This is a genomic window from Paenibacillus sp. FSL R10-2199 (assembly GCF_038000235.1).
Taxonomy (GTDB): Bacteria; Bacillota; Bacilli; order Paenibacillales; family Paenibacillaceae; genus Paenibacillus_AQ; species Paenibacillus_AQ phytohabitans.
Genome location: NZ_JBBOBO010000001.1, coordinates 6,397,104 through 6,451,319, shown reverse-complemented (window position 1 = coordinate 6,451,319; position 54,216 = coordinate 6,397,104). Strand labels below are relative to the sequence as shown.

At 52.5% G+C, this 54,216-nt stretch carries 47 protein-coding genes and 1 tRNA gene (1 of these 48 cut by a window edge); 36 read left to right on the top strand and 12 right to left on the bottom strand.

Annotation, left to right across the window (positions count from 1 at the left end):
• Positions 1-199 precede the first annotated feature (199 nt).
• From NYE33_RS28250 to NYE33_RS28235, 4 genes are all read left to right on the top strand, one after another.
• Complete coding sequence (locus NYE33_RS28250) at positions 200-1,786, top strand: RsmB/NOP family class I SAM-dependent RNA methyltransferase (protein WP_076244244.1); 1,587 nt, start codon at positions 200-202, stop codon at positions 1,784-1,786.
• A gap of 3 nt (positions 1,787-1,789) precedes the next feature.
• The gene (locus NYE33_RS28245) at positions 1,790-2,554 is read left to right on the top strand and encodes a pseudouridine synthase (RefSeq protein WP_042135757.1); all 765 of its coding nucleotides are present in this window, start codon (positions 1,790-1,792) and stop codon (positions 2,552-2,554) included.
• A 648-nt stretch (positions 2,555-3,202) separates the two neighbouring features.
• Positions 3,203-4,006, top strand: coding sequence for a Cof-type HAD-IIB family hydrolase (locus tag NYE33_RS28240; RefSeq protein ID WP_042135759.1), 804 nt, complete (start codon positions 3,203-3,205; stop codon positions 4,004-4,006).
• A 33-nt stretch (positions 4,007-4,039) separates the two neighbouring features.
• Positions 4,040-4,198, top strand: a complete 159-nt coding sequence (locus NYE33_RS28235; RefSeq protein WP_156118593.1) for a hypothetical protein — start codon at positions 4,040-4,042, stop codon at positions 4,196-4,198.
• 321 nt (positions 4,199-4,519) lie between these two features.
• Here the strand turns inward: NYE33_RS28235 and NYE33_RS28230 are convergent, their stop codons facing one another.
• Together NYE33_RS28230 and NYE33_RS28225 are read right to left on the bottom strand one after the other, a co-directional pair.
• Positions 4,520-4,609, bottom strand: a complete 90-nt coding sequence (locus NYE33_RS28230; RefSeq protein ID WP_197073075.1) for a sporulation protein YjcZ — start codon at positions 4,607-4,609, stop codon at positions 4,520-4,522.
• Positions 4,610-4,724: 115 nt separating this feature from the next.
• The gene (locus NYE33_RS28225) at positions 4,725-6,131 is read right to left on the bottom strand and encodes an RsmF rRNA methyltransferase first C-terminal domain-containing protein (protein ID WP_341068552.1); all 1,407 of its coding nucleotides are present in this window, start codon (positions 6,129-6,131) and stop codon (positions 4,725-4,727) included.
• 190 nt (positions 6,132-6,321) lie between these two features.
• Between NYE33_RS28225 and NYE33_RS28220 the strand changes: the two genes are divergently transcribed.
• Genes NYE33_RS28220 through NYE33_RS28210 form a run of 3 tightly spaced genes read left to right on the top strand, consistent with a single transcriptional unit; the run spans position 6,322 to position 12,237 of the window.
• Positions 6,322-7,458: a glycosyltransferase family 4 protein gene (locus NYE33_RS28220; RefSeq protein WP_042135763.1), complete on the top strand. Its 1,137-nt coding sequence runs from the start codon at positions 6,322-6,324 to the stop codon at positions 7,456-7,458.
• Between the two features lie 4 nt (positions 7,459-7,462).
• Complete coding sequence (locus NYE33_RS28215; protein ID WP_341068549.1) at positions 7,463-8,935, top strand: metallophosphoesterase family protein; 1,473 nt, start codon at positions 7,463-7,465, stop codon at positions 8,933-8,935.
• On the top strand, positions 8,932-12,237 hold the full coding sequence (locus NYE33_RS28210; protein ID WP_341068547.1) for an AAA family ATPase: 3,306 nt from the start codon (positions 8,932-8,934) through the stop codon (positions 12,235-12,237). The genes NYE33_RS28215 and NYE33_RS28210 overlap by 4 nt, the downstream gene beginning before the upstream one ends.
• Here the strand turns inward: NYE33_RS28210 and NYE33_RS28205 are convergent.
• Positions 12,224-13,351, bottom strand: coding sequence for a YkvI family membrane protein (locus NYE33_RS28205; RefSeq protein WP_336102993.1), 1,128 nt, complete (start codon positions 13,349-13,351; stop codon positions 12,224-12,226). The two genes, NYE33_RS28210 and NYE33_RS28205, sit on opposite strands and share 14 nt — an antisense overlap.
• A gap of 177 nt (positions 13,352-13,528) precedes the next feature.
• Between NYE33_RS28205 and NYE33_RS28200 the strand changes: the two genes are divergently transcribed.
• The 5 genes from NYE33_RS28200 to NYE33_RS28180 all read left to right on the top strand — a co-directional run bounded on the left by NYE33_RS28200 (position 13,529) and on the right by NYE33_RS28180 (position 16,463).
• Positions 13,529-14,098 (top strand): xanthine phosphoribosyltransferase, encoded by a 570-nt coding sequence (locus tag NYE33_RS28200; protein ID WP_042135769.1) that lies wholly within the window; start codon positions 13,529-13,531, stop codon positions 14,096-14,098.
• 107 nt (positions 14,099-14,205) lie between these two features.
• Complete coding sequence (locus NYE33_RS28195; RefSeq protein WP_039309077.1) at positions 14,206-14,523, top strand: hypothetical protein; 318 nt, start codon at positions 14,206-14,208, stop codon at positions 14,521-14,523.
• A gap of 131 nt (positions 14,524-14,654) precedes the next feature.
• Positions 14,655-14,873, top strand: a complete 219-nt coding sequence (locus tag NYE33_RS28190) for a hypothetical protein (RefSeq protein WP_042135771.1) — start codon at positions 14,655-14,657, stop codon at positions 14,871-14,873.
• 124 nt (positions 14,874-14,997) lie between these two features.
• Complete coding sequence (locus NYE33_RS28185) at positions 14,998-15,789, top strand: SDR family oxidoreductase (protein WP_341068545.1); 792 nt, start codon at positions 14,998-15,000, stop codon at positions 15,787-15,789.
• Positions 15,786-16,463, top strand: a complete 678-nt coding sequence (locus NYE33_RS28180) for an AlkZ-related protein (protein WP_340946824.1) — start codon at positions 15,786-15,788, stop codon at positions 16,461-16,463. Before NYE33_RS28185 ends, NYE33_RS28180 begins: the two co-directional genes overlap by 4 nt.
• Before the next feature lie 514 nt (positions 16,464-16,977).
• Here the strand turns inward: NYE33_RS28180 and NYE33_RS28175 are convergent.
• Entirely contained in the window at positions 16,978-17,436 is a 459-nt protein-coding gene (locus NYE33_RS28175; RefSeq protein WP_042135775.1) for a hypothetical protein, read from the bottom strand.
• Positions 17,437-17,625: 189 nt separating this feature from the next.
• Between NYE33_RS28175 and NYE33_RS28170 the strand changes: the two genes are divergently transcribed.
• A tRNA-Leu gene (locus NYE33_RS28170) sits at positions 17,626-17,709 on the top strand.
• 227 nt (positions 17,710-17,936) lie between these two features.
• Here the strand turns inward: NYE33_RS28170 and NYE33_RS28165 are convergent.
• Positions 17,937-18,488, bottom strand: coding sequence for a TetR/AcrR family transcriptional regulator (locus tag NYE33_RS28165; RefSeq protein WP_042135777.1), 552 nt, complete (start codon positions 18,486-18,488; stop codon positions 17,937-17,939).
• A 168-nt stretch (positions 18,489-18,656) separates the two neighbouring features.
• Here NYE33_RS28165 and NYE33_RS28160 point away from each other — a divergent pair, with 168 nt between their 5' ends.
• From NYE33_RS28160 to NYE33_RS28120, 9 genes are all read left to right on the top strand, one after another.
• On the top strand, positions 18,657-19,619 hold the full coding sequence (locus NYE33_RS28160) for an alpha/beta fold hydrolase (protein ID WP_042135779.1): 963 nt from the start codon (positions 18,657-18,659) through the stop codon (positions 19,617-19,619).
• A gap of 29 nt (positions 19,620-19,648) precedes the next feature.
• Positions 19,649-21,280, top strand: a complete 1,632-nt coding sequence (locus tag NYE33_RS28155; protein WP_341068543.1) for an amidohydrolase family protein — start codon at positions 19,649-19,651, stop codon at positions 21,278-21,280.
• 163 nt (positions 21,281-21,443) lie between these two features.
• Complete coding sequence (locus NYE33_RS28150; protein ID WP_042135783.1) at positions 21,444-21,647, top strand: helix-turn-helix transcriptional regulator; 204 nt, start codon at positions 21,444-21,446, stop codon at positions 21,645-21,647.
• Complete coding sequence (locus NYE33_RS28145) at positions 21,644-22,066, top strand: hypothetical protein (protein ID WP_341068541.1); 423 nt, start codon at positions 21,644-21,646, stop codon at positions 22,064-22,066. Before NYE33_RS28150 ends, NYE33_RS28145 begins: the two co-directional genes overlap by 4 nt.
• A gap of 54 nt (positions 22,067-22,120) precedes the next feature.
• Positions 22,121-22,777: a hypothetical protein gene (locus NYE33_RS28140; RefSeq protein ID WP_341068539.1), complete on the top strand. Its 657-nt coding sequence runs from the start codon at positions 22,121-22,123 to the stop codon at positions 22,775-22,777.
• Positions 22,778-23,012: 235 nt separating this feature from the next.
• Positions 23,013-24,359, top strand: a complete 1,347-nt coding sequence (locus tag NYE33_RS28135; protein WP_081956470.1) for a citrate transporter — start codon at positions 23,013-23,015, stop codon at positions 24,357-24,359.
• 102 nt (positions 24,360-24,461) lie between these two features.
• Positions 24,462-26,594, top strand: coding sequence for a hydantoinase/oxoprolinase family protein (locus tag NYE33_RS28130; protein ID WP_042135793.1), 2,133 nt, complete (start codon positions 24,462-24,464; stop codon positions 26,592-26,594).
• Positions 26,595-26,654: 60 nt separating this feature from the next.
• Positions 26,655-27,359, top strand: a complete 705-nt coding sequence (locus tag NYE33_RS28125) for a hypothetical protein (RefSeq protein WP_341068537.1) — start codon at positions 26,655-26,657, stop codon at positions 27,357-27,359.
• The gene (locus NYE33_RS28120; RefSeq protein WP_039309052.1) at positions 27,346-28,014 is read left to right on the top strand and encodes a GntR family transcriptional regulator; all 669 of its coding nucleotides are present in this window, start codon (positions 27,346-27,348) and stop codon (positions 28,012-28,014) included. Before NYE33_RS28125 ends, NYE33_RS28120 begins: the two co-directional genes overlap by 14 nt.
• A gap of 95 nt (positions 28,015-28,109) precedes the next feature.
• Here NYE33_RS28120 and NYE33_RS28115 read toward each other — a convergent pair whose 3' ends face one another.
• The 3 genes from NYE33_RS28115 to NYE33_RS28105 all read right to left on the bottom strand — a co-directional run bounded on the left by NYE33_RS28115 (position 28,110) and on the right by NYE33_RS28105 (position 30,399).
• On the bottom strand, positions 28,110-29,258 hold the full coding sequence (locus NYE33_RS28115; protein WP_341068535.1) for a DUF2812 domain-containing protein: 1,149 nt from the start codon (positions 29,256-29,258) through the stop codon (positions 28,110-28,112).
• Positions 29,255-29,620, bottom strand: coding sequence for a PadR family transcriptional regulator (locus tag NYE33_RS28110; protein ID WP_341068533.1), 366 nt, complete (start codon positions 29,618-29,620; stop codon positions 29,255-29,257). The genes NYE33_RS28115 and NYE33_RS28110 overlap by 4 nt, the downstream gene beginning before the upstream one ends.
• Before the next feature lie 92 nt (positions 29,621-29,712).
• Positions 29,713-30,399: a DUF7002 family protein gene (locus NYE33_RS28105; protein ID WP_341068531.1), complete on the bottom strand. Its 687-nt coding sequence runs from the start codon at positions 30,397-30,399 to the stop codon at positions 29,713-29,715.
• Positions 30,400-30,470: 71 nt separating this feature from the next.
• Between NYE33_RS28105 and NYE33_RS28100 the strand changes: the two genes are divergently transcribed.
• From NYE33_RS28100 to NYE33_RS28070, 7 genes are all read left to right on the top strand, one after another.
• A complete protein-coding gene (locus tag NYE33_RS28100; RefSeq protein ID WP_341068529.1) occupies positions 30,471-31,385 on the top strand; it encodes a GNAT family N-acetyltransferase in 915 nt (304 codons plus the stop codon).
• Positions 31,386-31,883: 498 nt separating this feature from the next.
• Complete coding sequence (locus NYE33_RS28095) at positions 31,884-33,524, top strand: response regulator transcription factor (protein ID WP_341068526.1); 1,641 nt, start codon at positions 31,884-31,886, stop codon at positions 33,522-33,524.
• 67 nt (positions 33,525-33,591) lie between these two features.
• The gene (locus NYE33_RS28090; RefSeq protein WP_341068525.1) at positions 33,592-35,406 is read left to right on the top strand and encodes a cache domain-containing sensor histidine kinase; all 1,815 of its coding nucleotides are present in this window, start codon (positions 33,592-33,594) and stop codon (positions 35,404-35,406) included.
• A gap of 167 nt (positions 35,407-35,573) precedes the next feature.
• Complete coding sequence (locus tag NYE33_RS28085; protein ID WP_042141012.1) at positions 35,574-36,485, top strand: ABC transporter permease; 912 nt, start codon at positions 35,574-35,576, stop codon at positions 36,483-36,485.
• 24 nt (positions 36,486-36,509) lie between these two features.
• On the top strand, positions 36,510-37,385 hold the full coding sequence (locus NYE33_RS28080) for a carbohydrate ABC transporter permease (protein ID WP_042135807.1): 876 nt from the start codon (positions 36,510-36,512) through the stop codon (positions 37,383-37,385).
• 64 nt (positions 37,386-37,449) lie between these two features.
• On the top strand, positions 37,450-39,009 hold the full coding sequence (locus NYE33_RS28075; RefSeq protein WP_341068524.1) for an extracellular solute-binding protein: 1,560 nt from the start codon (positions 37,450-37,452) through the stop codon (positions 39,007-39,009).
• A gap of 31 nt (positions 39,010-39,040) precedes the next feature.
• Entirely contained in the window at positions 39,041-40,450 is a 1,410-nt protein-coding gene (locus tag NYE33_RS28070; protein ID WP_341068523.1) for an FAD-dependent oxidoreductase, read from the top strand.
• A 481-nt stretch (positions 40,451-40,931) separates the two neighbouring features.
• Here NYE33_RS28070 and NYE33_RS28065 read toward each other — a convergent pair whose 3' ends face one another.
• The 3 genes from NYE33_RS28065 to NYE33_RS28055 form a co-directional block, all read right to left on the bottom strand.
• Positions 40,932-41,786, bottom strand: a complete 855-nt coding sequence (locus tag NYE33_RS28065) for a YihY/virulence factor BrkB family protein (protein ID WP_341068521.1) — start codon at positions 41,784-41,786, stop codon at positions 40,932-40,934.
• 163 nt (positions 41,787-41,949) lie between these two features.
• Positions 41,950-43,104, bottom strand: coding sequence for an anaerobic sulfatase maturase (locus tag NYE33_RS28060; RefSeq protein ID WP_341068520.1), 1,155 nt, complete (start codon positions 43,102-43,104; stop codon positions 41,950-41,952).
• Positions 43,105-43,128: 24 nt separating this feature from the next.
• The gene (locus tag NYE33_RS28055) at positions 43,129-44,319 is read right to left on the bottom strand and encodes an ROK family protein (RefSeq protein ID WP_341068518.1); all 1,191 of its coding nucleotides are present in this window, start codon (positions 44,317-44,319) and stop codon (positions 43,129-43,131) included.
• Positions 44,320-44,539: 220 nt separating this feature from the next.
• On the opposite strand from NYE33_RS28055, the gene NYE33_RS28050 reads away from it, so the two are divergent.
• Positions 44,540-45,175, top strand: coding sequence for a chromate transporter (locus NYE33_RS28050; protein WP_042135815.1), 636 nt, complete (start codon positions 44,540-44,542; stop codon positions 45,173-45,175).
• A 14-nt stretch (positions 45,176-45,189) separates the two neighbouring features.
• Complete coding sequence (locus NYE33_RS28045; protein ID WP_042135816.1) at positions 45,190-45,723, top strand: chromate transporter; 534 nt, start codon at positions 45,190-45,192, stop codon at positions 45,721-45,723.
• 84 nt (positions 45,724-45,807) lie between these two features.
• Here the strand turns inward: NYE33_RS28045 and NYE33_RS28040 are convergent, their stop codons facing one another.
• Positions 45,808-47,346 carry a sulfatase family protein gene (locus tag NYE33_RS28040; RefSeq protein WP_042135818.1) on the bottom strand — a complete coding sequence of 513 codons (1,539 nt, stop codon included), beginning with the start codon at positions 47,344-47,346 and terminating at the stop codon, positions 45,808-45,810.
• A 103-nt stretch (positions 47,347-47,449) separates the two neighbouring features.
• On the opposite strand from NYE33_RS28040, the gene NYE33_RS28035 reads away from it, so the two are divergent.
• From NYE33_RS28035 to NYE33_RS28015, 5 genes are all read left to right on the top strand, one after another.
• Positions 47,450-48,328: an AraC family transcriptional regulator gene (locus NYE33_RS28035; RefSeq protein ID WP_305954206.1), complete on the top strand. Its 879-nt coding sequence runs from the start codon at positions 47,450-47,452 to the stop codon at positions 48,326-48,328.
• A gap of 76 nt (positions 48,329-48,404) precedes the next feature.
• Complete coding sequence (locus NYE33_RS28030) at positions 48,405-50,207, top strand: sensor histidine kinase (protein WP_341068516.1); 1,803 nt, start codon at positions 48,405-48,407, stop codon at positions 50,205-50,207.
• Complete coding sequence (locus tag NYE33_RS28025) at positions 50,208-51,806, top strand: response regulator (protein ID WP_256703872.1); 1,599 nt, start codon at positions 50,208-50,210, stop codon at positions 51,804-51,806.
• A 135-nt stretch (positions 51,807-51,941) separates the two neighbouring features.
• On the top strand, positions 51,942-53,513 hold the full coding sequence (locus NYE33_RS28020) for an extracellular solute-binding protein (RefSeq protein ID WP_042135822.1): 1,572 nt from the start codon (positions 51,942-51,944) through the stop codon (positions 53,511-53,513).
• 30 nt (positions 53,514-53,543) lie between these two features.
• On the top strand, positions 53,544-54,216 hold the 5' portion of the coding sequence (locus NYE33_RS28015) for an ABC transporter permease (RefSeq protein ID WP_445669795.1). Its footprint extends 287 nt past the window's final position; only the first 673 of its 960 coding nucleotides appear in the window; its start codon is at positions 53,544-53,546; its stop codon lies off the right edge, out of view.

Sequence of the window (54,216 nt, the reverse complement as noted above, 5' to 3'; positions counted from 1 at the left end):
CCTGACGATCCGTATTGTTGACCCTGTGCTGGAAGAAGCGGCGGGAATGACTGCGCAGTCTCTTAAGCCGCAGCTTCCCCAGCGGCGGGGGCCGCAGCGGCCGGATAGACCCAGGCATAGAGCGGATTGAATATAGCAAGGCAACATTAGGAGCACCCGCAGGGGTGTTCCTTGATTATTTGAGCAGGAGGACGGCATCATGGCGGCACAACTGCCCGGGCTTTTCATGGAGCGCATGAAAGAATTGCTGGGAACTGAATACGATCAATTTGTGGATACATATAAGCAGTCCCCCTACGGAGGAATCCGCGTAAATACGCTGAAAATTACTGTGGACGAGCTGCGCGGACGATCCCCTTTCGGGCTGGAGCCTATTCCCTGGTGCCCTACCGGTTTCTATACCGGAGAGGGAGCCAGACCCGGCAAACACCCGTATTATCATGCCGGGTTATACTATATCCAGGAGCCCAGTGCCATGGCACCGGTCGAATTGCTTGGCGTTCAGCCGGGTGACCGGGTACTGGATCTGTGTGCCGCGCCCGGCGGCAAATCCACGCAGATTGCCGCCAAGCTGCAAGGCGAAGGTCTGCTGGTTACCAACGACCTGCATCCGGAACGGACGAAGGCACTTGCCAAGAATCTGGAGCTGTACGGCGTGCGTAACGGAATTGTACTGAATGAGAGCCCGGAGCGGATTGCAGCCGCATTCCCCGGGTTCTTCGACCGGATACTGATTGACGCGCCTTGCTCCGGTGAGGGCATGTTCCGCAAGGACGAGGATATGGTCAAGCAGTGGGAACCGGAAACTCCGGCCAAATATGCGGGTATGCAGCGGGAGATCCTTGCGGCGGCAGCGGCAGCGCTGAAGCCGGGCGGAACGGTCGTATACTCGACATGTACGTTCGCCTTGGAAGAGAACGAAGAGATGATTGACGGTTTCTTATCCGGTCATCCGCAGTTCTCGCTCGTACCGGTGGGCGGCAGCGGTTCTTTTGCTGCCGGATTAGGTCCATTGCCGGGAGCTGCGCGGCTGTGGCCGCATAAGGTCAAGGGCGAAGGACACTTCATGGCCGTGCTGCGGCATGACGGAAGTCCTGATATAGCTGGAGTGGCAGATATAGAGGCGAGAGCAGACTTCATAGAAGCAAAGACAGACCTCATAGAAGCAAGGGCAGACTTCAAAGAGGCGACCGTATCCGTTTCTCCGCGTAACCGGGATACAAGGTCCGCTTCCCCTGCCAAAGCTTCGGCAGGCAAAGCTGAGAACGGGCGTGGAGGTAAGGGCGGACGGGGGCCTGGCAAAACTGGAGCTGCTGCCGGACGGCAGGTCCAGGGAACCGGAGAAGAAGCATCGCTTGCGGTGTATGCTGGTTTTATTCAGGAGCTGCTTGGGAAGCTGCCCGCCGGATATCCGGTATGGTTCGGAGATCACTTGTATATCTCGCCGCTGCCGCGTGAAGCGCTGGACGGACTGAAGACGATCCGTCCGGGCTGGTATGTCGGACATATGAAGAGCGGCCGGTTCATTCCCGGGCATCCGCTGGCAACAGCCTTGCATCCTGCGGAGAGCAGCCGAAGTGTGTCGCTGTCCAGTGCAAGCGGTGAAGCTGTCTCCTACCTGAAGGGAGAGACCTTGTCGATTCCGGAGGAACGTCTGTCCATTAAGGCCGGTCATGCCTCCAAGGGTTACATGCTCGTCTGCATTGACGGCTTCAGCGCAGGCTGGGGCAAATGGCAGGACGGTATGCTCAAGAACGAATATCCCGCTGGCTGGAGGTGGACATAGATTATGAGTGGAGCAGGAAATACGAATAAGAAGCAGCGGATTGATAAAGTATTGTCCCATATGGGCATTGGCTCACGCAGCGATATCCGCAAGCAGGCGAAGCAGGGGCTGATTACGGTGAATGGCGCTGTAGTCAAAGACAGCGGCTTTCATGTAGACCCCGGGCAGGATGTGATCGAGGTTGGCGGTGAGCCGGTTCTCTACCGTGAATATATCTATCTGATGATGAACAAACCGCCGGGCGTCCTGTCCGCGACTGAGGACAAACGCGATCGTACTGTTCTGGATCTGCTTAAAGCTGAGTATGCGCTGTTCGAGCCGTTCCCGGTGGGGCGGCTGGATAAGGATACCGTGGGTTTGTTGCTGCTCACCAATGACGGCAAGCTGGCTCATGAGCTGCTGTCCCCGCGCAAGCATGTACCCAAAACCTACGAAGCTACGGTCGAAGGTGAGGTCGATGCGGCGGATGTGGCCGCTTTTGCAGCCGGTGTGGAGCTGGAGGATGGGTATGTGACACTTCCGGCAAGCCTGAGGATTCTGAGCAGAGAAAGAGGCAGCAAGGTGCTGTCGTATATCTCGCTCACGATCACGGAAGGCAAATTCCACCAGGTGAAGCGGATGTTCGTGGCGGTCGGGAAGAAGGTTGTCTTCCTGAAGCGCGTATCGATGGGGGAGCTGAAGCTGGATGAGAGCCTGCCGCTTGGCGCATGCAGGGAGCTGACTGCTGAAGAGCTGGAGCTGCTGCGCCGGGGCGGGGCGGAGGAATAAGCTGGCGGGTAAAGTGATGCAGCGCCATATCCAGCAAATGAAGAGCGGACCTGGCAGATTGCCAGATCCTAAATGGTGGAAGGCTAATACAACTTCGGCGGACCGCCGGGGCTTGGGCTTGTATGCAGTATAGCTGAAATGACTGTACGCCGGACCGTAGCGGATACTAGCTAGTGCAACTTCAGAACTGAAAAGTGAGTGTATTCAACAATGCTGCTAGTGATGTGTTCAGTCCTAATGAAGATTCAGAGATAGTTGTATAATGTACAATTAAAAACAGCGAAAAGGGATGCTTGCGTCTTATAAGTGTATTCTGTACAACTAAATCTGCCTAAATGGGTGAAAACAAAGGTGCAATGGCAGTTTAATTGTACGAAATACAACTAAATAGAGTATTGGTTGTAAATCAGACGTTTTAGTTGTACAAAGTACAATTAAGCATATTGAATACCGTAATCGGGTCAATGCAATGGCTCGCTTACCGTACCTACGAGACTCACGTACTATTCAGCCGATTTTGGGCAGCTGCGCGGGTGAAGGATTTACACAACCTTTGATATAAACGAAATCGTAGCTGATGGGGTACAGGTAAGCTTTTGATATAAAGTATGTGCAGCAGATTATACAGAGAAATAAGGATGGTGGAGTATGAAATACAAGCTGATAGCACTTGATGTGGATGGAACGCTGCTGAACGATGATCATCACTTGAGTGACGAGAATAAAGCGGCCATTGCCGAGGTTACCCGCCAGGGCGGCCAGATCGTATTGTGTACAGGACGCAGCCCGCAGAATTCGATTCCGTTCATGGAAGAGATGGGCTTGTCGGGGTATGTGCTGGGGCATAACGGAGCGGTGACGGTGAGTGTGAAGGACCGCAAAGTACTACACCAATATGGAATGGATGCCAGGGGGCTCGATCCGTATATCGCGTATTGCCGCGAACATGATATCCATTTCGATGTTAACACTGCATTCGATATGTATGTCGATAATGTCGAGAACTTGACCAAGGAAGCCAACTTCATGTATGAGCATTTCCGGATTATGCCTGCATCGCTGCCGGCCTGGGAGGATTTCCGCGAACCGATTGTGAAATTCACCGTGTTCACGCAGTCTGATATTCTGGATGAAGCGCAGCGGGAATGGTCTACCTGGGGAGAGCAGTACAACATTCTGCGCAGCGGAGAGTTCTTCGTGGACTTCATGCACCCGGAAGCCTCCAAAGGCAATGCCCTGAAGAACCTGGCCGCAGAGCTGGGCATTCCCCAGGAGCAGGTCCTGTCGATCGGCAATTATTATAATGATATCTCTATGCTGACGTATGCCGGCCTGGGTGTTGCTATGGACAACTCACCGCTTGAAGTCAAAGCAGCAGCAGATGCGGTTACCGGAACGAATAATGACAATGGCGTGCGCGATGCGCTGGTGAAATACTGCCTGTCTTCCTGACTTCTGTCCTGATTGGCCCCGGCGGTGTACTAAGTGGAAAAACGTCATCTAATTATGCGGAAATCTCAGGAAACAGGGCAGCAGTTGGAAAAAAGACACTTAATTCCGCTCCCTCTGGAGAATATCGGGAATATGGGCGGAATTAGTGACGATAATCCACTTATTATTGGCAAAGCAGCAGAGACGGAATGATTAAGTGTTGAAAATCATAACTATTCCCACAACCCGGACTGCTTCATAGCATTCAGAATCAGTGAAGCTTGAAGAAGACGAAGACCACATAATGCATGGTTCAGTGCCTGGGCGGCTCTGTGCTGTGCTTTTTTTTGTGGAGTTCCGTTCAGATAAAAAGAAAAACGCAAATAAAAAGTGGAAATGTAAAGTGAAAATGTAAAACGCAAATAAAAAGTGCAAATGAAAAGTGCAATTAAAAAACGCAAAAAAGCAGCCTTGCCGCTCCTGAAAGGAACGGCCGGGCCGCTTGTGTCTATACGCTATGCTGCTTAAGCGGAATTAGACAAACAACGAACGGGAAATGATAACGAGCAATATGAAGAGCACCAAAATCGCACCGGTCGATGTGAAGCCTGGAACTGCACCCATGTCTGATTCCTCCCTTGACTCATGTCTGTTCCCATTGCCGCGTTAGTAGTTCAGCGGAGCTCCATGGGATAATGACATCATATGCGTAAGGAGGCTCCCTGAACTGGTCAGCAGCCTAAACCTCATCAATATGGGCTTTCAGTATCCGCAGGCCCTTGGGCAGATGATTCTTCAGCTGGCCGGAGCTGGCTTTGCCCCAGCCTACGGGCAAGCCATCCACACTGACCAGTGTCCAGCCATGCAGGCTGGCCGGAACGGGCAGACTCTCTCCGCGCAGCCAGGCCTGGATTTCCGGACCCCCGGCAGGCATATCATAGCTCCGCGCCGCCTGATCCGGTCTCAGCGCCATGGCAAGAGCGTGGGCGGGTTCAATCCGGTTTTTCTTCAAGTGGGCAATATGCAGTCCGGCACGCGGAACCTTAAGGCCGTCGAGCAGGCCGGTGTGCAGCCGGTCATTGAATGCTTCGGGCAGCAGATACAGGGATTCACCGAAGAGAAGCGGTACGCCGCTTCCGGCAAACCCGGGCAGTTCTACCGACGACCAGCTCATAAACTGCTGATAGGCATCCCGGAGCGAGGAGCTTACTTTCGGACTGTTCTTGCCGCGGTCTCCGCGTTTGCTGCGGCCCTGACGCTGTGCAGGTTCGGCATCATCCTCTACAACTGCCTTGCGCAGCAGGGCTACGAAATGCCCTTCTCCTTTTTCCAAATGAGGCCACAGCCGTTTCGTAACGATCAGCTCCATATCGGGATAGCTCTGTATGAAGTGTTCGATCGTCTCTTCGTTTTCTTTGCGGTTAAAGGTGCAGGTCGAGTATGCCATACTGCCGCCCGGCTTCAGCATCAGGTAGGCATCCTGCAATATATCCCACTGTCTGGCCGCGCACATCTCCACATGCTTCGGTGACCATTCGCTTACGGCGGCAGGATCTTTGCGGAACATTCCTTCACCGGAGCAAGGCGCATCAAGCATAATCCGGTCAAAAACTTCAGGGAACCGCTTGGAGAGTTCCCCCGGGGTTGCCGAGGTGACAAGCGCGTTAGCTATCCCAAGCCGCTCTACGTTTTCTGCGAGTATTTTGGCCCGTTCAGGATGTATTTCATTGGATATCAGCAAGCCTTGTCCCTGCATCAGCGCGGCAATATGGGTGGTTTTGCCTCCCGGTGCGGCAGCCAGATCGAGCACAGTCTCCCCGGGAAGCGGTCCAAGCAGCTCAGCTGCGGACATTGCCGAGGGCTCCTGAATATAATATAGTCCGGCGGTATGATAAGGATGTCTCCCCGGCCGTGCAGGCTCTTCATAATAAAATCCTGCCGGACACCAAGGTACCGGCGACAGGCTAAATTGGGATATTGCTTGTTCCGCAGCTGTGCTGCCCGGATCTGAAATGCTTTTTAAACCATTGAACCGCAGACCCTGGGTCCGCCGTGCATGATAGCTCTCCAGAAAAGCGTCTGCCGTATCCCCCAGCATCTCTCTAATGTCAGCGGTGTAAGCGGCAGGCAGCCGTTCTTCATTCATACGTCATTCTCCTCTAATCAAAATCCAAGATAAGTAAAGCTGTCATCTTAGTTGCTGTTTCAGGTAGATACCGATAAAATCAAAGTATGGATCTTAGCGTACCTGTAATTGTACTTCTACATATACACAACTATATCATAATTGCCGGGTCTCACCGTAATCAGGGCAATTGTAAAGGGAGATGTACCTTATGAACTTGCTGCAAGCGCTATTCTTCCCGCCGGAGCAGCCCGGTGGTGTATCTTCTATGATCCCTTATCTGCAGGAACGCTTCCGGTCCAGCCGCTGGGAGATGGATTTGTTCTGGCTGCCCAAACGGATCCGGGGTAAGGGACGCGAAGAGATTGTCTTTGAAACCTTTGACTGGACACAGTACGGCGAAAGTCCGGTTGTGCAAAAATATATCCAAACCTACCGTGATTATATTTGGTGGACGAAGCTGCGGATGAGCAAAAGCTATGATCTGATCCATGCCCATCACCCGATTGCCGGGCTGGCCATGAAAAGAATATATCCGGAAATTCCTTTAATTCAAACGCTGCACTCCAGCTATGAACGCGAGCTGATTCTGAATGGAGCCATCCAGGAGGGCGGCCTGGAGCATCAGTTTCTGGTCTCGATTTACCGCGAGCTGGAGCATGTCAGCGACAGGCTGATGACGGTTTCGCGCGCTTTTGCCGAATATTTAACTCCTTATATAGATCAGCCCGGCAGCATCGGCGTTATTCCCAACGGTTTCGACGAGAAGAGATTCAAGCCTGTGCCGCATGACAATGATATTCCACAGCTGGTCACTGTTACCCGTCTGGTACCGGCCAAAGGAATAGATACACTGTTCAAGGCTTGTGCCGAGCTCAAAAAGCGGGGTCATGAATATGTACTGCATATAATCGGGGACGGACCGAGCCGGGCGGAGCTGGAGCAGCTGGCGCAGGACCTGGGAATTTATAATGAAACGATCTTTTACGGCTATACGCTGCATCCAGAGGAATTCATGCCGTTCTTTGATATTTTTGTCCTCCCTTCGCGGGCGGAGGCATTCGGGTCAGTCTTTGCGGAAGCTGCACTCAGCTGCCTCGCACTTGTCGGAACGAATGTCGGAGGGATTCCCGAGCAGATTGAAGATGGCGTCAACGGGCTGCTGGTGAATCCGGATGATGAGCTGGGACTGGCAGATGCCCTTGAGAAAGTGATCAGTGATCCCGGCTACCGTTATGAGCTGTCCCGTTCGGCCTGGGATAAGGCCAAGAGCCTCTATTCCCTGACCCGGGTAGCCAATGAGCTGAAGAAAACTTACCTGCAGTATCAGCCGGGAATGAAGGGGTGAGGGTATGATACCTTTTCGATTCCTGCATGCTGCGGATCTGCATCTGGACAGCCGGTTTGCAGGGCTGTCCCATCTCCCGCAGGCTATACGCTCCTATCTCCGGGAGTCCACCTTCGCCGCCCTTGGGCGGCTTGTTGGCGTAGCTATAGAGCAAAAGGTAGATTTCGTTGTCATAAGCGGCGATGTTTATGATGTCTCCGATGCCTCTCTCCAGGGTCAGCTCCGGTTCCGGGAAGCGCTGGAGGAACTCGGGCGGCACGGGATTCAGGTGTTCCTGATTCACGGAAATCATGATCCGCTGGACGGGCCGCGTCTGGTAGAGGCACCGCCTGATCACGTTACGGTGTTCGGCGGCAATGAGCCGGAACAGGCTATTGCCCGCAGCAGAGAGGACGGCAGGGAGGTAGCCGTGATCAGCGGGATCTCCTATCCAACTGCCAAAGTGACTGAGAATACGGCGCTGCGGTATAACCGTCAACCGGGCAGCAACCTGTTCCACATTGCCCTGCTGCACGGCAATGTGGACGGGGATCTCCAGCATGAGACGTACTCTCCGTGCAGCCGCAAGGATCTGATCGGCAGGGGCTACGACTATTGGGCGCTGGGGCATATTCATAAACGCAGTATTCTGCACGATCGTCCGCCGATTGTCTACCCGGGAAATATTCAGGGGCGAAGTATTAAAGAGACTGGCCCTAAAGGCTGCTATATCGTTTATGTGGATGCAGAAGGTGCTGCGTCGCTGACCTTCCATGAACTGGACAGTGTGCGCTGGCAGGTCCGTGAGATCCCGGTGGAGGGTCTGGCGGATGAGGCTGAGTGGACGCGGGCCGTTGAGAATGCGGTTGAAGACCTCCGGGAAGAAACACCGCAGCTGATGTCTGTGGTAAGATTCCGCCTGACCGGGCGGGGTGCTATACATAAGGTGCTGACGGAGAAGGGGGCTGCGGATGATCTGCTCGCCGAGCTGCAGCGGCGGGAAACGGTCCGTGCGGAACGTAAGGAGTATGCAGGTCTCGTGTGGACCGAAGGCTTCGCTATAGAAACGGGACTGGCTATTGACCGGGGCCGTCTGCTGCTGGAGGACAGCTTTCTCGGAGAAATGCTGCGTCTTGCCGGACGTAGCGGCGGGAACGACGAGGAGCTGGAGGAGCTGATCTCCACTGCGCTAAGGCCGCTAATGGAGAATCAGGAGCTGCGCAAACTGCTCATGTCCACAGGGAGCGAAGAGAAGCGGGAGTGGCTGGGCAGTGCTGCGGAGCTGGGCATTGTGCTGCTCAGCGGAGTAGAGGAGCAGGCTACTGTGCCGCAGAGTCCTGCGGCAGGAGAAGAGGTTGTGTCTGCCCGGGCCAACGGACCCTCGGAAAGAGACGGAGCCGGCGGATCAGCGGTGAATATGGCGATGCCGGAGGAAGAGGACAGTGACAGGGAAGCGGCGGACCTGACTGTATGGCAGGAGCGGGGGGATGCTGAATGAAAATTGAGTCTTTGCGGATTGACGGCTATGGCCGTCTGGCCCGGCGGGAGATGAAGCTGAACGAAGGGGTCACTGTGCTCTTCGGGCGTAATGAAGCCGGCAAAAGCACTACCCTGCAGTTTATCCGCGCGATGCTGTACGGCATCCCCGGCAGGGCGTATCCTGCCGAGCGGTATGAGCCGCTGCAGGGCGGAACACATGGCGGGGTGCTGAATGCGCGTGATGATAGAGGCGCCCTCTGGACGATCCGCCGGTTTGCTTCCGGCGGTGAAGGACCTGGAAGAGGAGAGAAGCTGCAGATTACACTTAGCCATCCGGATGGAAGCACTGAGGAGCTGCAGCAGGCTGAGCTGGAGCGCCGCCTGCTGGGCGGCATCTCGCGGAGTATGTTCCGCCAGCTGTTCGCCGTCTCGCTGGACGAGCTGCAGGAGCTTGGCGCGCTGCAGTCCGGTGAGATGAGCAGCTACCTGTTCCATGCCGGGATGGGCGGCGGCGGTGAGATTATGCGGGCGGAGAAACGCCTGGTCCAGGATGCCGAGAAGCTCTATAAGCCACGGGGCAAGGTGCAGGATGCCGCCAAGATTCTGCAGTCTATTGAGAAGCTGGAACGGGAGGTAGCGGAGAGCCGTTCCTATCTGCCCAGATATAATGAGAATACCCTGGCTCTGGAAGCGGTAGAGCAGAAGCTGTTACAGATGAAAGATAGCCGGGAAACCGCGGCTGGTCGGCTGCTTAAGCTGCGGAAGGCGCAGGAGATCCGTGAGCTGTGGCTGAAATGGTCTGAAGCCCGGCTTGAGCTGGCAGAGCTTCCGCAGATCGATGCGTTCCCTGAAGCTGGAGTGGACCGCTGGAAGGCATTGGAGGGTGATCTGCGGGGGTTGCAGGGCGCAGCGTTCCGCCTGGAACGGCTGCAGGCAGAGCTTGCGGCTGAGCTTGCCGCGAACCCGCCTGATTCCCTGCTGGAGCAGCAGGGGCCGGTTCTCGAAGCGCTGGACCGCAGACGGGGCAGCTATGAGGACAAGCGCACGGAGCGGCAGCGGCTGACGGGTGAGCTTGCCGCGCTGGGCGAACAGCTCCAGCGTATCCTGCGCAGCATTGGCGCGGGCTGGAGCGCCGCTGAGCTGGCGGGCTTCGCAGCCAGCGCGGCGGACCGGGAAGCCGCGCGGCGCTACGCTGCGTCATTTGCCGGGTACGACCGGCAAATGGAGACCCGGGGCGCGGAGCTGCTGAGCCTCCGCGCCAGAACGGCCGCCGCCGGCGCTGCGCTGCAGGCGGCCGAGCGCCAGCTTGCGCGCGAACACGCAAGCGGCGCAGCGGACTTCGCGGGCCTCGCTCCGCGCAGCCCGCGTGAACTGCTGCAGCTGTGGGACGAGCTGCAGCAGGCCGCCGAGCGCTGGCGCGAAGCGCTGCTCGGCGGCTCTGCAGGCGGCGCGGAGGTCCCGCGCCGCAGAGGCACTGCCGCCGGGGACAGCCGCCCCGGCGGGAACGGGCGCCGGGCGCAGCGCTACCGGCGCCTCCTGCAGGCGGGCGCAGCGCTTACGCTGCTGCTGCCGCCTGCGCTGCTCTTGACCGGCGCGCCGCCGGTCAGCGCGTGGTCCGCGCTCGGCCTGCTGGCCGCAGCGGACCTTGCACTGCTCTTCGCTCTGCGCGGTGCAAGCAGAGCAGACCAGACGCCGCCTGCGCCGGGCGGCGGGGAGGCGGGCAAGGCCGCAGCGGAGATGCTGCGGCTGCGCGGGCTTTTGCTCTCCGGGGCGAAGCCGGAGAGCGGCATACAAGATGCCGGCGGGCTGGAGGCCGGGATGAAGGAGCTGCGCCGCCTGATGGAGGCGTGGAGTGCCTGGCGCCAGCGCGTCGAACGGCAGATCGCTGAGGTGGAGGCCTGCCGCACGGAGCTCGCGGTGCTGGCCGGACAGGAGCGGGTACTGGCAGAGGAGCTGGACCATGCCGAAGCCAGCTTCACGGAGCTGGCCGCTCGTTATGAAGAATGGCTGCGCCAGCGGGGGCTGCCGGAAGGGCTCTCACCGGACGGCCTGCCGGATATCTTCGCTCTGGCGGAGCAGGGCAATGAACTGCTCCGCCAGCAGGGCAAATTATCCCTCCGGCTCAGCGGACTGGAGTCAGAGTGCGCTGCTTATGAGCAGGAAGGGATGATTCTGCTTAGAGATACTGAGGCTGCTGCCGAGGCCCGCAGGGATCACTCCTCTGTTACTTTGATGGCTCCCGCACATCCCGGCTCACAATCAGGCCCGCAGCCGGAGCCCCAAGCTGAACCTCCTGCCGGAGCCCGGGCTATAACTCAAGTTTCACCGGACTCTCTTTCACTGCTAACCTGGCTGGAGCTGCGGAAGCGGGAATGGGAGGCGCTGAAGACAGAGCTGCTGCGCAGGGAGAGTATAGAAGCGCGGCTTACCCAAGTTCGTGAGGAACTGGCTGCGAACCGGAGAGAGCAGGAGGAGCTGAACGGGCGGAGCAGCAGGCTCCTTCAGGAAGGCGGCGCTGAGGACGGTGAAGAATTCCTGCGCCGTTCATCGGCCTGGCTGAGGCATAGTGAGCTGACGCGGTCGGTACGTCAGTGGGAGCTGGCGATGTTTGGCGGATGGGAGCAGGAAGGCAAGGCAGAGCTGCTCCGGCTGCTGGAGCATCAGGATGCCCGGGTGCTTGAACAGGAACGCTTGGCGGCGGAAGAGGCGGTATTGAACCTGGAGGAAGAACGCAGTTTCCTGCTCCAGCAGCGCGGCAAGCTGCTGCAGGAACGGGAGGACCTGAGGGGACGGTGCATGGAGGACTCGGTGCTTCAGCAGCTGGAAGAACAGCGGGCGGCGCTGCGTAATCTGGCCGGGCAATATGCGGTAACGGCGCTGGCGGCAGAGCTTATGGGACGGACGAGGCGGATCTATGAACAGGAGAAGCAGCCGCAGGTGCTGCAGCTTGCCTCTGTATATTTCTCCAAGCTGACGCATGGGGAGTACCGCCGGATCGTAATGACTCTCGGGCACAAGGAGCTGAAGGCGGAGCATAAGGACGCCGGACTGCTGGACAGCGGACTGCTTAGCCGGGGGACAGCGGAACAGCTGTATCTGGCGATCCGGCTGGCTCTTTCGGAGACCATGAGCAGTCAGGTGAACCTGCCGCTGTTCTTCGACGATTTGTTTGTTAATTTCGATGAACACCGCTTGCATGCGGCTCTTGAATTACTTGGCGAATTGTCGGTATCCCGGCAGATTGTGATGATGACCTGCCACCGGCATGTGGCCGAAGCGGTGGCGGCGATCATACCTGCTGCTGCGGTTATTTCCGTGTAGTCCGGATCACCGGCTTAACCGCCACAATGGTGATGCCCTTACCTCCGCTTCCAGAGGCAGGCGGACCGCTTGGCCGCGGCGGCTGCGACATGGGAGCGCGCATCAGCATGACCGCCCACACCAGGCACAGGGCGCCGAAGATCGGGTAGAACACCCCGAGGAGGGAACTGAAGCCGAATTGGCTGAAGACATAACAGACCAGCATTAACAGCGGGGTTACCAGGGCTGGGGCGACCGGCAGGCGCTGCTGCAGTTGAACGCTAACTCCATAGATGTCTGCAACGAAGGTACTGAAGATTTCCATGAAGATCAGCAGCAGAAAAATCGTCTGCACGATGGGACCCAGCCGGAAGGCGATGCTGCCCATCGGAATCTCGAACTGCAGAATTCCCGGCATCTGTGAGCTCATGGCAAAGTGGGCTGCCAGCAGCATGAACCCGATTCCGGCTCCGCCCAGAATCCCTCCGCGTACAAGCGCCTGCTCGTCTTCGGTATGCCGGGCCAGCGGAACAAGCACAGCCTGGGCCATGCCGAGGTTGAAGGCGGTATACAGGAGCGGAGACATCCAGGCACTGAAGAAGCTGTGGTCTGTCGGCAGGAACAGGAAACGGTCTGCACCGGGTACACCCAGCGTATTAAATACAATAATCAGCGACAGAGTAAGCATCAAAGGGACCACCAGGCTGTTGATTTGCAGGATTCCGGAAATGCCGCGCTTCAGGAGCAGGTAGGACCCGAGAATGGTGAGCAGCAGCCCCGCCTGATAGGGCATTCCGAGATGCTCCTTAAAAATAGCCCCGGCACCCGCCAGCATGATGCTGTTCACGCCAATCAGAATGATCATGGTGAACAGGCTGATACTGGCCCCGGCCTTTTCTCCAAACAGATGGCGGTTGAAATCTTCGTAGGAGTCTGCCTCGATCCGCCGGGCGATAATCATCATTTTGGTGCCGAGCCAAATAAATATCGCGGTGGAGAACAGGATGGTCAGCAGGGCCCAGTGGCCGTATCTTGTGAAGAAACGGAGAATTTCCTGGCCGGTGGCGAAGCCGGCACCCACAATGGTGCCAATATAGGTGAAAGCGATCTGCAATGTGCGGACTCGGGACTTCATGGCTCTCCTCCTCTGAATGCTGCGAAGATTTAAATAACGGTGCGGGCAGGATTGCCTTGTGCAGTCCGCATAGTACAGGTTATGATGAGGAACAGAAGGACATGACTTCCGCCTTGTGAATAAGCTGGTATTACAGTGGAACGTCTGGAATTATAAAGGTAATGGAGGTTCAAGGTCATGGAAATATTGAAACAGCGGATTTTGGAGGAAGGGGTCGTCATTTCGGATCAGGTGCTGAAGCTGGACGGTCTGCTCAACCACCAGGTTGATCCGATGCTGACGATGGAAATGGGACGGGAGTTTGCCCGCAGATTTGCTGAGGCTGGAGTGACACGAGTAGTTACCGTGGAGTCTTCGGGTATTGCCGTGGCATTTGCCACCGCTTATGAGATGAAGGTGCCGCTGGTCTTTGCCCGGCGCAAAAAAACGCTGCTCGCTGATCCCGATGCCTTATGCGAACGGGTGCCGTCTTTTACCAAAGGGATTGTCACGGACATTATGCTGTCCCGCCAATACATCTCGGAGAATGACAAAATCCTATTTATCGACGATATTATCGCCAACGGAGACGCCGCGCGCGGCCTGATCAAGATTATCCAGCGTTCCGGCGCTGAACTTGTGGGTCTGGGCGTAGTGGTCGAGAAAAGCTTCCAGGCCGGCGCCCGCACAATCCGGGAACAGGGTATCCGTCTGGAGTCGCTTGTCGATATTACCTCACTTAGTGAGGGAACGATTACTTTCGGGTAAGATTTAAGTGACAAATACAGGAACATAGCCTATTTTTGAAACATCTGCTTTTCACCCTATAAGTTTTCCTTTATAATAAAAATAGACATGAGAGAGGAGGCGTCACAATGGGGAAAGAACCGGTGACAGAGCAATTTTTTATTGATAAACTAACCGAGGCTAAGGATCACTTCGAACGTGCGCTGGATTGCAAACACACGGAGTTCGACGATTTGTATCCCTATATGATCGAACATCCTCAGTTTTTCTGGTACAAACGCTACGTAGCTTGGTCGGAGCTTCTGACAATCACAAGTTTGTGTGAAGAGCTGTCCTTCAACTGGAGACAGAAATTCACGGATCATCAGGTAGAATATCTGGAACAACGGGTGATGTCCGCTAAAGTTCTTGACTTCTGGTTTGAGAAGAATGAAGCGCTGATATAAGAACTTCATAAGACATACAGACTTACCCAAATCGTAACTAGACCCGGATGATTTATCATTTGGGTCTTTTTCATGATTCGATTTAGGCAAATATTGGACAAGCTAAGGACAGAGAGGGGAGTAGAACAATTATGATCAGTGATGAACAGCTGGATGCCTACCGGATTTCCGGTGAAAAGATACGTGTTGTGCGGGATGGACTGGAGAGCAATGATGTCAAGGGGATTGTGCTGGCCTGGGATGAGTCCCAGGTAATGATCCGGCGTCCGAATAAGCGTGTTGTGAAGCTGGACCGGAACTACCTGTATCAGCCGTTCAGCGAGCCGAGACCGGAAGCAGATACTTTGTAAAAAGCAAACGGGATACGCTAGATGCCGTTTTTAAATACAGCTTTACACTCAGCTGAGTACGCTGCAGAGCGTACTTTTGCTGATTTTGCAGGACCCTTACATTGAACTGCCTAAGGAGGAGCATATGAACCATCAGAATAAAATCTCTGTCGTCACCGGCGGTGCTAACGGAATTGGACGCTGTATTACGGAGGAGCTGCTGAAGGCGGGAGCGGCGGTTGCCTGCATAGATACCGATCTTGCGGCCGGACGCTGGCTGGAGGAGCAGTATGGGGCGGAGCGGCTGTTTTTCTATCCGGGAGATATTGCTGAGCGTTCGGTCATTGAGGATTTCACCGCACAGGTTATCAGCAGATTCGGACACGTAGATTACCTGATTAACAATGCCTGCATCAGCAAAAAAGGACTGCTGTCGGAGTGCAGCTACGAGGATTTCGAATATGTGCAGCGGATCGGGGTAACTGCGCCATATTATTTGACACTGCGGCTTAAGGAATATTTCGCTCCGGGAGCGTCCATTGTGAATATTTCTTCAAGCCGGGAGCGCATGTCCCAGCCGGATACGGAGAGCTATACTGCCGCCAAAGGCGGCATTGGTGCGTTGACCCACGGCCTTAGTGTAAGTCTGGCCGGTAAAGCCAGGGTGAATGCGATCAGCCCCGGTTGGATTGATACCACTGCCTATCATGGTACGGGAGAAGCAGCGGACCCGGTTCATTCGGAGCCGGACCGGCTGCAGCACCCGGCCGGACGTGTAGGAGCACCGCCGGATATCGCTGCTATGGTGCTTTTCCTGTGCAGTGATGCTGCAGGATTCATCAGCGGGGAGAATATAAATATCGATGGCGGTATGTCCAAGCTGATGATCTACCACGGGGATGAAGGCTGGACGTATGAACCGGGAGGTCCGTTATGAAGCTGCCTGTAATTAAGAATGCGCGGGAGTTAGCCGATCTGGTGCGTGAGATCGGTTTCCTTCCTTTATTCCGCTGTGAGATTGATGGTTTCTCCCTGCAGGAATGCACGCCTGCGGGCTACTGGTTCGTGAAGGATGTGGAAGGACCGTGGGAATGGCGTGAGGAAGTTGCCGCAGGGGGCGAGATCGCTTATGCGAAGCTTTTTAACAAAAAAGCCGGGTTTATCAGCAAAGCGTGGTACCCTGACTTCGCCAATTACCGCAGGGACGGATACGACTTCGACGCCAGATATGATGATGGACTAGCCTCCATGCCCAGCAAACAAATTATGGATGTGTTAATGGAACACAGTGAGGGACTGCTCTCCAATGAGCTTAAGCAGCTGGCCGGCTTCGGGAAAAACGGGGCCAAGGGCTTCGATACCGCAATGACGCATCTGCAGATGCAGACCTATATTACAGCGAGCAGATTCGAATACAAGCAGGACAAAGAAGGCCGTCCGTACGGCTGGGGAGTCGGGCGGTATGCGATGAGTGAGCATGTATACGGGGAAGAATGGGTCACCTCGCGTTACGCTGATAAGCCCGCGGAATCGAAATCACGGATTGCTGAGCATGTGGCGAAGCTGTTCCCGGATGCGGGGATGAAGGAGATTGAAAAGGTCATTAAGTAGAGGAGCGCCGCGCCCGATACAGATTGAATTTTTGATTTTTTCGAATTTGGGGTTGCCGTGGCTACAGAGAATAGGTGAACATCCGGCTGCTATTGCCACAAATATTTCTTATCCCGATATTTGTACCGGAGATCACATTGCTTATTAAAATCCTGCACAGAATACAACATTTCCCTCCGTAATTCGGCCCTAATCCAAAATTGTTGTATAAAAGGCAACATCTCTCTTTGTTCTAGCGGTTTGGTGGAGGAATTATTGTATTTCATACAACAATCTGTCCGAATGCCCAGGTATCGAGGTATCAAAGTTGCAATACGTACAACAATTATGCCTATGTAGTGTTAATTTAACAATCTCAGGCTCGCTCTGCGGACAACGGGACAGGTATGAGGAAATGGAATGGTTCCGCTTTTGTTCAAATTCAAACTATATGGAACCTCTAGGAAGTGTAGGTCCACAAAGAGCCTCGTCCAGTAAATAGGACGAGGCTCTTTGTGGATTAACCAGTAACTGCCTAGAAGGACAAGGCCATCTGTTCCACCCGTTCTTCTCTGGGAAGAACGGAGGCAAGCTCGGCACCCAGCCCGAGATAAGCGCGCATGCGCAGCATCATTTCGTTGCGGAAGCCGGGCCAAAGGATATGGATATCCCCGGAGTATCCCCGGCAGGTATACTCGGCCGTAACTCCGCGCTGATCCTGGCGGATGGTATTGATCTTCAGCTGATGCGAAGTAAGCTCACGGGTAACCTCCTGCAGCATCAGCGAAGTCTTCTTCGTGGCGCTGGAGACGAGCTCCATGTAGAGCTGTGGAGTCTTGAAGAGACCGCTCTTACCAATAACTCGGCAATCGCGCTCAAACACTTTATGGATAAACGTTAGCAGCAGATAGCTTCTGACAAGGGACAATTCGTCTTTGGTTATATCTTCAGGAAGTGTTGGTGTGATTAGGGTGTTTCTCTTGGTAGTCGCCATATAAATCACCTCATTTATAGTATGCGAACCTTTGTTCTCATTATACATCTTTTGGGTAAGTAAATGCAATATTCATCTTGAAAATTATTGGAAATAATCAAAAATTAAAAAAAAGATAAAAAGGTTGACTCTGAAATCCCAGCATGATAAGATCTATCTTGTGACTGCGTAAGCAAGTCAACCTAATATGCGGTCATGGCGGAATTGGCAGACGCGCTGGCTTCAGGTGCCAGTGATAGCAATATCGTGGAGGTTCGAGTCCTCTTGACCGCATCATATTTAATAAATACAGGTTCTGAATCGGCTGTTTATAGCTGGTTTAGAGCCTGTTTTTTTATGGGCAGATAGCTGAGGACGTTGCTCATCCCTTGGGCCGATGATACTTATGCCATTCCCGAAAGCTCCCCCTTATCCAAGAGGCGTCCCCTCCAATGCAGTGACGCTACCTTTCATATTCAACATTTCCCATAGTTCTATCTCATGTTGGCCGGATAATCCAATTACGATTTGAATACCGGCTGTTTGCCGAATAGATCGCTCAGCGTGCTGGAAATATCCTGCGAATCATCTTCACTAAATTGAGTGATTGCGACCCTTAGCGCAGTAAAGAGCATGGCTGCCCGGATGTGTATGAAATACTGCCAGCTCCTGTCGTCCATACCAACAGCTTCTTTAATAAAGTTCAGTTTTTCTCCGATTACAAAGGATAACCGGGTTTGAAACTCCCCATACAGATTTGCTTTTACCAAGGATAAAAAGAGAGCTTTTTGGGGAAGCCAGATATCAAATAAAGCTTTAACTACTATACTGGAATCGGTATGCGGCCCCATACGCCGGATTAATTCATCGAATACTGACTCCATTTGGTACAGCACAACATCTGATTTATCGTCAAACAGCCGATAGAAGGTTGCTCTGCCCACGCCGGACGTGTTGATAATCTGTGTGATGGAGATATCTTTATAATCCTGTATTAGCATCAAATCTTCCATGCCTTTGCAAATAAGTTTTGCGGATTGTGTTTTTCGCTTATCCTTTCCGATACGATACATTACGCTCACTCCTGTTCCACTTCTGCATTTCGGGTTTTTTTCATTTGTATTTATGATACATTTGTATCACAGGATCGTTTTTTTTAGCAAGCTGAAATTGATACCGATTAGTCGTCATGCACAGTGATTCTATCCAGCATATATATACACAAGTGGAGGAGTGGCTCTATGAATAATTCATCGCTTATTCTAAAAGATAACGATCCCCGCGTCCTCAAGGCACGGAATGCAGAACAGAAATTGCTTGATTATTATCAGCTTGACGCGGAAATCCGCCACATTCCGTTCGGCAATTTCGGATATACAATCAGAGTGACCGAGATTGGACACGGAGAGCCTGTTGTTCTTGTTCCCGGCAATACCGGCGATACCTTCCCGCTGATTCCCTTGATGGCCCATTTGACCGGCCGGCGTATAATCGCCATCAACCGTCCGGGCGGTGGAATGAGTGACGGCATGGACCACCGGAATATTAACTTCAGAGAATTTGCGGTTCAAACGGTTATAAGTGTGTTGGACGAGCTCAAGCTTGACCGGGTTCCGATTATAGCTCATTCCATCGGCGGGCACATGAGTATTCTGACAGCGATCGACCGTCCGGAACGTGTATCCAGTCTTGTACTGCTAGGCGTACCAGGGAACCTGATTAGCACAAGACCGCCGGCCGCGCTGCGTGCACTTTCCATACCTGGTCTGAACAATGTCCTGTACAAGCTGGTTATGTCCAAGAAACCGGATAAATCGTTGGAAAGCCTGCGTTTTATGGGGCATTCTGAGGAAACACTGGAGAAGCTGCCCAGTGAACTCGCAGACTGCTACTATTATTTTCAACAGCTTCCCAACTATAAAATTTCGAGTCTCAGTCTCATGCGCCGTATTAACACCATGTGGGGCTCTCAGCCGGATGTCATGCTGCAAAAAGAAGAGCTGAATCGTGTGCAGCAACCAACGATGTTCCTGTGGGGTACAAATGATCCGTTTGGCAGCATTGACATTGGAGAGGAGGTTGCCTCTTGTTTTCAACGGCCGGAGTTTCATGCCTTGCAGAATGCCGGGCATCTTCCGTGGCTGGATAAGCCGGAGGAATGTGGTTCGCTTGCCATGAAGTTTATGGAACAGTGCAGATCTTGAAATCTTGATAAAGAAAGGGAGGGCTTGCGATGGAGCAAAATACAAAAAGAAAACTTCTAAGCACCATCGGATTTGGGCTATTATTTGTTCTTGTTTTTGGAATTGTACTAGTGTTGATGATCAGCAGTGATGAACGCTGGTATGGTTATCTGATTCTGGCTGCCTGCGCCGGCTTCCTCATTACCCTGAGAAGAATGAAATTATGGCATGGATGGAGAGTTCCGCTATGTTGGATATTAGCGCTTGTCATCGTATGGAGCGGCTTGTATGCTGGCCAACCTTCGATGAATATTCAGCCCTACACCGCTATGAATCTGGAACAACCAAGCGTTCCATATCAGCTATTGCTGAATCATGTAACCATTGTGGATACACAAAACGGTCAATTAACCTCTAACATGAGCATCCTGACTAAGGAGGGGACAATCATCGACATTGCACCGGCTGGAAGCATTAAGACAGGCGAAGACACGAAGATTGTTGAGGCCACCGGGAAGTATGCGGTGCCCGGGTACCTGAACATGCACATGCACGTGCTGGGAGATGAGAAGACCCCGGAAGTTATGTCTCTGCTGCTTGCTAACGGTGTTACCGGCTTCAGACAGATGAGTGGTTCAGCCGACCAGTTGAAGGCATGGAGAGCCGGTGCCTATACCAGTTCTACGGAAGAGCCGGCACTGCTCGCGATGCCTGGCGATGTGTTAACACCGATCAACGCGCCTACGCCAAAGGTTGCAGTGGAATTCGTTCGAGAGCAGCAAAAGGAAGGGGCTGGCTTTATAAAAGCGGGGGCTGTTACACCAGAAGTATTTGATGCCGTCCAAGCGGAGGCGAACAAATTAAATCTTGCGTTTGTAGGCCATGTGCTTCCGGATTTGGACTTGAAGGAGGCTTCGAAAAACGGATTTTATAGTGTCGAACATTTCGGAATCAACAACGGGGCGCTAATCTCTACCTCAACTGATGAGAACAACTTGAGAGCAGAGGCCACAGGACTTCCCTCCATCACGTCAAATCCAGTCTTCGTGCAATTCATGAAGATAAAGGGTGTTAGAGATTTTGTGAACGAGCAAGTCGTCAAGTTAGCTATTGAGACTTCCGGGGGCGAAGAGGATTCCGCAGTACTGCAACATTTGATTGACACTTACAGTGAAGAGAAGGCCATTCAGCTTGCCGGTGTATTCGTTGAAAACAACACATGGCAAACCCCGACTCTGGTACGTATGCATTTAGGTCTATTCTCAAATGATAGTGATCCAACCATTGCACAAGGGCTCTACGATCTTTATTTGAAATTGGCAAAGACCTATGATTCCAAAGGCGTTAAGATGATGGTTGGCACAGATGAAGGCGGCGGAGTTAATTGGCGTAATGCAGGTAACTCTATTCATCAGGAATTTGATGAACTCGAAAAAGCGGGTATCTCACCTCTTCACGTTCTCCAAATGGCTACCCTTAACGGAGCGGAGTTTCTGGGGCGTTTGGATGATATGGGCACAGTGGAGGCAGGTAAGAATGCGGATTTAGTGATATTGGATGCCAATCCCTTGGAGAGTGTTCAGAATCTTCATAAGATAGATGCTGTTATACGTGCAGGTTCTTATCACGGACAAGAAGAGCTGAATTCTATTAAGAAAAATGAAAGGCCAAGTGACAACTGAAGGAATACGAAATCGATAAACTCCGGCATAATTACCCGTTAGGGGTATTTTATGCTTTTCTTTTTGTGTGAATAAACACAGAATGATGGAAAGGACGCTTTACATATTAGGAAGTGAGTGATACTATGATGGAAAGTTAACTTTACATATGCGAGGTGAAGGTATGGATAACAGGCTGGAGCAGCTTCGGAAGGAGCGGGGAATTAAACAGGAAGAGCTGGCTGAGGCGCTGGAGGTCTCCAGACAGACTATCGGTTCGCTTGAGAACGGGAGGTATAACCCGTCCATCATTCTGGCCTTCAAAATCGCCCGCTATTTCAAACTGGCCATTGAGGATATTTTTATCTATGAGGAGGAATCCGAATGAAGATGGACAAGAAGATCTGGCTGTTTTCTTTTCTGCTGCTGCTTGGGGGGATTCTGGCTGCTGCCGGGCTTCTGACGATGAATGAAAGTACAGAGAGACTAGCCGGGTTAGGTCTTGGTATAGGCTCGGGGCTGTTCAGTATGAGTGCCGCCCAGCTTATCATTCAGTGTTATTATGCCAAGCACCCCAAGCTAAGGAAGCAGGCTGTCATTGAACTGCGCGACGAACGCCACACGGCCATCCGGATGAAAGCGAAGGCCAAAGCCTTCGATGTTATGATTGTGGTTATGATTGCGCTGCCGTTTCTGTTCATATTTGGCGGGACCGCTCTGTGGGTAGTGCTGTCGACCATCGGACTATATGTTTTCGGCTGTTTCCTGCAGCTGTTCTACATCCGTAAGTACAGTAAGCAGATGTAACCGGACTAGTGGAAGAGTAAGACGATGTTCTATATTTGACTGGAGGAATTTCTGATGGATGTGCCCGTTAAGAACAGGATGCATTGGGAGTTAACCTATATTTTCCTGCTTACTGGTCTCATCATACTGCTGGCAGCTGCCGTTCGCGGATGTTCAGAGCAGATGGCTGTTGCAGGATTTGCAGCAGCCTTAGCGCTAAATTGTTGGGTCTGGAAGCAGACTGTCAGCCGGACTGTGGTCTATTTGCATAATGGCTTGAACATCATCTGTGCAGTTCTGCTGGCGTATCTGCTGTCAGCCTACGTATTCGTCTCGGACAGTACGGTCATTGGCGCTGCCTTCGGAGTTGTAGTCATGGATGTGTTCAGCTTCACCAAGAGAGGCGGCTTCACGCTCAACGCCAGATTAATGGAGCGTAAGAATACAGCCGTCCGCCTATCGGTCTGCCTTCCGGTTCCCGGGAAGCGGGGGCTCATTCCGGTCATCGGTACAGGGGATCTAGTCTTCTATTCATTGCTGACAATAGTTCCCCTGCAATCCGTCAATAGAGCAGGACCACTCATTGCAGTCTTACCTGTCCTGGCAGGCCAGCTGCTGAACCTGGCAATTATTGCGGCCTTGAAGAATAGAGCAGGCTTCAAAGGGTTTCCTGCTACCCTAATGCCGGGCTTGCTGTTTATTGCTGTAGTTCTACCGGGCATTCAGCCTTAATAAGCAGTACCCAGCCCCTGCGGCCATGCCGCGGGGGCTTTCTCTGTTCGTGCTGAAATGCTGCCGTTCTTACCCGCGCCTGACTTCAAAAACAGCTGAAATTCGCAGCGCAGAATTGTATTGACGCCCGAGCAACTAACATGTTAATATTTTCCCGAGACAAACTAACATGTCAGTGAGGCTGTATAGCATGTTAGCATGTTATTCATATATTCCTATTACAGGAGGTTATTTTGTGGATGTGGCTAATGTTGTAATCGGTTTCATTATGGTTTTATCATTTTTTGGATTGGTGTGGTATTGCGTCAAGGGGTATAACCTCATGGTGGGTTTCTTCGTCATGTCGGTCCTGTGGACCTCGATTGCCCTGATCGGCAATTCTATTCATCCAACCTCCGTTATGGAGGGCAAGACCTTTATTGATGTCCTGACGAACGTCTTCCAGACGGGTCCGGAGAACTACGGTAAAGCGATTCTGGTTAACATCTTCTTCGGCGCCTTCTTCGGCAGAGTCTTGATCGACACAGGGATTGCTGCAACGCTGATCCGTAAGGTGGTAGAGCTCGGCGGAGACAAACCAAGAATTACGATGTCGCTCTTATGTATTGTTACTGCGGTAATCTTCACCTCTATGACCGGTATCGGTCCGGTAATCTCCATTGCCGTAATCGTATTGCCGATCATGCTGTCGCTGGGTATTCCTTCACCGATTGCCTTATTCTCCTTCATGGGCTCCATCATGGCGGGTATCTTCGGGAACATTGTTAACTTCAAGCAGTATCAGGCTATTTTTGCCACAGCCAATGAAAGTTATGCCAGCTACGACTACAATACATACTTCAAATTCGGCATGATTGCGATGGCGGTCTCCCTGATCGTTGTTCTGGTGGTATCTAACCTGTCCATGAACAAGAAGGTATCCCGTGCCTGGGCAGCCACTCCGGATGCCGGAGCTACGGTTGACGCCCCAGCAATCTCCTGGATTTCCATCATCCTGCCGGTAATCGGTGTGGTGGTGTTCAAACTCCCGATTATCTTCGGATTTATCGTTGCCGGTCTGTTCGCCTTACTGACCTGCGGCAAGTTAAAGGGTGGTTTTGCAAGCGTTTGCAGAATGCTGTCGAAGCAATTCGCGGACGGGGCTATCGATGTGGCGCCGATGATCGGATTCCTGCTCACCCTGTCCATGTTCAATAATGCGGCAACCTATGCTTCCCCTTATTTCAAAACCTTGCTCGACGGTGCAATGCCTCAGACGGCGTTATTGCTCTGTATCGTATTCGCCATCCTGACACCGCTCGGCTTCTTCCGCGGCCCGATGAACCTGGTCGGTTCCGGTTCGGCCATTCTGGCAGTAGTTGTGGCTACCGCAGCCTGGCCTGTACAGTTCCTGTATCCTTTGTTCGCCATCACTACAGTAGCGCCGCAGCATTTGGACGTTACCCAATCCTGGGTAGCCTGGGGCTTCGGATATACGAAGGTTCCGGCCAAGGAATATATGAAGATGTCCATTCCTACAGGCTGGATTATCGGGATTATTCTCTGCGCGATTGTATTCTTCATGTACGGCAATTTGGTGTAGCACCGCTTATGTCTTAACAGAACCGGCTGCTGCGTCCCTGTCCGTCAGGAGCCGGTTATTCAACCTTCAGTACAATTTAATGAAGAGAAACGGAGAAATCATATGGGTAAAATGGTTAGAATGGGGATCGACGTCGGCGGAACACATACAAAAGCAGTTGCCATCGACAACGAAACACATGAAATTATCGGGAAATCGTCCGTCAAGACTACGCATGATCATGCAAGAGGTGTAGCCGCCGGTGTTGTGAAATGTTTTCAGAATTGTCTGAAGGAAAATAACATCAAGCCGGAAGATGTAGTCTTCGTTGCACACAGCACAACGCAGGCAACCAATGCGCTGATTGAAGGTGATATCGCACAGGTTGGCATCATTGGCATGGCTAAGGGCGGTCTTGAAGGCTGGCTGGCCAAACGTCAGACCAAACTGCAGAACATCGATCTGGGCAACAGCAAAGAGATCAAAATCTACAATAGCTTCATTAATATTAAGAAAATGTCCGAAGCCTCCGTGCTGCAGGTCATCGATGATCTTAAGCGTCAGGGTGCACAGGTGATTGTGCCTTCCATGGCTTTTGGCGTAGATAATGGCAGACCTGAAGAGCTCGTCTATAAAGAAGCTGAGAAAAAAGGCATTCCGACCACCATGGCATCCGATATCACCAAATTGTACGGACTCACCCGCAGAACGAGAACGGCAGCGATCAACGCAAGTATTCTGCCCAAGATGCTGGATACCGCCAATTCAACCGAACAGTCCGTAAGGGAAGCCGGCGTCCATGTACCTCTGATGATCATGAGAGGCGACGGCGGGGTTATGGAAATCAGCGAAATGAAGAAACGTCCTGTGCTTACGATGCTGTCGGGTCCCGCAGCCTCAGTTATGGGGTCTTTGATGTATCTGAGAGCCTCTAACGGTGTGTATTTCGAGGTGGGTGGAACCACAACCAATATCGGGGTTATCAAAAACGGCCGTCCGGCCATTGACTATTCCATCGTCGGCGGTCATCCGACCTATGTCAATTCACTGGATGTGCGCGTCCTCGGTGTTGCTGGCGGCTCCATGATCCGGGCGAACAAAAGCGGAGTAGTGGATGTCGGCCCCAGATCGGCACATATCGGCGGATTGGATTATTCGGTATTTACCGACCCGGACAAGATTAAGGGCGCCAAGGTGGAATTTTTCTCACCTAAGCCGGGTGATCCGGCAGATTATGTCGCCATCCGTCTGGAGAACGGGGAGCGTGTGACGATCACGAATTCCTGTGCTGCGAACGTGCTGGGCCTTGTGAAGCCGGAGCATTTCTCCTACGGGAATGTGGAAGCCGCCAGACGGGCGATGCAGGCATTAGCCGATTATTGCGGAACCACGGTCGAGGATATTGCGAAGCAGATTATGGAAAAAGCGTATGCGAAGATCGAACCGATCATCCTGTCGCTGGCCGAGAAATACAAACTGGAGAAAGACCAGATCTCCCTGGTGGGAGTTGGCGGGGGAGCCGCTTCGCTGATCGTCTATTTCTCTGAGAAAATGGGTCTGAAATACAGCATTCCTGAGAATGCAGAGGTGATCTCGTCCATCGGTGTTGCCCTGTCCATGGTGCGGGACGTGGTAGAGCGGATCATTCCGTCACCTTCCAAAGAAGTGATTGCCGCACTCAAAATGGAAGCGATGAACAAGGCGATTCAGAGCGGAGCCACTCCGGAAAGCATCGAGATCCATATCGATATCGATCCGCAGACCTCCAAGGTTACCGCGATTGCTACCGGTTCCACGGAAGTGAAGACGACCGAGCTGCTGAAGGAATGTGATGAAGCGGAGCTCCGCGAGCTGGCCGCGAAGGATATGCGTATTTCCATCGACCGGACACAGCTGCTTGAGAAAACGAGGTATGTCAGCATTTTCGGCGAAAAGGTTGAGAAGGCCGGTGAAGCGGGTGCAGTCCGCATTCTGGACACCAAAGGGTTCATTAAGGTGCAACGAGGCCGGGCGATGGCCCTTAAGACAACTGCCGGAGATTACCTGAATGCCGTCAAAAAGCTCTGGGAGGCTATGGCCGTCTACCAGACTGAACTGATTGCCCGGCCGGACTTCTATCTGTGTATCGGTGCCCGGGTGATGGACTTTACCGCTTCCGATTTCGAACAGCTGGAGCTGCTGATGGATATCGAAATTTCCACGTTTGAGCCGGATACGGAGGTTATCGTTGTCGCTGCCAATGTCAAGCAGAGCTGACGCTAATCTATTGAAATTATTCATAGCCATATTAATGAAGGAATAAAGAATGGGGGCAGCATGCAGGTGCAGATGAAGCTGGGTGTAATGATGCGTGATTTGCTGCAGGTAGAGGATGAGGCTTGGGGGCTGTACGCTTTTTCCAGGGACATTCTGAACCGGCGCATTCTGCCTGAAACCAAGACAGAGATGGTTGCCAAAGCTAATGCCTGCGGCAAAGCCTATGCACAGAGGATCATCCGTGAATACGGAACCCGTGATGTCCGCGTGATGGCGGACAAATTGAAGCTGAAGCTAGAATTTCAAAGTGCGCTTATGACAGGGAAACGTGTGCTATTTGCCTGCTATACCCCGCCGTACACAATCGAAATTATGGAGGAGCCTGTGCGCAGAGCGGCGGAGCTGGTCCAGGAGGAAGAGCCGGCGCTAGTTGAACTTTTTCAGCAAGCTGGTATAATGAATACTATCCTTGGACACGAAATTTTTCATTTTGTAGAAGACCAGTTTGCACATGAAATCTACACCCGGACTGAGAAGATTCTGCTATGGAACCTGCTTGGGTTCAAGAATTATTCTACAATACGCACCTTGAGTGAAGTAGGAGCCATGGCCTTTACACAGGAACTGAATAGACTCAGCTACCCGCCGTTTATTCTGGATGTTCTGTTGTATTACAGCTATGATGCTGCCAGTGCGGAGAAAATATATCGTGATGTACTAGGAGTGAGTTCAGGAAGGTGTAGGGAACCCGTTGAAGATTATTAATAACAGTAATTCACTAAATGATGTAACTTACAATAAAATAAGAGAAGACATCATGAATATGACGTTGGAGCCGGGAATGGATGTCAGTGTGCAGAAGCTCTCTGAACGCTATGGCGTAAGCCGGACACCGGTACGGGAAGCAGTAGTCCGCCTTCAACAGTCTGGACTGGTGGAAATATATCCTCAGCGCAAAACAGTAGTCTCCAAAATTGATCTGCAGCGGGTCCGCGAGGAATGGTTCATCCGCACATCGCTTGAATCTGCCGTGATTGATGAATTCATCCGCAAGTGCAGTGAGCTTGTAGCAGATACGATGCAGGAACTGATTAACAAACAGAAGAAATATATGGATAAGAAATATTTCCGGGAATTTTACTTCAAGGATAATCGTTTCCACCAGCTGATCTTTCAGACGGCCGGGGAAGAGCTATCCTGGTTCACGATTGAAGAGGTAGCCTCGCACTATAACCGTATCCGTCTGCTCTATGGCAAGATGGAGGGCGTGCAGCAATCCGATATTGATAAACATGTGAAGATGGTAGCGGCCACCCGCAAGCGTGACGTGGAGGGAATGCGCAAGATTGTGATGGAGCATTCCAATACATTGCTGGAACGGGTACAGGTGATGTCCAAGCAATATCCGCAATTCTTCTGAAATAAGGTAAAGTCTAAATGCTTAAGGCGTATCCTTGAAGCCTGCTCCGTTTGGAGCATGACTTCCGGTATACGCCTTTTGTTGCGGTACAATAACTACAGCTTCTTAAGCCGCCGGTAATACAGCCAGGTTCTGCCTGCGAACGAGCCGAAGAGAAGGATACAGAGGAACATAAGTGAAGTATTCCATGCCCGGGAAGCGGTGATTCCGTCTTGCAGCATGCCGTCAATAAATGCCGTCACATTCAGGCTGTAGAGCAGAATCGTCGGAAGAAACAATACTGTATAGCTGATGGCAATTTTACGGGCATGCTTCAAGCGGTGATACGGGTCACTGTAGATCTCTGGTTGTTCAGCACGATCCTGCTCCTCCCGGCTCCAGAGGGTCCATTTCTGCAGAGAAGAGGATGAGCTATATACTTTATGCCAGCCTGCCTGCCGGTGCAGCTCGAAATACTCTTCATCGCCAATGACCTGATAGTCGGCATGATACTTCATGATACGTGGACTGCCTTGGCTGAAATGGAACAGCGTGCCTCCCGGGCCGACTTTATACAGATTCCAGCCCAGCCGCTCCTTATCCTCCAGCCATTCCTCCAGCCGGTCAGGAGCGTACATCCAGCCTAACTTCAACTTCGTCATCGTAACACCCGCTGGCCTACGCGGTTCGTGAATCTTCTTGAAGTCCTCATGATTCAAGAGTAACCCCTTGCTGGCCGCCCGGAGCTTAATAATCGAATAGATTGCAAGTACGAGCAGGATCACACCCAAAGCTGCTGCGGCCCAGGTAACCGCCCACATAGGGCTTTGCTGTACCTGAAGCGGAGCATCCTGGGTCAAGGAGAAGCCTAAAGCAATCAGCGGAATCATTGCAATGAGCAGCAAATAAAAAAGTATTCCCGTAAAAATATATGAGATTTTGCGGTTTCGCCTCAAGACATCCTTGCGGGAAGGGGAGGCCTTAATCTGTGACGGCTGCTGATCATTCTCGTAGACGGTCCACTTGCCTTGCTGCAGGCGCTTGCTCCAGCCTTCAGCGGCAAGATAGGAAGACATGGAAGGCTGGGAGGATGGAGCATAACCGATCTGATAGGAACGTTGTACCGGTTGATCTTGCCGGAAGGTGAACCGCCGGAGCAGCAGGTTCCACTCCGTCAGCACCCAACCCTGACTCGCCATATCGGCCAGCCAGGCTTCTGACTTGGGCAGGTCGTAGCTCCAGAAGGGCCGAAATACCCTCTTCATACAAATTCCTCCTCACTGGTAATGGCATTGCGGTGAAGTTCCTTTAATCTGCTGATTTCTGCGCGCATTACTGCTTTCCCCAGATCTGACACCTCGTACACTGTTCTTCTCTCATCATCGGCGAATACAACAATCAGTCCATCCTTGTTCATCTTCGTCAAAGTTCCATATACCGTACCGGAACCCAGTCTAAGCCGTCCCTCAGACAGCTCATCCACATGCTTGATGATTCCATATCCGTGGCGGGGTATGGTTAGGGACAACAGAATATAGAAGGCCGTTTCTGTCATCGGCACGTACTTTTTCAGCACTTTATCCATTGTGGACAACGCATTCACCTGCTTCGCCAGTTCATTGTGCATAACTCATGGCCTTTAATATAATATGTCTTGCCGTGACTATGTCATAACGTGACTATATCACGATGCGACATGACTTTCAAGGTTAGCGGCAATTAATGTGCCGTCAGAGTCAGCGGTTGACATACAGGCTGCCAGATCTCAGGAACCAGCTGCGGCTCCGAACAAAAGACCGTCTGCAAATACCGGCTGAGCGGGGATATTTGTCCTTCGACCAGCACTTCCTTGATCTCCGATGGTTTGGTGGGTATCGCCTGCCCGGCTGTTGACATGAACTCAGCAATGGGCAGCAGCATCCCGCAGCTTTTGCGGTAGGACATCCGGTGCGGGAATCTGGGCGAGCTGCCGGAATCATATTTGGAAAGCTTGATCCGGTCAAACTGTCCGGTGAGCAGCTCGCTGGCATCGAATTTCAGGATGGCAAAAACTTCACCGGGCTCTCTGCGGGAATACATCGCCGCCATCGCCAGGCAATCCCGCCAGGTCGGCCACAAGAAGACATGGCGGTCAAGGCAGAGACGGAATTCTTCAGGGGTTGTGTCCGGGTCCATTGCTTCAGGTGTGATGCGCAGATGGGAATTCAGGACAACCGGCTGCCCGGCGTATTGTACCTGGAGGGCTGTAGTCCGGCGTACTCCGGCTGCATGCGCCGGACTCAATACGGATGAGGCGTACAATGCGTCAAGTGCAGCCATGGCGGGCAAATTCCGGGCCCGGGTGAAGTGGTATAACGAAGTGCGGAGCGGGCTTTTGGTAATGGCAGCAATCAGTGAATGTTTCATAGTGTTATTTTATCCTTTGCGGGAATTGAATATTTTGTTATTTTAGAAAGGGAAATGCTGAAAGGGAAAGGATGAGAAAGATGAAAGCTGAAGCACTCGAACAGAGCAGAGTGGACGCGTTTTTGAATTTTTGCCGGAAGCACCGGGACGAACTGGATGATTCTTACCTGATCGATGAGGAGCTTGCCGGGTTCACGCTTTCCCCGGACCATCCTACATATATTGTTGCCAATTCCTCAGGTCAAATTACCGCAGCAGCCTCGCTCATCCTGAATGATTACAGCCGCAGAGGGCGCAAGGCCAGATTTAGAATCCTTCATGCGGAAACCGAAGATGTAAATGTATACCAGGCTCTGCTTGAGGCAATTCTGCCCCATGCTGCCGGAATGGATAAGCTGAATCTATTTGTTCCCGCGGGAAATACTGCGGCGATGGAGGCGTTGGGGGCTGTGCGGTTTGCGGTGGAGAGGTATACCTATGTCCTCGTAAGAGAAGAGCCGCATATTCCAGAGGTCAGCCTGCCCGCCGGTTACGAGCTCATTCCCTTCCGCGCCGGAACGGATGAAGCCGTCTGGTGTGAAGTACGAAATGCCGGTTTCGCTAAGCTTCAGGGCAACGAGACGCCGGCCACACCAGCGATGGTGAAGCAGATGATCAGCGGAGCCGACTATATCGAAGGCGGTTTACAGATACTGTACCATAACGGCAAAGCTGTGGGAATTGTACGCGGCTGCGCCGATGAGTATGAGGATGAGCCTGCCATGAGTATCGGGCCGCTGGCAGTATTGCCGGAGGCTCAGGGGAGAGGACTCGGCAGAATTCTGCTGCGGGCGGCACTCCGGTTCGCGGGAGAACAGTCGTATGCGCGCAGCATCCTGTGTGTGAATGCAGAGAACGAACGGGCACAGGCTTTGTATATTGGGGAAAGCTTCAAGCAGGTGGAAGCCCTTGCCTGCCTGGCTTACACGGTGAGTGAAGAAGGGTAGAGGGGGGATTGATGCTAGGAGTGGAGGCGCTGATTGTGGTAGCGAGAGATGCGATTAGTGATGTAGAGTTGAGATGCTGATTGCTCCCATCCAACCGTGACGGACTGTAGGGACCTTATTTTGCCGGAATCAGCCAATTTTGAGATGAAGCGGACTGAGAATCGCCTATTCAGCCTAGAACACCAGAATTAGTCCCATCATTCAGAGCATAGCGGAATCTCAGTCCGCGAAGCCGGCAAAACAGCTGTTTTTCCCAAAATAACGGAATCTGAGTCCGGGTGGAACGGCTGTTTGTGCTGCCTGTGTGCTGTTATTCGTGGTCTGCTTGCATCATCGGCCCCTTATTTATTGCCTTCTTGCAGGAGATGCACTTTGGATGTAGAAATTCAGGTCAGCAGGTTATTCAATCCAGTAAAAACCATTTACTCTCCATATGCACCATTATATTGTCAAACTCCGTCTAACCTGGACAGATTCAATATTGAAGGGGACAAGGAAATGAAAAGACTGGTGATTGTGGATGATGAGCCTTCGGTGGTGAACGGGCTGCGGACCTATGTGGACTGGGCGGCACAGGGGATTGAGCTGGTTGGAACCGCAGATGACGGGGACACTGGGCTGGCGCTGATCCGGGAGCTGAAGCCGGATATCGTGCTGACGGATGTCCAGATGCCGTCAATGGACGGCATCCGCATGGCGGCTGAGGTCCGGGCGCTGCTGCCGGAGGCCAAGATCGTCTTCATCAGCGGCCACAACGATGCCGGATACCTTAAGTCCGCGCTGCAGATGCATGCGGCGGATTATATTTTTAAGCCGGTTAGCCGCAAGGAGCTGTCGGTGGTGATGGGCAAGGTGACTGCTGCGCTGGATGCGGAGACGCAGGAGCGCAAGCGGATCAAGGAGATGCAGGTGAAGCTGACGCAGAGTATGCCGCTGCTGCGCGAGAAGTTCCTGCTGTCCGTAATCAGCGATGGTGTTCATACCGCGCATATTCAGGACAAGCTGGAATTTCTGGGCTTGCAGCAGCTCGCGGCTGACAGCTACATCCTCATGGTCATTCTGCTCGATGATGTGCCGCAGGTGCTGGACACCCGCAGCGAGCAGGACAGACAGCTGCTGTCCTATACGGTGCTGAATATCATCCAGGAGCTGATTGACAATCAGATGCGCGGCGTGACCTTCGAGAAGGAGCCGGGAGAGTACGTCGGGATTCTGCTGGCCGGACAATTGCAGCCGCAGGAGTTCAGCGAATCTCCCGAGAATGACCTGCTGGTGCTGGCAGAATCAATCCGCAGCAATCTGCGGCAATGGCTGAAGCTCAGTGTAACCATCGGTGTCGGTGAGGGGGTTGAGCACTTGCCGGAGATCCCGTCCTCCTATAAACAGGCGAGGGATGCAGCTGACCAGAAGTGGTATCTGGGCAAAAACCGTATTCTGACCATGGACAATATCGTGTACGGAGAGCGCGGTGAGAATCTGCGTTACCGGTACGAGCCGGAGTGGGGGGAGCGGGTGTGGTCTGCCCTGAAATCCGGAGACCGCGGACGTCTGCAGACGGAGCTTAGTGACATCTTCAGTCTGCTTGGGCAGAACCGGGGGCAAGGGGCGCGGTATGCGCAGAATGTCAGTCTGCATCTGATTCTGCAGTCCGGCCAGGTGCTGCTGGAGCTTGGCGGAATGACGGAGGAATGGGAAAAACGTGAGACGGCCGCCTGGAAACAGGTTGCGCGCCAGGAGACGATGCAGGATCTGCTGGGATATACAGAAGCCTATTTGCTTGAGGTCTGTGATTTCGTCGGGATGAAGCGCAGCGGCAAGACAAGCGAAGTGATAGAACGGGTCCGTCAGCTGATTGGAGAACGGTACCCGGAGAATCTGGCAGTGGCGGATATTGCGGCAGGCGTCTATCTCAGTCCGACCTATGTCCGGCTCCTGTTCAAGCAGGAAACGGGCGAAACGCTGTTCGAATATTTGACCAAGGTCAGAATCGAGCAGGCGAAGAAGCTGCTTAGAGACCCGCAGAACAAATTCTACGAAATCTGTTATGCCGTCGGCTACAGCGATCCCAGCCATTTCAGCAAGCTTTTCAAGAAAATAACCGGAATTACCCCCAGCGCCTACAGGGAGCAGAGTCTATGAGCAGGGGCAATCCTATGAAGATCAGGCCGCACAGGAATGTAAGCATGCCATATAAGGAGGCTGTGCAGTGAAAAAGGGCTGGAGCTATTTGACCGGACTGGGCCAGGGGATTCTGGCGGCGAGAAAGTGGCTGATTGCCTATGTGATACTCATTCTGCTGCCGGTATCCGTCATGCTGGCTTCCTTCTATCAGCGGTCCAGTGACATTCTGGAGCAAGAAGTCACCAGTACGATGCAGCTGACCCTTAAGCAGGCAGGGATGAATCTGACCTATAAGCTGGATCATATCCGTGACAGCAGCAATTCAGTTTTCATGAACCAGGTACTCTACAGTAATCTGCAGCAGAAGGACAGCATCACCGATGAGCTTAACCAGCTTAAGGAGCTGCGCAATTTAGCCGAAACCGCCCAGGAGAATGAGGATATTTTCCGGCTGCGGTTTTTTGTTGATCCATCCCGGATGTACGGAGGCGACCGGGTGAATCTGTATCCGCTATCTGAGGTAGAGCATTATCCGTGGTACAGGCAGGTGCTGGAGGCCGGGGGCGGTATGGTCTGGACCGGGGTGTATGAGGAGAGTTATATCGATTTCGGTGACAAAAAGATTTTCTCTGCCGCAAGGATGCTGCGCAATCCCAAGGCATATGAAGAGACCATCGGTATACTGGTGATGGATGTATCCCAGGATCTGATCGCAGAAGTCATGTCAGAGCTTCATTTCTCGGACAGCTATGCCCCTTATCTTCTGGATAGTGAGGGCCGGCTGATCTACAGCACCGGAGAGAACGGTCCGCAGGAAGTCAGCATGCTGCCGGAAGAACTGCTGGATGCGATTAAGCAATCGGAGGAGGGAATCGTTAAGCGGACCCTTGGGCGTGAAGAGGTTAATGTGGTCTATACCACGATCGGAACTTCAGGGTGGAAAATGATCTCCCAAGTCTCTGAATCAGAGATTTCGCATAGGGCAACGGCAATGAACCAGTTCACCAGCATTGCCACGCTGGCAGGGATCACGGTCATGTTCCTGGTACTCGTGTTTGTGCTGCTGATGTTCCTCGTGCAGAACATGCAGCGCAGAGTACAGATGATACTGCGGATGATCCGCAAGGAGGGCATCGGCTGGCTGGAGGACAGAAGGACGATGCCAGGGGGGGATTTCCGGCTGCTGGAACGCAGTGTGGACCACCTGATTCACAAGGTCAACATTCTGATGGAGGAATCCTATCAGGCGAAGATGCAGGAGCGGGAGGCGCAGCTGAGAACCCTGCAGGCCCAGATTAATCCGCATTTTCTCTATAATGCGCTGGATATGATCAACTGGTCGGCAATTTCGCATGATGCGGAGGATACCAGCCAGATGATTGAGGCGCTGGCCCGCTATTTCCGGCTCAGCCTGAATCAGGGCCGCGACAATGTCAGCCTTGCCGATGAATTGAATCTGGCCAAGGTGTTCATGGAGATTCAGCAGAACCGCTTTCCGTCCACCTTTACCTTCAGCGTCCAAGTAGAGCCGGGACTTGAACAGTATATGATTCCCAAGCTTACCCTCCAGCCGCTGGTGGAGAATGCGCTGCTGCATGGTATCCGCAAAACCCGCAGGAAGCAGGGGAATATCGCCATAACAGCCCGCCGGGAACAGGAGGATATCCTTCTGGCGGTGTCCGATGACGGGATCGGCATGAGTCCGGAGCAGGCCAGACGGCTGCTGCTGGAGCCTTCCTCCGAGCTGCGCAGTGACGGGATGCCGGGCTCCTTCGGCCTCTATAATGTCAACGAGCGGATACGATATTTTGCCGGCAACCGGTGTGGCTTGTCCATTGAAACGGAGCCCGGCCAAGGAACTGTGATCAACATCAGAATTAAAGCGGTTCCATTAGAATAAGCAGATTGCCTGATATACAGTCGCGTAAGACCAGAAATAATCAGATTACCACCTACAACCGCCCCCCGGTTTCTCAGTATAATCAACTCACAAACAGATGGGGGTGAATGAACTTGGGTGGGAGTGTCACGGATTTAGACCGGAAGAGCAAACTTCAGGCAACGAGAATCAGGTCCGCCAGCAAGTGGAGGCTCGCCTGGAGAAACAGGGATTATTATGTGCTGCTGATACCCGGTCTGCTGTTTCTGCTGCTCTTCAAATATACACCGCTGTACGGAGTGCTGATCGCATTTCAGGATTTCAACATTTTCGAGGGCATCAGAGGCAGTGAATGGGTAGGGCTGGAGCAATTCCATAAGCTTATCCAATCGGACGAATTCGGAAGGGTATTCATGAATACACTGCTTATCAGTGTGTACAAGATTGTCCTGCTGTTCCCGGTGCCGGTCCTCATCGCGCTGGTGCTGAACGAGGTCAGGCTGATGTTCTTCAAACGGACGATCCAGACGATTATTTATCTCCCGCATTTTCTGTCCTGGGTGATTATTTCCGGATTGTTCGTCACCATCCTCTCCACCTCGGGCGGACTGGTCAATAATATCATTCAGTGGTTCGGCGGAGAACCGGTCAGCTTTTTTGTCAGCAATGATTATTTCCGCAGTGTGGTTGTCTTTACGGCCGGCTGGAAGGAATCAGGGTGGAACGCGATTGTCTTCATTGCCGCCATTGCCGGGATCGATCAGGAGCAATACGAGGCGGCTGCCATTGACGGGGCGGGGCGAATCCGCAGAATGCTGCATATCTCACTGCCGGGTATCCTGCCGACTGTGGTGCTGATGTTCATTCTCCGGCTGGGCTCGGTGCTCGATGCGGGAACGGAGCAGATTCTGACCATGTACAATCCGGTAGTCTATGAGACAGCGGATGTGATCGGCACCTTCGTCTATCGCATCGGGCTGGGCAAAATGGATTACAGCTTCAGCACCGCGGTGGGCCTGTTCAACTCGGTAGTAGGCTTCATCCTCATCGTTTCGGGAAATTATATCAGCCGGAAGCTGCTGAACCGCGGAATCTGGTAGGCGGGAAAGGAGACAGTATAATCCATGACCAAACGAACCAAAGGCGACAGGCTGCTCGATATCTTTGTCTACCTGTTCCTGATCACACTCGGAGTGATGATGCTGCTGCCGCTGGTTAACGTATTATCGAAATCGGTCAGTGAGGAATGGGCGATTACTTCGGGAAAAGTAGGCATTCTGCCGGTAGGCTTCCAGCTCGACACCCTGCGGGAGGTTATCTCTTCCTCAATGTTCATCCGGGCGTTCTGTGTATCCGTAGGCGTCACGGTAGTGGGCACCCTGATCTCCATCTTAATGACAGCACTGACGGCCTATCCGTTATCCAAACGGAATCTGCCGGGCATCTCCTTTTTCATGGTGCTGTTCATCTTCACGATGCTGTTCAGCGGCGGGCTTATTCCCAATTATCTGCTGATGCGCCAGCTGCATCTGATCAATAATCTGTGGGTGCTTATCCTGCCCGGAATGATCAGTGTGTTCAACATGCTGGTGATCAAAAGCTACTATGAGAGTCTTCCCGAAGCCCTGGAGGAGTCCGCGCGGATCGACGGGGCCAAGACGTATACGATTCTGTTCCGGATTATTCTGCCGCTCAGTATGCCGGTGATTGCCACGATTGCGCTTTTTTATGCCGTCGGGTACTGGAATGATTACTTCGGGCCAATGATCTACATCAACGATACCGCGCTTAAGACCCTGCAGCTCTATCTGCAGGATGTGGTGATGGATGCCAGTGCCGCCAATGCCATCAATAAAAGTGTGGATGATCTGATGAACATGTCACCGGAAGGCATACGTGCGGCAACGGTGGTCGCTTCGACGGTCCCGATTCTGTTCGTATACCCGTTCCTGCAGAAGTATTTCATCAAAGGTGTGCTGATTGGCTCGGTTAAAGGCTGAGGCGGATTTTGTACGAAGTAAGACTGGAAGCTTAAGCTCACAAAACTTATAGGGGGTTATCTTAATGAAACAGACGAAGTGGCTGTCACTCCTGCTGAGTACCGGGCTGCTGCTCGCTGCAACTGCCTGCGGTTCTTCTAACAACACGAATAGTAACGGGGAGAACGCTTCAACAGCAGCACCAGCTTCTGCAGAAGCAACTGCCGCACCGGCAACGTCAGAGAATGCTGCCAAGCCGGAGCTAAAATCGCTTAATCTGTGGTCGAAGGATGATTACAATACGTATCCGCTGGCCAAGGTGATCGAAGAGCGGACCGGCTATAAGGTGAAGTATGAGATGCTTCCCGCCGACAAGGCGATGGATAAGCTCAATCTGCTGATCTCCTCTGCCGAGCCGTATGATGTCATTACCATTTCCGGTGAAAAAGCCGTGTATACCGATTATGCCAAAATGGGCGCACTGGTGGATCTGACCCCGCTCATCGAGGAGTTCGGCGATAATATCAAAGCTTCCATCTCCCAGGCGTCCTTCGATGCAATGAAAATTGACGGCAAAATCTATGGTATTCCCAACAGCTCCTCACAATTTGCCGGTGCCAATCTGATGATCCGCCAGGACTGGCTCGATAAGCTGGGGCTGAAGACCCCGACTACGCTGGATGAATTCACGGAAGTGCTGAAGGCATTCAAGGAGAAGGACCCAGGCGGAACCGGGAACAGCGGCGCCCCGATGTCAATCGATGGTGCACTGGCAACAACGGCGAATATTACAGGTGCCTTCGGAATAGGCACGAGCTGGAATACGGTGGACGGCCAGCTGGTTCCGGCCCCGCTGCATCCGGGCTTCAAGGAATATTTGACGTACATGTCCGATCTATATAAACAGGGTCTGCTCGATAAAGAATTTGCCGTGAACAAGGATGCTACTCTGAAGGAGAAATTCACCAGCGGCAAGATCGGGGTTATTCAGCTGCCTTGGTATGATATTCCCGGAATTGCCGATGCCCTGACCAAGAACTTTCCTGATGCCAAATATGCTTATCTTCCTGCCCTCAAAGGCAAAGACGGTCAAATGGGCCTCGGCATGAGCGGCGGGTTCGACCGCATTACCTTCATTCCGAAATCTGCGAAGCATCCTGAAGATGCGATTAAATGGATCAATGCCAAGCTGGAAAAGGAAACCTTCAAGCTGATTGCCATCGGTGAAGAAGGCAAACATCATACGTATAAAGACGGCGTATACAGCCCGATCCTGCCGCTGTTCACGGACGAACGCGGCAACGCCAGCAATTATCTGACCGGTATAGACGAGAAGCTGTACCCGATCTACTGGCAGGCCCGGGTGCAGAAGGATGCACGTCTGTTTGCAGGCTTCTCTTACCTGAACAATGAGCTTCCGGCGGAAGCAAGAATTGCCGATCCGCTGGCGCTGGCGCCATCCCTGCCGGAATATTCGAAGAACAATGCTTCGCTGAATCAGATGATTAATGATTTTGCCATCAAAGTCATTGTCGGTGAAGAGTCCCCGGATGCCGTGGCTGATTTCGCCGAGAAATATAAAGCTGCAGGCGGAGAGGCCAGCACCAAAGAGGTGAATGACTGGTATGCTACAGTGAAGAAATAGAGTCAAAGAAAACATTTTAGGAGGTAAAAGAATGAACAGCTACAGGATGCGGAGCAGTGAGATTCCGCTGCAGGATTCCTGGGATGTCATCGTTGCAGGCGGCGGGCCGGCGGGTTGTACGGCGGCCGCTGCCGCAGCCCGGGAAGGGGCAAAGACGCTGCTGATCGAAGGAACAGGCAGCCTGGGCGGAATGGGCACATCGGGACTTGTGCCGGCCTGGTGCCCGTTCTCGGACATGAAGACGATCATCTACCGGGGACTGGCGATGAAGGTGTTTGAAGCCTTGAAGGCGCAGATGCCGCATGTAAGCCAAGAGGCGATGGACTGGGTTCCGATCGAACCGGAGAAGCTCAAGGTCATCTATGATGAGCTGGTAGCCGGAGCCGGGGCAACGGTGCTGTTCCATACGCAGCTGGGTTCCGTGGAGGCGGATGAGGAAGGTAATGTGCTGGCGCTGATCACTGCCAGCAAGAATGGACTGCAGGCGCTGAAGGCCAAGGTCTATATTGACTGCACGGGCGATGCCGATGTAGCGGCCTGGGCGGGAGCGGAATATCTCAAGGGTGATACGACAACCGGTGAGCTGATGCCTGCCACGCACTGTTTTACCTTGGGCAATGTCGATGAATATGCTTATCTGAACGGTCCGCTGCTGCATAACAATAATAAAACCAGCCCGATCTTCGATATTCTGGGCTCCGGCAAATTCCCCTTGATTCCGGACTCGCATATCTGTAACAATGTCATTGCTCCCCGGACGGTGGGCTTCAACGCGGGGCATCTATGGGATGTGGATAATACGGATGCCTTCTCCGTATCCGCTGCATTAATGCAGGGAAGGAAGCTGGCCTCCGTCTATAGGGATGCCCTGGCCGAGTTCATGCCTGCTGCGTTCGGCAGCTCTTATGTAGCCAACACCGGCTCGCTGATGGGGGTACGGGAGACGCGGAGAATTACCGGAGACTATGTGCTGAGTGTGGAGGATTACGTTAACCGCCGCAGCTTCGCGGATGAAATCTGCCGCAACAGCTACTTCATTGATATCCATGGGACGGAGAAGGAAGAGAAGCAGGCGGGAGGCAAGCCGGAGGTCATTAAACGTTACGGTCCGGGAGAATCGCACGGCATTCCATACCGCTGCCTGACGCCGCGTTCACTGAAGAATGTGCTGGTCGCGGGACGTTCGATCTCCTGTGTCCGTGAGGTGCAGGGGAGTGTCCGGGTGATGCCGGTCTGTCTGGCGATGGGCGAAGCGGCCGGGATTGCCGCAGCACTTGCTGCGAATCTGCCGGATTATGACGTGCATGCAGTGGATGTAGCTGTGCTACGCAAGCGGCTGAAGGAGGAGGGGGCTTATCTGCCGGATGCCACAGAAGGAACAGTATTTGGTGATCCGGGTGCGGCGGCAGGAGAAGAGGGAAAACCGGTGAGGTATCACTGAGATACGAAGCAAAATGATGCTTAGCTAATAGCTGTTTCCAAGCAGGCAATCTCCCGGGCGTCGGGGGGTTGCCTGTCTTGTTGTACAGGAATCGTACACCTTGCGAAAAACCGAATACAATGTGCCCCTGATAGGGTAGATGAACCGAATGTATGCGAAAAACCGAATACAATGTGCCGATGATAGGGCAGACGAGCCGAATGTATGCGAAAAACCGAATACAATGTGCCCATGATAGGGTAGACGAGCCGAATGTATGCGAAAAACCGAATACAATATGCCCATGATAGGGTAGACGAGCCGATTGTATGCGAAAAACCGAGTACAATGTGCCAATGATAGGGTAGACGAGCCGAATGTATGCGAAAAACCGAATACAATGTGCCCATGATAGGGTAGACGTGCCGAATGAGGCTGCATCCCTCTGATTCCAGCGGATGCAGCCCAAAATTAGTTGCTGTTAAAAATATTGATAATCCGGTTATTTTATCGTGGCTACGTCAACTTTGCGTTTGAGTAGGATCGCGTTGATCTCGCCTCCGGCGAGGATAATAATCGAGCTGATATATAGCCAGATGAGCAGAATCATTACGCCTCCGAGACTGCCATAGGTTTTGGTGAAATCACTGAACTGATTGACGTAAATGGAGAAGAGGACTGATGTAATAATCCAGCCGAGGGTTGAGAACAATGCACCGGGCACCACCTCCCGCAGAGCCAGCCTGCGGCTTGGGGCGATCCAGTAGAGCAGGGTGAACACAATGAACATGACCAGCAGCGGCACGGCGTATTGCAGCAGATCCCATAGCTTCTGGAAACCGTAAGGCAGATCGGTCAACAGGAAGACCTGTGTCTTAAGCCATGTACCGAGGACAAGCAGCAGAATGCTGAGCAGTACGACAAAACCGATCGTCAGGGTAGCGAGGAAGGCGATCCCTCTAATTTTCCAGAAGGCCCGGCTCTCATCAATGTCGTAAGCGCGATTGAGCCCCTTAATGATTGCATTGACCCCCTTGGAAGCGGCCCAGAGTGTAGCCAGCATCCCGAAGGATAACAGCGCCTGACTGCGTCCCTCGGACACATCCTGCAGAATCTCTTCTATAATAGAGACGGCTTCGGCAGGCATCACCTGTTCCAGCTGCTGGATTTTGTCCTCCAGGGAAATATTCGCGTACCCGATCAGGGTCATAATGAAGATCAGAAAGGGAAACAGCGACAGAATCAGATAATAGGTCAGCTGTGCGCTGATCCCCTGGACATCATCGGCTTTGATTTTTTGCAGCAGCTGTTTGATGAATGTGAATGTGCCGCCGGAACCGGCAGTCCTTCTGCTCATATAGCCCTCCTTCACTTATTGCGGTATAGGCTTGTTTATGAAAATATATCCATATATATGTGTCCCGCACAAAATTATCCTTAGGTTCAGCAAGCTTGGTCTTATTTTAACACAGGGGGAGGTAAGAAACAGAATGGCAGTGGACTATTAATTACGGAACAAGTTAAGGCATGACCTTGGGAAGACGCAGCCGGTCCGCCAGCTTCTGCATTCTCTCATCAGCGTAAGCGTAGATGCGCATATAGCTCTGGCAAAAATAATCGGGACCGCTGCGGCCTTCCTCCGTGTTCCATTTCCGGTTCCGGGGGCATCCGCCATAACATAACTGCTGCCATTCGCAGGATTGACATTTGTCCGGGAGAGCGGGCTTCATCCGGTGGAACCGCCTAAAGTTGGGATGGGCAAGCATATCCGCAATGGAATCTTCGGCAACGTTGCCGACCTTCCACTCCTCATTGATGTAGAAATCGCAGGGGAAGGCGTCCCCGTTCTGCTCCAGCACCAGGCTTGAAGGACATGCAGCGCGGTGTACACAGGATTCCGCTTCCCCGCCCAGGTAGACGCTGAGCATATTATCGAAGAACCGTACCGATATTTCGGGCTTGCCGTCCTGATACCATTCGTCGAAGGCTTCACACAGGAACTCCCCGTATTCGTCCGCTGAAATTTCATATTCCCCCGGCTGATCAACCTGCTGGGCTCTGAAGTCCATGCAGGGGATAAACTGAATGAACCGGAAGTCCTGCTCCCGGTAGAACGCCATCAGTTCCCGGGCTTTGCCCACATTGCCTTTATGAATTACTGTCAAAATATTAAAGTCAACCTGGTGCCGGCGAAGATGGCCGATGCCGTTCATCACCTGACTATAACTGCCTTTGCCTGCGGCATTCACCCGGCGTGAGTCATGAATCTGCTGCGGGCCGTCCAGACTGACTCCGATCAGAAAATGATAAGTTTTGAAGAAGGCAGCCCACCGCCCGCTGATCAGTGTAGCGTTGGTCTGCAGGGAATTACTGATAACCGTATGCGGCGGGGCATGCAGGGCCTGGCGGTATACGACTTCTTCGAAGAATTCGTGACCTGCCAGCAGCGGTTCTCCGCCCTGCCAGGCGAAGGTGGCACTGCCTGAGCTGTGCCGCATATAATCCTGGATGAATTTATCCAGAACGAAAGAATCGATCCGGTTAATTGCCGGTCCGGGCTTCCCTCCACAGGTACTGTAATAACAATAGTCGCAAGCCAGATTACAATCCTCTGATACCGTCTTCCACATGACACCTAAACCGGACTGAGAACCGGCAGCGCAATTGAGAGACACAGCAATCCCCTCCTGTCTTCCTATTTATTCCACATACCAGTCATTTAGCAGCATGATGGCCGCTCCGGTGGCTACGGCCTCTTCTTTAAGATATCCTTGCGTAAAAAACGGACTGTTCTCGGGGGAGGGATAAGTGTTCTTCCTGGCGACCTCAACCGAAGTGTCGAACACAAGCTGATGTGCCCGGACCAGGGGGCCGCCCAGAACGACACACTCCGGATGAAGGGTATTAATCAGATTAGCCAGCCCGATCCCCAGATACGCAGACGATTCCGTGAATTGTTCAGTAACGAGCTTGTCCCCTTGCTGGAGAGCTTCAGATAAGGAGGCAAAGGTGACCTGTTCCGGAGAAATTTCCGCTAGTAAGCTGCTGCGTCCAATCTTTAACTGTGTGCGTACACGCTCTTCCAGCGCCGGAACAGACACGAAGGCTTCAAGGGCTCCGTAGTTTCCTTTGCCGTGCAGTCTGGGGCCGTTGGTCTGGATAATCATCTGACCCAGCGCACCCTCTGCGCCGGAGGCTCCCCGAACGATATGGCCGCCGGACATCATCGCGAACCTTATAGTTGTTCCGGCATGTACATACAGGATGTGCTTATAATTGTTGGACTTGAGAGCCCGGTGCTCACCGATGAGGGCGCAGTTTGCGCCATTGTCAAGCTTGACCGGTATTTCAAGCCGTGCCTCCAGCATTTCGCAGATGGGGACATTTGTCCAGGAGGCGGCCGGAAAGTGCTCCGGCTCCAGAATAATCCCGCGTTCTGAGTTCAAGGGACCAACAGCGCCTATCCCCAACCCCAGAACGCTGCCTGGCGATATTCCGTGCTCCGACAGAAGAGCCCGGGCACTGTCCGCAACATGATCCGCGAGCAGCGGGGGCGTCATGCGATCATCCATTATCCACCGGGTCATAGACAGCAGATTGAAATGCATATCATACAAGCCAAGTGAAGAATGAATGCGGGAAATTTCCAGCCCGAACAGATACCTGTATGCCGGGTTACACTGGAACAGGATGGGCTTCCTCCCGCCTTTGGAGGTTCCCAGCCCGGAGGCAATAATTAACCCCTGGGATGACATGTCATCAAGAAGACGTGTCATACTGCTGCTGGTCAGTGCAAAATCATTCAACAAATCGGCTTTGGAGGCAGTTCCCAGATAGGATATGCGGTCATAGACCTGTTTTTTGATAGACGCATTAGGGTGGGGCAGCATCAGGCTTATCTCCATTTCCAAGTTTATTAGTAGGAATACCTAAGATAATTCCAAAATGATTTTTATTCAACGAAAATAAGACTTTATACACTCTGATTATGAAGTATTAACAGAATATTTACAATAAAATTCATGACTTTAATCCAAAATGAAATTAATTATGCTAAAATACAAGTGACATCTCTTGGGAGAGCAGAAAAGAATGTAAGGGTGAACTGGAATGAAGCAAAGAGCGGGCAGGAAAATGAATTTGCTTTGGAGTATTTTTTGCGTATTTTTCAAAATTGGACCCTCCACCTTTGGAGGCGGTTATGCCATGATTGCAACCATCGAAGAAGAAATTGTACGAAAAAAGGGCTGGATGAACGAAGAGGAAATGGGTGACATGATATCCGTGTCCGGTTCCGCTCCCGGAGGGGTGGCCGTCAATAGCGCAACGTTTATCGGCTATCGTCTTGGCGGAGTGGCGGGAGCCGTGGCTGCCGTCACTGCAATAACCCTGCCTACCTTTCTGATCGTGTTCCTCCTCAGCGGGCTCAGGCTTTTATTCAAAGACAACGTCAAGGTAGAAGCTGCTTTGAAGGGCATTCATGCTGCGGTAGCAGCCTTGATTATTGTTGCGGCCGGCAAGATGTGGAAAGCTTCTGTTCTGGACGCGGCGACGTTTGTGCTTGTAGCTGTATCGCTGGCCTTGCTGTTGTTCACCCAGATTCATCCGTTTTATCTGATTGTGGGCGGGCTGACAGCCGGAGTCCTGGTGGTTCTGTACAAAAAGAAACAGGGGATGAGCGTAGTTACGGAAAAGGTGCGAACGGAGGAACGCCGTGACCTGCAGTTTCCTGAATACTACATCTGAAGGGTGATTATCTTATGCTGTGGGAGCTGTTGCTGGTTTTTATTAAAGTGGGGTTAGTTTCTTTTGGGGGCGGTTATGCGGTTATAACGCTGATTCAGCGGGAGGTTTCCGAAAAAGGATGGATGGGCAGCGGCGCTTTTCAGGAAATTGTTTCTTTGGCAGGGATGGCTCCGGGCTCTATCGCGACGAATACCGCGACCCTGATCGGATACTCCAAAGCAGGGCTGGGGGGAGCGATAGCGGCAACGGTCGGCATTATTCTGCCATCGCTAATTATCGTCATTTGTATCGCTGTCTTCTTTCTGAAGCTGCAGAGCAATGACTGGGTCAGATCTTCATTCTACGGACTGCGTCCGATTGTAACCGGCTTAATCCTCTACGCGGCGGTTCATTTCGCATTTAGCGGACAAAGCGGATCCTGGTTAAGCTGGACAATGGCGGGCTCGCTGCTGATCTGCGGCGGATGCCTCGTTCTTGTTGCCAAATATAAGATGCATCCGTTTGCGGTGATCCTCCTGTCGGCGGTAGCAGGCATTGTTATTTTCTGACTAAATATATTATTCTAAAAAAAGCGTGAGCGAAGGGAGGAATCCTTGCTCACGCTTTCTTATTTCTCCATGGATCGGCCTGCTTCAGGCATGATGAATTCTCGGCATAGGCAGCGGTTCCTTGCCCAGCTCCGCCCAAATATATTTCAGCAGAAGCTCAGTCTTCAGCTGCCCGTGTTCCGGCTCGTCCCACAGATTATGAAGTTCGTGCGGGTCCTGCACTAAATCGAAGATTTCGCCGTACTGCTGATTGTAGTAGACCGTAATTTTATATCTTGCATCAATATAAGTCTTCTGGTGAATGGTCGTAGGCTCATGACGGAATTCGCAAATGGCATGGTCACGCGCCTGATTCTTGCGGCCCAGCCATACGTCCTTCTGATCCACACCAGTCATCGACGAAGGAACGGGAAGATTGGCAAAGGATAAGAAGGTAGGCGCCAGGTCAACGAGTGACTGGATCGCATCCGTCTGTCTGCCTGCCGGAACATGCCCGGGATATCTGACGATGAACGGAAGCTTAATTAAATCCTCGTAATGAAATCCTCCTTTGGCCTGCAGACCATGTTGTCCGAAGAAATGCCCGTGATCAGTTGTAAAGACGACGAGCGTGTTCCCGGCGAGTCCGAGTTCGTCGAGCTTATCCAGAATGCTGCCAATATACTTATCCATCATGCTGATCATTCCGTAATAGACCGCTACCAGTTTCTTTTTGTCGTAATCCGTCAGAAGCGCTTTATCCCCGTATTCATAATACAGGTGGGAGCGGTACCCGTGAATGCCGAAGCCGGTTTCCATGAACTGCGAGAAGTCGGGGTTGTCTTCCTGTGTCATGCCGAAATGCGGCGGATTCCGGTCATGTTCCCCGGCCGTCAGTGAAGGAATAGTCAGCGTGTCAGGGTTATACATCGAATCCCAGGGCTCCGGCACCAGATATTCAGGATGCGGATCAAAGAAGCTGGCCCAGAGAAAGAACGGATCTCCTGATTGTTGATGCTCTTCCAGGCGGGCCTTGCTCCGCTCTGCAATCCAGGTGTTGTAATGATATTTCTCCGGAATGGGCCATGTGTAGGTTGCAGACGGGTCCATTGTCCCTGTTGGAGGGAGGAAATAATCCCGCCAATTGTGACAGCCCTGTTCTTCCAGCCATAAGGCATAATGCTGGCCGACATGTGCTTCGTTCGTATGGTTCCGGGCAAGCTCCACATGGTCGAATCCGTAGAAGGACTCGTGGAAACTGCTCCAGTAATCCAAATCCTGCAGCAGCGGGTAAGCTTCCTTCGATTCATATTCCTCCGTGGACTTCAGGGGCTGAAAATGGGCTTTGCCGATCAGCGAGGTCTGATAACCCGCTTCACTGAAGTCTTCCCCTACCGTGTGGCGGTCCTCCAATAGCTTCGTTCCGAGTGTCCATGCCCCGTGCTGGCTCGGGTACATTCCCGTGATGATAGAGGAACGGCTTGGCGTGCAGGTGGGATTCGGGCAATAAGCCCGGCCGAAGGTTGTCCCTTGCTGTGCCAGCCGGTCCAGATTCGGGGTGGAAATCTCGGGCTGGAAGGCACCGATGGTATTCCAATGCTGTTGATCGCTGGTAATTAGTAAAATGTTAGGTCTACTGGACAATGGTTATCGCCTCCTATTATGATAATATTGAAAAAACAACATTTTTTAAATAGCCTGATGTTAGATTTGAATTGTCATTTTGTTAGATGGAGGGAGTGGGGATATGTCAGGAGTGTTGCAGAATCTGCAGGAATACGAATATGAATATGCCGAGTTTATCTACTATTCACCCGGATATTTGGATAGGGAGGGGCAGCTATGGCCTGTCCGTGCCGGCCGTAGTCAGGCTAAGCCGAACTACAGGGTGGGTCCCAAAAGGATCGAGTGCTACAGCCTTCATTTCGTGTATGAAGGAAAGGTTGGCCTTAACTATGGAGATGAGCACATTGAACTGCAAAAGGGCGACATGTTCTGTCTGTTTCCGGATCAGACGTATCATTATTACATCATTCCCGCGGAATCACCGCTGCAGATGAGCTGGCTTGCGCTGGATGGAAGCAGAGTGATGCCGCTGCTGAAGCTAACCGGGATGGTGCCTGAGAAGCCGTATGCTCTTGGTAAGGTGACATCCCGCATTAAGGAAGTACTGGAACGCATATTCGGGGCAATGACAAGGTACGGGCGGTGGGACCCGGCTGTGTCCTTGGAGCTGCAGGGACAGACCTGCGAATTGCTGGCCGTCCTGATGCCCGGAGCATTCCCGGCTGATACACCATCACCTTCAGGCTGGGTATCGGAGTGTATGGAATTTATGAACCTCCATGCTACTGAAGGGATATCCGTTCAGCAGGTTGCCTCGTATGCGGGTGTACACCGATCCTATTTCACCAGTGCTTTTACAAGCCAGACCGGCGTATCTCCGCAGAAGTACATCCAGAACATCCGTATGGGCAAGGCTAAACGGCTGCTTGCTGAAACCGATGCTTCAATCACGGAAATCGCCTTGTCACTCGGCTATCCCAACCTGTATACGTTTACCCGGGCATTCAAGTCCTACTACAAGACTTCCCCGCTGCATACCCGTTCAGCTGGAGGCGGATAACGGCACGGTTTTGTTTTCTGATAATATGATAGCGCTTACTGAAAGTCATTTCCCTCATGTGAAGGAGAGACCGAGAATGAGATTTACAGCTCTGCGCAATAAAATATCACCGAAGCTGGGGATTCAGGGGAAAATATTCATCGCGTTCGGACTGCTCAGTCTATTCTCTATTGTAACGATCACCTCCATTATCTATCTGAATATGCGTGAGACGATTAAGCATAACGCCATTACTTCGGTTGCGGACAGTATCCGTCAAGCCGACGAATCCCTGAATCTTATGTTTGAGGAGATCGATCGTCTGAACACGGTTGCCGTTACGAATAAAAATACGGTAATCGATATATTGCTGAGCCCCAGCGAGGAAATCAGCTATGAGTGGTTTCTGGAGCAAAAGCGGATTAATGAATTTCTGTCAGGTCTGATCGGCTATAAGCCTTATATAACACGCATCGCTGTAATTGGCCTGAACGGTAAGGTTTTCTTCACCGGGGGACCTTGGGTTGACCGTAATTTCCTGCAGACGCAGGCGATGGACTACATGTTAAACAACGGGGAACGCCACGCTTATTTCAAACAAGAGGGCAGCCCGGATGTGATTTCCGTCGGCCGTGTCATCCGGTATAACAGGGAATCCATTGGTGTGGTGATGGTGGATTTGAACTATGATTTCATCCGCAACACGTATGGCGTCAAGCCGACAGCGGATAGTGTCCTGTATGTACTGGATGAACAAATGGAGCTGGTATACCAGTCTGATTCTGCCCCTGCATCACTCTCGCCGCAAATGACAAGAACGATATATACCGCTCCGCAGCTTGCGGGATCAGCTGTTCAAGAGGCGGCAGAGCAGAAGATTGACGGTAAGTCCTATATTGTCGTCAGCCGCCGCTCCGGGCACACCGGCTGGATTACCCGGGCGCTTATTCCTCTGGATTCTCTCGTGAGTGAATCGGTGAAGGTCCGGAATCTGATGGTTGAAGTATCAGTTATCGTCTTTGTCGCAGTTTTGCTGGGAGCCATGCAGATGTCCTCCAGGACTACACTGCAAATCCGGCGGCTCAAAACGATGATGATGCGGGTGAAGGACGGTAATTTATCCTTTCCGCGTATGGAGATTAACTCGAAAGACGAAATCGGTGAACTCTACACTGTGTTCATCAGCATGATTGATGATCTGAAGCGGCTGATGCAGGATATCCGGATCAGCGAGCAGGCGAAGCGTGAAGCTGAGCTTACGGCACTGCAGGCACAGATCCGTCCTCATTTTTTGTACAACACGCTCAATACCATCAAGTATTTGGCTAATCTGAACGGTGTGCCGAATATTGAAGAGGTCTCTGGATCTTTAATCGAGCTTATGCGCGGGGTGCTGGGGAATTCAAGTGAATTTCTTACCGTCAGGGAAGAGCTGGATTATGTGAACTGCTATATGTCGATTGTGAAATACAAGTATATGGAGCCGATAACGGTTCAGGTTCAAGTGGAAGATGATGAGTTGCTGGAATGCCGGGTGCTTAAGCTGATGCTCCAGCCTATTGTGGAGAATGCCATCCTGCACGGGGTTGTCCCGTCGGCCAGAGGCGGACTTATTCTGATCAGAGTATACGGGGAGGGCGGGGATCTGTTCATAGAAATCATGGATAACGGGCCGGGGATGTCGCGGGAGAAAATGCGGCTGCTTCTGGAATCCGGCAGGGAGGGAAGCGCGTCGCGCTTCAGCGGAATCGGCGTGCGGAATGTGCATGAACGAATCTGCAGAATGTACGGGGAGCCGTACGGTATCACGCTGTTCAGTGAAGAAGGATTGTATACCAAGGTGGTCATTCGTTTGCCGGAGATTCGTACGGATGAACGATCCGCAGAGGAGGCAGGTTGAATGTTGATTCAAGTGCTGCTGGTGGATGATGAACCGCTGGTACATCATCATCTGTCAACGATGACGGATTGGCGGAGTCATGGTTTTGAGATTTGCGGAGAAGCCTATAGCGGTCCAATGGCGCTCCAGGCTCTTGAAGAATTGCAGGCGCATATCGCAATTATAGATGTGAATATGCCGGGCATGAATGGTGTGGAGCTGCAGCGGACCATCCGGGAGCGGTATCCGGCTGTAAAGACAATTATGCTCAGCAGCTATGATGATTATGATTATGTGCGGGAATGCCTGAGGAACGGGGCTGCAGACTATTTGCTGAAGCACCGCCTGAATGACCAATCCCTGATCGCCATTCTGAAGAAGGCTGCCCGGGAGCTGGAGGAGGAGACCGAAACATCGGGTCTGCGGCTGGAGGACGGGAGCCTGGATACGGGCAACAGAACTGAAAGTTTACGTGAGCAGACGCTCCAGCTGCTGGCCGGCAAGCCGGAGGCTGCCGCCATACTTGAGAAGAGCATGCGCCTGAGCGGACTTCTGCCTGGTGTGGTTTGTTATATGGCCGCCGCTGTCCAAATCGTTCCCTTCCTGCTGTTGACCCAAACACGCAGTGATGTGCAGATTAACGGTCTGGTCCGGCAGGCGGTAGAACTAATGCAGCAGAGTCTCGGCGATCTGCCCGAGCGGATGGCCGTTTATGTAGAAAATGGCCGTTTGGCCATCCTGTTCGCATTCAGAGAACGGAGCGAGCAGGCTGCCGCCAGCGAAGCTGGCCGGCTGATGAGCAATGTCAGCCATTCGCTTGAGCTATTCCTGAATTTGAAATGCACTTATGCTATAGGCCATATGTGCAGCAGCCTGTCCAAGCTCGAAGACAGTTACCGTTCGGCTGAACGTGTCCTCGATAACGCTGCTACACGGCTGGAGCCGGATAGCAGTCTTAACGATCCCCGCCTCCTGATGACGATCGGGAATCAGAAGCAGCTGCTTCTAGCCATTGAACGGCTGGATATGGAAGAGGTAGAGCGGTCAATTACCAGTGCGTTCGCCTCTGTCCAGAAGCATCCGCTTCATTCGCCAAGTGTGCAGATGATTGTCAGCGAGCTGCTGGCCATAGGGGAAAAGACATTAACAAGAGATGAAGCTGCAGATGGCGGACTGCCTTCCCGGGAAGAACTTGGCAATATCAATAGCGTAGCCGGGCTGGAACGGTGGCTGATAATTTATTATGAAGGTCTGCTGGGCCGGCTCCGCCGGAGACAGGCGCAAGGCTCCTATTCGAGACATGTGTCCCAGGCGGTTCAGCTTATTCTGGAACGTTATCAGAGTTACATTACGCTGGAGCTGACCGCTGACCTGATCGGGCTCAACCCGTCTTATTTAAGCCGGATTTTCAAAGAAGAGACGCGGACGACCTTCTCCGAATATTTGAACCGTGTCCGTATTGATGCAAGCTGCAGACTGCTCGAAAGCGGAAAATACACGGTTAAACAAATTAGTATTCAGGTCGGGTTCACTACGTACAATTATTTTTTCAAAGTATTCAAGGAGCTGACCGGCACGACGCCGCATGCCTTTGTGAGCCGTCCGCCTGCTGCGAAATGAAACGGTAAGATAAGTGTAGTAAAAAGTCATATATGTGGAATTCCCCTCTTTGCGTGCCCGGCTATAATAAAGTCACATCAAGGGAAGCGCTTACAACGATGGGTTGAGCGAGATCTAAAAGGAGGTTATACAGACATGCGTAAACAACGGACTAAAACGGCGCTAAGCCTGATGGTCATTGCCGCACTGGCAATGGCGGGGTGCAATTCAGGAGCAGGCAACGGCAATGAGGCTGCACCTAAGGCGACCGCAGACCAATCGGTGAGCAAGGACGGGTTTCCGATCGTGCAGGAACCGGTGAAGCTGAGTATGTTCACCCGGATCGCTCCCGTCAACGGACCCTTCAAGGATATGCCGGTCTTTCAGGATTACGAGAAGCTGAGCAATGTGCAGGTGGAGTTCACTGAAGCACCAACCGATGGCTTTCAGGAGAAAAAGAATCTCCTATTCGCCTCCAATGAGCTTCCAGATGTGATGTACCGCTCCGGAATCACCCAACTGGAGGCCATCCGTTACGGCTCGGGCGGCCAGCTCATTCCGCTGGAGGATCTGATCCGCGACTATGCCCCGAATTTCAACAAGCTGATGGATGAGTATCCGGAGATCCGTGCAGGTATCACGACGCCGGAAGGCCATATATATGCGATTCCGGGCATTGTTACCCTGGGCGCGGCACGGACGGACAAGAAATGGATCAACCAGGCCTGGCTGGAGAAGCTGAACCTGAAGGTGCCGGAGACGACGGATGAGCTGTACGATGTGCTGGTCGCCTTCCGCGATCAGGACCCGAACGGCAACGGCCAAAAGGATGAGCTGCCGCTGACCGCGCGCGTCGGCCTCAGTATCGTGACGATGATGAGCGGTTCGTTTGGACTGGACCAGCAGTTCGGCTACAACATCAACATCAAAGACGATAAAGTCGAAATCTGGATGGGCAGCGAACAGAACAAGGAAATGCTCATGTACTTGAGCAAGCTGTATGCAGATAAGCTGCTGGACCAGGAAGTATTCTCCCATACGGAGGCCCAGTTCCTGGCCAAGCAGGGCTCAGGCAAAACGGGCATGTTCTTCGACCAGACGAATAACAATTTCCTGCCGATCTCGGATCAATATATCGGCATTGCGCCGCCGGCGGGTCCGCACGGAGACCGGATGCAGAGCCAGACGGCTCCGATCCCGCGTGACTTTGGGGCGTATGCCATTACTTCAGTCAATAAATATCCGGAAATCTCCATGCGCTGGGTCGACTATTTCTATAGCGACGAAGGCTCGACGCTGCTGCGGTTCGGGCGGGAAGGCGAACATTATGAGCTGAAGGACGGGATTCCCTATTACAAGGAAGAGTATTCTACTTCCGAGACCCAGCCGAAAATCACTCCGTACGCCGGCGGAGGGGCGCCGCATCTGATCAGTGAGCATGTAGCTTCTTATATCAATCCGCCTCAAGTGCAGGAAGCGCAAAAGGCGCTGGATCCGTACATGCCGGCAATCCGCTATGCCGCTCCAATGTTTGACGAAGCAACGGCCCAGAAGGTGAACATGCTGCGCAATGACATCGACAAATATTATGAAGAACAAAGCACGAAATTCATCGCGGGTGCGCTCAGCTTCGACAAGTGGGATGAATTCCAGGCAACCCTGCAAAAGATGAATGTCGAAGAGCTTCAGCAAATTTATCAGGAAGCCTACGACAAGATGGAGAAATAGGCTGATCCTATTGGATAGGAGCGGATGTTCATGAATAAGGCGGAGATTCATAATAAGGCTGCAGTGCCCCGGTTCCGCCGGGAACCGGGGCGCCGCCTGGTCAGGCAAATTGCCAGAAGATACGACTTGTATCTTATGCTGCTGATCCCGGTCACCTGGTATTTAGTGTTCCATTACGGCCCGCTCTACGGGTTGCAGATTGCCTTCAAAAATTTCAATCCGGGCAAAGGGATTCTCGGCAGCAGCTGGGTGGGATTCGAGCATTTCCAGCGGTTTTTTGACTCCTATTATTTCTGGAGACTTCTCTGGAATACGCTGTCCATCAACCTGTTCTCCCTGCTGATTGCTTTTCCGGTTCCGATTATGCTGGCACTGCTGATCAACGAAATCGGCAGCAAGAGATACAGTAAATTACTGCAGAACGTCACTTATATCCCGCACTTTATCTCAGTTGTTGTTATCGTGGGCATTCTGTCAGTGCTCCTGTCACCGAGCGGCCCGGTCAACATGCTGATTCAGGCGCTTGGCGGAACGCCGACCCGCTTCATGGAATCGGCCGCATGGTTCAAAACGATCTTCATCAGCTCAAATATTTGGCAGAACATGGGCTGGCAATCCATTATATACATCGCTGCGCTTAGCGGAATTAATCCGCAGCTGTACGAAGCGGCCAAGATGGACGGCGCGTCCCGTATCCGGCGTA

What these genes read in the sequence shown, in the direction of transcription:
- NYE33_RS28250 (WP_076244244.1), top strand. Translation starts at nt 200, where the DNA reads ATGGCGGCACAACTGCCCGGGCTTTTCATGGAGCGCATGAAAGAATTG.
- NYE33_RS28245 (WP_042135757.1), top strand. Translation starts at nt 1,790, where the DNA reads ATGAGTGGAGCAGGAAATACGAATAAGAAGCAGCGGATTGATAAAGTA.
- NYE33_RS28240 (WP_042135759.1), top strand. Translation starts at nt 3,203, where the DNA reads ATGAAATACAAGCTGATAGCACTTGATGTGGATGGAACGCTGCTGAAC.
- NYE33_RS28230 (WP_197073075.1), bottom strand. Translation starts at nt 4,609, where the DNA reads ATGGGTGCAGTTCCAGGCTTCACATCGACCGGTGCGATTTTGGTGCTC.
- NYE33_RS28225 (WP_341068552.1), bottom strand. Translation starts at nt 6,131, where the DNA reads ATGAATGAAGAACGGCTGCCTGCCGCTTACACCGCTGACATTAGAGAG.
- NYE33_RS28220 (WP_042135763.1), top strand. Translation starts at nt 6,322, where the DNA reads ATGAACTTGCTGCAAGCGCTATTCTTCCCGCCGGAGCAGCCCGGTGGT.
- NYE33_RS28215 (WP_341068549.1), top strand. Translation starts at nt 7,463, where the DNA reads ATGATACCTTTTCGATTCCTGCATGCTGCGGATCTGCATCTGGACAGC.
- NYE33_RS28210 (WP_341068547.1), top strand. Translation starts at nt 8,932, where the DNA reads ATGAAAATTGAGTCTTTGCGGATTGACGGCTATGGCCGTCTGGCCCGG.
- NYE33_RS28205 (WP_336102993.1), bottom strand. Translation starts at nt 13,351, where the DNA reads ATGAAGTCCCGAGTCCGCACATTGCAGATCGCTTTCACCTATATTGGC.
- NYE33_RS28200 (WP_042135769.1), top strand. Translation starts at nt 13,529, where the DNA reads ATGGAAATATTGAAACAGCGGATTTTGGAGGAAGGGGTCGTCATTTCG.
- NYE33_RS28195 (WP_039309077.1), top strand. Translation starts at nt 14,206, where the DNA reads ATGGGGAAAGAACCGGTGACAGAGCAATTTTTTATTGATAAACTAACC.
- NYE33_RS28190 (WP_042135771.1), top strand. Translation starts at nt 14,655, where the DNA reads ATGATCAGTGATGAACAGCTGGATGCCTACCGGATTTCCGGTGAAAAG.
- NYE33_RS28185 (WP_341068545.1), top strand. Translation starts at nt 14,998, where the DNA reads ATGAACCATCAGAATAAAATCTCTGTCGTCACCGGCGGTGCTAACGGA.
- NYE33_RS28180 (WP_340946824.1), top strand. Translation starts at nt 15,786, where the DNA reads ATGAAGCTGCCTGTAATTAAGAATGCGCGGGAGTTAGCCGATCTGGTG.
- NYE33_RS28175 (WP_042135775.1), bottom strand. Translation starts at nt 17,436, where the DNA reads ATGGCGACTACCAAGAGAAACACCCTAATCACACCAACACTTCCTGAA.
- NYE33_RS28165 (WP_042135777.1), bottom strand. Translation starts at nt 18,488, where the DNA reads ATGTATCGTATCGGAAAGGATAAGCGAAAAACACAATCCGCAAAACTT.
- NYE33_RS28160 (WP_042135779.1), top strand. Translation starts at nt 18,657, where the DNA reads ATGAATAATTCATCGCTTATTCTAAAAGATAACGATCCCCGCGTCCTC.
- NYE33_RS28155 (WP_341068543.1), top strand. Translation starts at nt 19,649, where the DNA reads ATGGAGCAAAATACAAAAAGAAAACTTCTAAGCACCATCGGATTTGGG.
- NYE33_RS28150 (WP_042135783.1), top strand. Translation starts at nt 21,444, where the DNA reads ATGGATAACAGGCTGGAGCAGCTTCGGAAGGAGCGGGGAATTAAACAG.
- NYE33_RS28145 (WP_341068541.1), top strand. Translation starts at nt 21,644, where the DNA reads ATGAAGATGGACAAGAAGATCTGGCTGTTTTCTTTTCTGCTGCTGCTT.
- NYE33_RS28140 (WP_341068539.1), top strand. Translation starts at nt 22,121, where the DNA reads ATGGATGTGCCCGTTAAGAACAGGATGCATTGGGAGTTAACCTATATT.
- NYE33_RS28130 (WP_042135793.1), top strand. Translation starts at nt 24,462, where the DNA reads ATGGGTAAAATGGTTAGAATGGGGATCGACGTCGGCGGAACACATACA.
- NYE33_RS28125 (WP_341068537.1), top strand. Translation starts at nt 26,655, where the DNA reads ATGCAGGTGCAGATGAAGCTGGGTGTAATGATGCGTGATTTGCTGCAG.
- NYE33_RS28115 (WP_341068535.1), bottom strand. Translation starts at nt 29,258, where the DNA reads ATGAAGAGGGTATTTCGGCCCTTCTGGAGCTACGACCTGCCCAAGTCA.
- NYE33_RS28110 (WP_341068533.1), bottom strand. Translation starts at nt 29,620, where the DNA reads ATGCACAATGAACTGGCGAAGCAGGTGAATGCGTTGTCCACAATGGAT.
- NYE33_RS28105 (WP_341068531.1), bottom strand. Translation starts at nt 30,399, where the DNA reads ATGAAACATTCACTGATTGCTGCCATTACCAAAAGCCCGCTCCGCACT.
- NYE33_RS28100 (WP_341068529.1), top strand. Translation starts at nt 30,471, where the DNA reads ATGAGAAAGATGAAAGCTGAAGCACTCGAACAGAGCAGAGTGGACGCG.
- NYE33_RS28095 (WP_341068526.1), top strand. Translation starts at nt 31,884, where the DNA reads ATGAAAAGACTGGTGATTGTGGATGATGAGCCTTCGGTGGTGAACGGG.
- NYE33_RS28080 (WP_042135807.1), top strand. Translation starts at nt 36,510, where the DNA reads ATGACCAAACGAACCAAAGGCGACAGGCTGCTCGATATCTTTGTCTAC.
- NYE33_RS28075 (WP_341068524.1), top strand. Translation starts at nt 37,450, where the DNA reads ATGAAACAGACGAAGTGGCTGTCACTCCTGCTGAGTACCGGGCTGCTG.
- NYE33_RS28070 (WP_341068523.1), top strand. Translation starts at nt 39,041, where the DNA reads ATGAACAGCTACAGGATGCGGAGCAGTGAGATTCCGCTGCAGGATTCC.
- NYE33_RS28065 (WP_341068521.1), bottom strand. Translation starts at nt 41,786, where the DNA reads ATGAGCAGAAGGACTGCCGGTTCCGGCGGCACATTCACATTCATCAAA.
- NYE33_RS28055 (WP_341068518.1), bottom strand. Translation starts at nt 44,319, where the DNA reads ATGCTGCCCCACCCTAATGCGTCTATCAAAAAACAGGTCTATGACCGC.
- NYE33_RS28050 (WP_042135815.1), top strand. Translation starts at nt 44,540, where the DNA reads ATGAAGCAAAGAGCGGGCAGGAAAATGAATTTGCTTTGGAGTATTTTT.
- NYE33_RS28045 (WP_042135816.1), top strand. Translation starts at nt 45,190, where the DNA reads ATGCTGTGGGAGCTGTTGCTGGTTTTTATTAAAGTGGGGTTAGTTTCT.
- NYE33_RS28035 (WP_305954206.1), top strand. Translation starts at nt 47,450, where the DNA reads ATGTCAGGAGTGTTGCAGAATCTGCAGGAATACGAATATGAATATGCC.
- NYE33_RS28030 (WP_341068516.1), top strand. Translation starts at nt 48,405, where the DNA reads ATGAGATTTACAGCTCTGCGCAATAAAATATCACCGAAGCTGGGGATT.
- NYE33_RS28025 (WP_256703872.1), top strand. Translation starts at nt 50,208, where the DNA reads ATGTTGATTCAAGTGCTGCTGGTGGATGATGAACCGCTGGTACATCAT.
- NYE33_RS28020 (WP_042135822.1), top strand. Translation starts at nt 51,942, where the DNA reads ATGCGTAAACAACGGACTAAAACGGCGCTAAGCCTGATGGTCATTGCC.